The 49,099-nt window shown below is 64.4% G+C and carries 42 protein-coding genes and 1 pseudogene; 21 read left to right on the top strand and 22 right to left on the bottom strand.

Annotation, left to right across the window (positions count from 1 at the left end; translation table 11 throughout):
* Positions 1-143 precede the first annotated feature (143 nt).
* From G9C89_RS22785 to G9C89_RS22795, 3 genes are all read right to left on the bottom strand, one after another.
* Positions 144-650 carry a DUF1993 domain-containing protein gene (locus tag G9C89_RS22785; protein ID WP_172152578.1) on the bottom strand — a complete coding sequence of 169 codons (507 nt, stop codon included), beginning with the start codon at positions 648-650 and terminating at the stop codon, positions 144-146.
* Between the two features lie 168 nt (positions 651-818).
* Positions 819-1,289, bottom strand: a complete 471-nt coding sequence (locus G9C89_RS22790; RefSeq protein WP_172152580.1) for a MaoC family dehydratase — start codon at positions 1,287-1,289, stop codon at positions 819-821.
* On the bottom strand, positions 1,286-2,248 hold the full coding sequence (locus G9C89_RS22795; protein ID WP_172152582.1) for an alpha/beta hydrolase: 963 nt from the start codon (positions 2,246-2,248) through the stop codon (positions 1,286-1,288). Before G9C89_RS22795 ends, G9C89_RS22790 begins: the two co-directional genes overlap by 4 nt.
* A 226-nt stretch (positions 2,249-2,474) precedes the next feature.
* Here G9C89_RS22795 and fadD2 point away from each other — a divergent pair, with 226 nt between their 5' ends.
* From fadD2 to hrpA, 3 genes are all read left to right on the top strand, one after another.
* Positions 2,475-4,163, top strand: coding sequence for a long-chain-fatty-acid--CoA ligase FadD2 (fadD2, locus tag G9C89_RS22800; RefSeq protein WP_172152584.1), 1,689 nt, complete (start codon positions 2,475-2,477; stop codon positions 4,161-4,163).
* A gap of 366 nt (positions 4,164-4,529) precedes the next feature.
* Positions 4,530-6,218 (top strand): long-chain-fatty-acid--CoA ligase FadD1, encoded by a 1,689-nt coding sequence (gene fadD1, locus G9C89_RS22805; RefSeq protein WP_172152586.1) that lies wholly within the window; start codon positions 4,530-4,532, stop codon positions 6,216-6,218.
* A 192-nt stretch (positions 6,219-6,410) separates the two neighbouring features.
* The gene (gene hrpA / locus G9C89_RS22810; RefSeq protein WP_172152588.1) at positions 6,411-10,466 is read left to right on the top strand and encodes an ATP-dependent RNA helicase HrpA; all 4,056 of its coding nucleotides are present in this window, start codon (positions 6,411-6,413) and stop codon (positions 10,464-10,466) included.
* A 105-nt stretch (positions 10,467-10,571) separates the two neighbouring features.
* Here the strand turns inward: hrpA and G9C89_RS22815 are convergent, their stop codons facing one another.
* Complete coding sequence (locus tag G9C89_RS22815) at positions 10,572-11,039, bottom strand: Lrp/AsnC family transcriptional regulator (RefSeq protein WP_172152590.1); 468 nt, start codon at positions 11,037-11,039, stop codon at positions 10,572-10,574.
* Between the two features lie 132 nt (positions 11,040-11,171).
* On the opposite strand from G9C89_RS22815, the gene G9C89_RS22820 reads away from it, so the two are divergent.
* Entirely contained in the window at positions 11,172-12,080 is a 909-nt protein-coding gene (locus G9C89_RS22820; protein WP_172152592.1) for a DMT family transporter, read from the top strand.
* A gap of 80 nt (positions 12,081-12,160) precedes the next feature.
* On the opposite strand, the gene G9C89_RS22825 is transcribed toward G9C89_RS22820, so the two are convergent.
* Both G9C89_RS22825 and G9C89_RS22830 read right to left on the bottom strand, forming a co-directional pair.
* Positions 12,161-12,472: a hypothetical protein gene (locus tag G9C89_RS22825; RefSeq protein ID WP_172152594.1), complete on the bottom strand. Its 312-nt coding sequence runs from the start codon at positions 12,470-12,472 to the stop codon at positions 12,161-12,163.
* A gap of 315 nt (positions 12,473-12,787) precedes the next feature.
* A complete protein-coding gene (locus G9C89_RS22830) occupies positions 12,788-13,492 on the bottom strand; it encodes a glutathione S-transferase N-terminal domain-containing protein (protein WP_172152596.1) in 705 nt (234 codons plus the stop codon).
* Between the two features lie 312 nt (positions 13,493-13,804).
* Between G9C89_RS22830 and G9C89_RS22835 the strand changes: the two genes are divergently transcribed.
* Positions 13,805-14,242 (top strand): HIT family protein, encoded by a 438-nt coding sequence (locus G9C89_RS22835; RefSeq protein ID WP_172152598.1) that lies wholly within the window; start codon positions 13,805-13,807, stop codon positions 14,240-14,242.
* A gap of 170 nt (positions 14,243-14,412) precedes the next feature.
* Here the strand turns inward: G9C89_RS22835 and G9C89_RS22840 are convergent, their stop codons facing one another.
* Both G9C89_RS22840 and G9C89_RS22845 read right to left on the bottom strand, forming a co-directional pair.
* The gene (locus G9C89_RS22840; RefSeq protein ID WP_172152600.1) at positions 14,413-16,725 is read right to left on the bottom strand and encodes an ATP-dependent DNA helicase; all 2,313 of its coding nucleotides are present in this window, start codon (positions 16,723-16,725) and stop codon (positions 14,413-14,415) included.
* Positions 16,722-18,383, bottom strand: a complete 1,662-nt coding sequence (locus G9C89_RS22845; RefSeq protein ID WP_256674369.1) for a VRR-NUC domain-containing protein — start codon at positions 18,381-18,383, stop codon at positions 16,722-16,724. Before G9C89_RS22845 ends, G9C89_RS22840 begins: the two co-directional genes overlap by 4 nt.
* A 259-nt stretch (positions 18,384-18,642) precedes the next feature.
* Between G9C89_RS22845 and G9C89_RS22850 the strand changes: the two genes are divergently transcribed.
* The 3 genes and pseudogenes from G9C89_RS22850 to G9C89_RS22860 all read left to right on the top strand — a co-directional run bounded on the left by G9C89_RS22850 (position 18,643) and on the right by G9C89_RS22860 (position 22,071).
* The gene (locus G9C89_RS22850; RefSeq protein ID WP_172152602.1) at positions 18,643-19,068 is read left to right on the top strand and encodes a 3-isopropylmalate dehydratase; all 426 of its coding nucleotides are present in this window, start codon (positions 18,643-18,645) and stop codon (positions 19,066-19,068) included.
* 662 nt (positions 19,069-19,730) lie between these two features.
* A pseudogene (locus tag G9C89_RS22855) lies at positions 19,731-20,585 on the top strand (universal stress protein); the annotation flags it as partial.
* Between the two features lie 532 nt (positions 20,586-21,117).
* A complete protein-coding gene (locus G9C89_RS22860) occupies positions 21,118-22,071 on the top strand; it encodes a DUF808 domain-containing protein (RefSeq protein ID WP_315852843.1) in 954 nt (317 codons plus the stop codon).
* Between the two features lie 23 nt (positions 22,072-22,094).
* Here G9C89_RS22860 and G9C89_RS22865 read toward each other — a convergent pair whose 3' ends face one another.
* Complete coding sequence (locus G9C89_RS22865) at positions 22,095-22,937, bottom strand: enoyl-CoA hydratase/isomerase family protein (protein ID WP_172152606.1); 843 nt, start codon at positions 22,935-22,937, stop codon at positions 22,095-22,097.
* Positions 22,938-23,162: 225 nt separating this feature from the next.
* On the opposite strand from G9C89_RS22865, the gene G9C89_RS22870 reads away from it, so the two are divergent.
* Positions 23,163-24,134 (top strand): YeeE/YedE thiosulfate transporter family protein, encoded by a 972-nt coding sequence (locus G9C89_RS22870; RefSeq protein WP_172152608.1) that lies wholly within the window; start codon positions 23,163-23,165, stop codon positions 24,132-24,134.
* Between the two features lie 261 nt (positions 24,135-24,395).
* Here G9C89_RS22870 and G9C89_RS22875 read toward each other — a convergent pair whose 3' ends face one another.
* Positions 24,396-25,382, bottom strand: a complete 987-nt coding sequence (locus G9C89_RS22875) for a zinc-dependent alcohol dehydrogenase family protein (protein ID WP_390623860.1) — start codon at positions 25,380-25,382, stop codon at positions 24,396-24,398.
* Positions 25,383-25,571: 189 nt separating this feature from the next.
* On the opposite strand from G9C89_RS22875, the gene G9C89_RS22880 reads away from it, so the two are divergent.
* Positions 25,572-26,474 (top strand): LysR family transcriptional regulator, encoded by a 903-nt coding sequence (locus tag G9C89_RS22880; RefSeq protein ID WP_172152612.1) that lies wholly within the window; start codon positions 25,572-25,574, stop codon positions 26,472-26,474.
* Between the two features lie 15 nt (positions 26,475-26,489).
* Here G9C89_RS22880 and G9C89_RS22885 read toward each other — a convergent pair whose 3' ends face one another.
* The 4 genes from G9C89_RS22885 to G9C89_RS22900 form a co-directional block, all read right to left on the bottom strand.
* Entirely contained in the window at positions 26,490-26,876 is a 387-nt protein-coding gene (locus G9C89_RS22885; protein WP_172152614.1) for a VOC family protein, read from the bottom strand.
* Between the two features lie 72 nt (positions 26,877-26,948).
* Entirely contained in the window at positions 26,949-27,362 is a 414-nt protein-coding gene (locus tag G9C89_RS22890) for a nuclear transport factor 2 family protein (RefSeq protein ID WP_172152616.1), read from the bottom strand.
* Positions 27,363-27,399: 37 nt separating this feature from the next.
* Positions 27,400-28,062: a class I SAM-dependent methyltransferase gene (locus G9C89_RS22895; RefSeq protein WP_172152618.1), complete on the bottom strand. Its 663-nt coding sequence runs from the start codon at positions 28,060-28,062 to the stop codon at positions 27,400-27,402.
* Positions 28,063-28,237: 175 nt separating this feature from the next.
* Positions 28,238-29,698 carry an efflux transporter outer membrane subunit gene (locus G9C89_RS22900; RefSeq protein ID WP_172152620.1) on the bottom strand — a complete coding sequence of 487 codons (1,461 nt, stop codon included), beginning with the start codon at positions 29,696-29,698 and terminating at the stop codon, positions 28,238-28,240.
* 103 nt (positions 29,699-29,801) lie between these two features.
* Here G9C89_RS22900 and G9C89_RS22905 point away from each other — a divergent pair, with 103 nt between their 5' ends.
* The gene (locus tag G9C89_RS22905; protein WP_172152622.1) at positions 29,802-30,419 is read left to right on the top strand and encodes a TetR/AcrR family transcriptional regulator; all 618 of its coding nucleotides are present in this window, start codon (positions 29,802-29,804) and stop codon (positions 30,417-30,419) included.
* Positions 30,420-30,815: 396 nt separating this feature from the next.
* On the opposite strand, the gene G9C89_RS22910 is transcribed toward G9C89_RS22905, so the two are convergent.
* On the bottom strand, positions 30,816-31,352 hold the full coding sequence (locus tag G9C89_RS22910; RefSeq protein WP_172152624.1) for a hypothetical protein: 537 nt from the start codon (positions 31,350-31,352) through the stop codon (positions 30,816-30,818).
* 98 nt (positions 31,353-31,450) lie between these two features.
* Between G9C89_RS22910 and G9C89_RS22915 the strand changes: the two genes are divergently transcribed.
* The 6 genes from G9C89_RS22915 (at position 31,451) to G9C89_RS22940 (ending at position 39,241) form a co-directional block, all read left to right on the top strand.
* The gene (locus G9C89_RS22915; RefSeq protein WP_172152626.1) at positions 31,451-32,068 is read left to right on the top strand and encodes a TetR/AcrR family transcriptional regulator; all 618 of its coding nucleotides are present in this window, start codon (positions 31,451-31,453) and stop codon (positions 32,066-32,068) included.
* Between the two features lie 82 nt (positions 32,069-32,150).
* Complete coding sequence (locus tag G9C89_RS22920; RefSeq protein ID WP_172152628.1) at positions 32,151-33,266, top strand: efflux RND transporter periplasmic adaptor subunit; 1,116 nt, start codon at positions 32,151-32,153, stop codon at positions 33,264-33,266.
* Complete coding sequence (locus G9C89_RS22925) at positions 33,263-36,370, top strand: efflux RND transporter permease subunit (protein ID WP_172152630.1); 3,108 nt, start codon at positions 33,263-33,265, stop codon at positions 36,368-36,370. Before G9C89_RS22920 ends, G9C89_RS22925 begins: the two co-directional genes overlap by 4 nt.
* A gap of 62 nt (positions 36,371-36,432) precedes the next feature.
* Complete coding sequence (locus G9C89_RS22930) at positions 36,433-37,239, top strand: oxidoreductase (protein ID WP_172152632.1); 807 nt, start codon at positions 36,433-36,435, stop codon at positions 37,237-37,239.
* 47 nt (positions 37,240-37,286) lie between these two features.
* The gene (gene fabF, locus G9C89_RS22935) at positions 37,287-38,582 is read left to right on the top strand and encodes a beta-ketoacyl-ACP synthase II (protein WP_172152634.1); all 1,296 of its coding nucleotides are present in this window, start codon (positions 37,287-37,289) and stop codon (positions 38,580-38,582) included.
* The gene (locus G9C89_RS22940; RefSeq protein ID WP_172152636.1) at positions 38,579-39,241 is read left to right on the top strand and encodes a TetR/AcrR family transcriptional regulator; all 663 of its coding nucleotides are present in this window, start codon (positions 38,579-38,581) and stop codon (positions 39,239-39,241) included. The genes fabF and G9C89_RS22940 overlap by 4 nt, the downstream gene beginning before the upstream one ends.
* 206 nt (positions 39,242-39,447) lie before the next feature.
* Here G9C89_RS22940 and G9C89_RS22945 read toward each other — a convergent pair whose 3' ends face one another.
* Positions 39,448-39,792: a DUF3703 domain-containing protein gene (locus G9C89_RS22945; RefSeq protein WP_172152638.1), complete on the bottom strand. Its 345-nt coding sequence runs from the start codon at positions 39,790-39,792 to the stop codon at positions 39,448-39,450.
* Positions 39,793-40,005: 213 nt separating this feature from the next.
* On the opposite strand from G9C89_RS22945, the gene G9C89_RS25425 reads away from it, so the two are divergent.
* Positions 40,006-40,791, top strand: coding sequence for a helix-turn-helix transcriptional regulator (locus G9C89_RS25425; protein WP_172152640.1), 786 nt, complete (start codon positions 40,006-40,008; stop codon positions 40,789-40,791).
* A gap of 22 nt (positions 40,792-40,813) precedes the next feature.
* Here G9C89_RS25425 and G9C89_RS22955 read toward each other — a convergent pair whose 3' ends face one another.
* The 3 genes from G9C89_RS22955 to G9C89_RS22965 form a co-directional block, all read right to left on the bottom strand.
* Entirely contained in the window at positions 40,814-44,014 is a 3,201-nt protein-coding gene (locus G9C89_RS22955) for an EAL domain-containing protein (protein ID WP_172152642.1), read from the bottom strand.
* Positions 44,015-44,067: 53 nt separating this feature from the next.
* A complete protein-coding gene (locus G9C89_RS22960) occupies positions 44,068-44,262 on the bottom strand; it encodes a hypothetical protein (RefSeq protein ID WP_172152644.1) in 195 nt (64 codons plus the stop codon).
* Between the two features lie 217 nt (positions 44,263-44,479).
* Positions 44,480-44,857: a Rho termination factor N-terminal domain-containing protein gene (locus G9C89_RS22965; protein ID WP_172152646.1), complete on the bottom strand. Its 378-nt coding sequence runs from the start codon at positions 44,855-44,857 to the stop codon at positions 44,480-44,482.
* A 333-nt stretch (positions 44,858-45,190) separates the two neighbouring features.
* Between G9C89_RS22965 and G9C89_RS22970 the strand changes: the two genes are divergently transcribed.
* Positions 45,191-45,700, top strand: a complete 510-nt coding sequence (locus tag G9C89_RS22970) for an MgtC/SapB family protein (RefSeq protein ID WP_172152648.1) — start codon at positions 45,191-45,193, stop codon at positions 45,698-45,700.
* 261 nt (positions 45,701-45,961) lie between these two features.
* Here G9C89_RS22970 and G9C89_RS22975 read toward each other — a convergent pair whose 3' ends face one another.
* Positions 45,962-46,717, bottom strand: a complete 756-nt coding sequence (locus tag G9C89_RS22975; RefSeq protein WP_172152650.1) for an ArsR/SmtB family transcription factor — start codon at positions 46,715-46,717, stop codon at positions 45,962-45,964.
* 76 nt (positions 46,718-46,793) lie between these two features.
* On the opposite strand from G9C89_RS22975, the gene G9C89_RS22980 reads away from it, so the two are divergent.
* Both G9C89_RS22980 and G9C89_RS22985 read left to right on the top strand, forming a co-directional pair.
* Positions 46,794-47,141 carry an NIPSNAP family protein gene (locus tag G9C89_RS22980; protein ID WP_172152652.1) on the top strand — a complete coding sequence of 116 codons (348 nt, stop codon included), beginning with the start codon at positions 46,794-46,796 and terminating at the stop codon, positions 47,139-47,141.
* Positions 47,138-47,485 carry an antibiotic biosynthesis monooxygenase family protein gene (locus G9C89_RS22985; RefSeq protein ID WP_172152654.1) on the top strand — a complete coding sequence of 116 codons (348 nt, stop codon included), beginning with the start codon at positions 47,138-47,140 and terminating at the stop codon, positions 47,483-47,485. The genes G9C89_RS22980 and G9C89_RS22985 overlap by 4 nt, the downstream gene beginning before the upstream one ends.
* Before the next feature lie 209 nt (positions 47,486-47,694).
* Here the strand turns inward: G9C89_RS22985 and G9C89_RS22990 are convergent, their stop codons facing one another.
* On the bottom strand, positions 47,695-48,033 hold the full coding sequence (locus G9C89_RS22990; RefSeq protein WP_172152656.1) for a nuclear transport factor 2 family protein: 339 nt from the start codon (positions 48,031-48,033) through the stop codon (positions 47,695-47,697).
* Positions 48,034-48,524: 491 nt separating this feature from the next.
* Positions 48,525-48,965, bottom strand: coding sequence for a hypothetical protein (locus G9C89_RS22995; RefSeq protein ID WP_172152658.1), 441 nt, complete (start codon positions 48,963-48,965; stop codon positions 48,525-48,527).
* Positions 48,966-49,099: the final 134 nt, after the last annotated feature.

Consider the following 49,099-nt stretch of genomic DNA (forward strand, 5'->3'; position numbering starts at 1 on the left):
GACAGGCTGGGATTAGTACGTCTCTCATAACCTCAATCTCTCGAACCGCCCGGTGCGGACCCGCATGCCGGGTGGTGTGGCAGGGGAGCGGCCTATGAAGGCCGCCTCCTATGCCGATGCGCGCGAATAAGCGCCGCCGGTGCTCAGCGGGTGCCGAGGAAGTCGCGCTTGCCGATGGCCACACCGTTATGGCGCAGGATGGCGTAGGCGGTGGTGACGTGGAAATAGAAGTTCGGCAGCACGTGATCGAGCAGGAAGGCCTGGCCCTGGAAGTGGGTGTCCTTGCCGCGGCGCGAGAGGGTCACGGTGCGCTCTTCGCTGCCGTCGAGCTGCGCGGCGCCGATGCCTTGCAGGAAGGCCTGGACCTGGGCGATGCGCGCCTGCAGTTCGGCGAAGCTGGTTTCGTCATCGGCGTAGCTGGGGGCATCGATACCGGCCAGTAGCGCGGTGCCGGCCGAGGCGCCGTCGCAGGCGATCTGTACCTGACGGCTCAGCGGGAACATATCCGGCGCCAGGCGGGCATTGAGCAATACGCTGGGGTCGATCTTGCGGGTCTCGGCGTCGATGGCGGCAAGGCCGAGGATGGTCGAGAGGTTGCCGAGTTGGCGGATAAACACCGGCACGGATGCCTGGTACATGGACAGGGACATGGAGTTCTCCAGTGAAGCAGTGGGGGCGGCCCGAAACGGGGCTGTGCTTGCCGGCGGTCAGGGCCGGATGGGCTGTTGGGTGGGGTGGGCCGGGCGGCGATCCGCTGCAGCCCACCCCATCATGGTGCCTGGCATCTGCGGAGACGGATATCGCCTCCGGGCAAGATCTCAACCGATGGTAATTGGCGGCAGTTCGGTCAGTTCCACGGTCTGTTGTTTGCGCGGAGCGAGGATTTCCGCCTCACCGTCGACCACCAGCTCGTCGTTCTGGTTGAACACCCGGGTGGCGACGCGCACGCGGAACTTAGGCAGCTTCTCGAGGATTTCCAGGCGTACGGTGAGGGTGTCGCCGAGCTTTACCGGCGCGGTGAAGCGCATTTGCTGGCCCAGGTAGATGGTGCCGGGGCCGGGCAGTTCGCAGGCCACTGCCGCGCTGATCAGGGCGCCGCTGAACATGCCGTGGGCGATGCGCTGCTTGAACATGGTGGTGGCGGCGTACTCGGCATCCAGGTGCACCGGGTTGCGGTCGCCGGAGACTGCGGCGAACAGCTGGATGTCGCGCTCTTCGACGGTCTTGCTGTAGCTGGCGGTCTGGCCTACTTCGAGAGCGTCGTAAGGCGTGTTGCTGCTTTGACTCATGGGTGTTTCTCCTGGGGCTGTGGGTGAAACTGGCGGGGATGGCTCAGGGCCTGTTCCAGCCAGTCGATCAAGTCGGTGGTGACGTCGTCGCGGTTACTCTCGTTAAGCAGCTCGTGGCGAGCATCCAGATATATCTTCAACTGCACCTGGGTGTGGCCGGCCGCGCGCAGGGCATTGGCCAGGTCGGCCAGGCGCTTGCCGTCGCTGACCGGGTCGCAGGCACCGCCGATCACCAGCAATGGCAGGTTGCAGTCGATCTGCGCCAGGTTGCGCGGCGGGGTGATCTGCAGCAGGCCGCCGAGCAGGTCGAGCCATAGCTGGTTGCTGCAGCGGAAACCGCAGAGCGGGTCGTTGATGTAGGCATCCACCTCGACAGGGTCGCGGCTCAGCCAGTCGAAGCGGGTGCGGTTGGGCTTGAAGGCTTTGTTGAACGAGCCGAAGGAAATCAACTCGATCAGGGCACTTTGCCCGGTCGGCCCCTGGCGCCAGCGCTCGAACCGGGCAATCAGCCTGGCCATGCGGTACAGCGCCAGGGGCTGGTAGTTGGAACCGGACAGAATCGCCCCCTGCAGGCTGCAGCTGTGCTGCATCAGGTAGGCCTGGCCGATGTAGCTGCCCATGCTGTGGCCCAGCAGGAAGATCGGCGCCTGCGGGTGCTGTTGGCGAATATGGTGGTTGAGGCAGGCCAGATCGCCCACCACCAGGTTCCAGCCGTTGGCGTCGGCGTAGTGGCCGAGGCGGCCGTGCTCGGCCGTCCTGCCGTGGCCGCGCTGGTCGTGGGCATAGAGTTCGAAGCCCGCAGCGACCAGGGCGGCGCCCAGGCGCGCATAGCGTCCACTGTGTTCGGCCATGCCATGGGCCACCATCACCACCGCTTTCGGCGGCTGTTCGGCGAACCAGCGGTTCACATAGAGCGGTGCGGCATCGCTGCTATTGAGCCAGAAAGCATTGTGCTGCATGGCGAATCCTTCGGCCTGCGAGAGTGCGGCATTGTAGAGCTTGCACGCCGGCTTTTCCCAGCCGAATGGCGTGATAGAAGATTCACGCTGTCAATGACGCCCCGCAAGTATTTGCGCTACGGGCCGGAGCTGCTAACGTCCGCTCACCCCCTGCCGGCCACCGTGGCGCCTTATGCCATGGTGAGTTCCGCGGGGCAGACACTTCCAGGGCAAGAGGATAAAAATAATGCAGCCTGATTTCTGGAGCGACAAACGCCCGGCCGGCGTACCCAATGACATCGACCTGGGTGCCTACAAGTCGGTGATCGAGGTGTTCGAGCGCTCGTGCAAGAAATTCGCCGACCGCCCGGCTTTCAGCAATATGGGCGTGACCCTGACCTACGCCGAGCTGGATCGCCTGTCCGGCGCCTTCGCCAGTTACCTGCAAAAGCATACCGACCTCAAGCCCGGCGAGCGCATCGCCGTGCAGATGCCCAACGTCCTGCAATACCCGATCGCCGTGTTCGGCGCCATGCGCGCCGGGCTGATCGTGGTCAACACCAATCCGCTGTACACCGCCCGCGAGATGCGCCACCAGTTCAAGGACGCCGGCGTGCGCGCCCTGGTCTACCTGAACATGTTCGGCAAGCTGGTGCAGGACGTGGTGGCGGATACCGAGATCGACTACCTGATCGAAGCCAGGCTGGGCGACCTGCAGCCGAGCCTCAAGGGCTGGCTGGTCAATACCCTGGCGAAGAAGGTCAAGAAGGTGGTGCCGGACTACCACCTGCCCCAGGCGGTGCCGTTCAAGGCGGTGCTCAAACAGGGTCACGGCCATGGGGTCAAGCCGGTCAAGGTCGGCCACGACGATATCGCCGTGCTGCAGTACACCGGCGGCACCACGGGCGTGGCCAAGGGCGCCATGCTGACCCACGGCAACCTGGTGGCCAATATGCTGCAGGTCGATGCCTGCCTGTCGCAGCATGGCAGCGACGGCGCCCCGCTGATGAAGCAGGGCCAGGAAATCATGATCGCGCCGCTGCCGCTGTACCATATCTATGCCTTTACCGCGAACTGCATGTGCATGATGGTCAACGGCAATCACAACGTGCTGATCACCAATCCGCGCGACGTCGCCGGCTTCATCAAGGAGCTGGGCAAGTGGCAGTTCTCCGCGCTGCTGGGCCTCAACACCCTGTTCGTCGCCCTGATGGACCATCCCGAGTTCAACAACCTCGACTTCTCCAAGCTCAAGGTCACCAACTCCGGCGGCACCGCCCTGGTCAAGGCCACTGCCGAACGCTGGCAGGCCATCACCGGCTGCTCCGTGGTCGAGGGCTATGGCCTGACCGAAACGGCGCCGGTCGCCAGCACCAACCCTTATGGTGAAAAATCCCGCCTGGGTACGGTCGGCATTCCGGTGCCGGGTACGGCGTTCAAGGTCATCGACGACGACGGCAACGAGCAACCTCTGGGCGAGCGCGGCGAGCTGTGCATCAAGGGGCCGCAGGTAATGAAGGGTTACTGGCAGCGCGAAGAGGCTACCAGCGAGGTGCTGGACGCCGAGGGCTGGTTCAAGACCGGCGATATCGCGGTGATCGACCCGGACGGTTTCGTGCGCATCGTCGACCGCAAGAAGGACATGATCATCGTCTCCGGCTTCAACGTGTACCCCAACGAGATCGAGGACGTGGTCATGGCCCACCCGCAAGTCGCCAGCTGTGCGGCGATCGGCGTGCCCGACGAGAAATCCGGCGAGGCGGTCAAGCTGTTCGTCGTCGCCCGTACTGGTGGCCTCAGTGCCGAGGAACTCAAGGCCTACTGCCGGGAAAATTTCACAGGCTACAAGGTGCCCAAGCACATCGTCTTCCGCGACTCCCTGCCGATGACCCCGGTGGGCAAGATCCTCCGTCGCGAGTTGCGTGATATCGCCTAGGTCGGGGCGGCGCCGAGTAGGCTCGGCGCCGTAGTCCGGATGCAATCCGGGGCCGATCTCCGGTTACTTCGCCGAATCCCGGATTTGATCCGGCTGCGTTCTCGTCCAGGTTGCGGCCCAGGTGCTGCAAACCTTGTCCTACAAGCGCTGCGAGTGCTTGAGTGGCGTGTTCGAAAAATGACCAAAATATAATTGTTAGTCTCTTTCGATACTGGCTAGGCAGTGTTTGGTGCTAGGCGCTCCCAGGCAAAGCTGCTACTCTCGGCCCGCTTTTTGGCCGTCTGCCAGGCCGAAAAGACAACAAACACACAATAAACAACCGCCTCCGCGCGGTGAAGATCAGCTGTTGCTTAGGAGTGGGCTTCCATGAACGAAAACTTTTGGAAGGACAAGTATCCCGTTGGGATTGCTGCCGAAATCGATCCCGACCAGTACCCGAATATCCAGGCGGTACTGAAACAGTCCTGCCAGCGTTTCGCCGACAAGCCGGCCTTCAGCAACCTCGGCAAGACCATCACCTACGGCGAGCTGTATGAGTTGTCCGGTGCCTTCGCCGCCTACCTGCAACAGCACACCGACCTGCAGCCCGGTGACCGCATCGCCGTACAGTTGCCCAACGTCCTGCAATACCCGGTTGTCGTATTTGGCGCCATCCGCGCCGGTCTGATCGTGGTCAACACCAACCCGCTGTACACCGCGCGGGAAATGGAACATCAGTTCAACGATTCCGGCGCCAAGGCCCTGGTCAGCCTGGCCAACATGGCCCATCTGGTCGAGCAAGTGCTGCCCAAGACCGGGATCAAGACGGTCATCATCACTGAAGTCGGCGACATGCTGCCGCCGCTCAAGCGCCTGCTGGTCAACAGCGTGATCAAGTACGTGAAGAAGATGGTGCCGGCCTACAACCTGCCGCACGCGCTCAAGTTCACCGAAGCCCTGAGCAAAGGCCGCGGCAAAGCGGTCAGGGAAGCCAATCCGGCCAGCGGCGAGATCGCCGTGCTGCAGTATACCGGCGGCACCACCGGGGTGGCCAAGGGCGCGATGCTGACCCACCGCAACCTGATCGCCAACATGCTGCAGTCCCGCGCCATGATGGCGTCGAACATGAATGAAGGCAGCGAAATCCTGATCGCGCCGCTGCCGCTCTACCACATCTACGCCTTCACCTTCCATTGCATGGCCATGATGCTGATCGGCAACCACAACGTGCTGATCACCAACCCGCGCGACCTGCCGGGCATGGTCAAGGACCTGGCTCGTTACAAGTTCAGCGGTTTCGTCGGCCTCAACACGCTGTTCGTTGCCCTGTGCAACAACGAGGACTTCCAGAAACTCGACTTCTCGGCTCTGAAAATTACCCTTTCCGGCGGCATGGCCCTGCAATTGGCCACCGCCGAGCGCTGGACCCAGGTGACCGGCAGCCCGATTTGCGAAGGTTTCGGCATGACCGAAACCAGCCCGGTGGCCTCGGTCAACCCGATCCAGAACATCCAGTTGGGCACCATCGGCATCCCGGTGCCCTCGACTCGGTGCAAGGTCATCGACGACGAGGGCAACGAGTTGCCGCTCGGCGCCATCGGCGAGTTGTGCGTCAAGGGCCCGCAGGTGATGAAGGGCTACTGGCAGCGCCAGGACGCCACCGACGAAATCCTCGACGCCGATGGCTGGTTGAAGACCGGCGACATCGCGGTGATCCAGGAAGATGGCTACATGCGCATCGTCGACCGCAAGAAGGACATGATTCTGGTGTCCGGCTTCAACGTCTACCCCAACGAGCTGGAAGACGTGCTGGCAACCCTGCCGGGCGTGCTGCAGTGCGCGGCCATCGGCATCCCGGACGAGAAATCCGGTGAAGCGATCAAGCTGTTCGTGGTCGCCAAGCCGGGCGTGAACCTGACCAAGGAACAGGTCATGCAGCACATGCGCGCCAACGTCACCGGCTACAAGGTGCCGAAGGCCGTGGAGTTCCGCGATGCGCTGCCGACCACCAACGTCGGCAAGATCCTGCGCCGCGAACTGCGCGACGAAGAGCTGAAGAAACAGGCCAAGAAGTAAGCGCCCGCTGCCCAGTCCAAGCCCCGCCCCGTGCGGGGCTTGCTCGTTTCTGGGCTAGGCCTGTGGCAGGGGTTTTAGCCGCGAGACAGATGAATTCGCGGCTAAAGCCCCTCCCCCAGTCGTGTGCGGTCGTTTTCCGTCCTGCAAATCTGCGACAATCGCGCCCTTTGCCGCCAACGCCCAAGCTGCCTGATGACCGATCCGATTACCGCCACCGACCACCTGCTGAAAAACCTCGACCAGGCCCTGCTGGCCGATCGTCATCGCCTGCGCCGCCAGTTGCTTGAGCTGCTCAAGCAGAGTCCGGTGGACCAGGCCAGGCTGGCGCAGTGGCTGGAGCGCTTCCAGGCCTCCGTGGCCAAGGTCGAGGTGCGCCGTCTCAGCGTGCCGGTCATGCGCTACGACGATGCCCTGCCGATCGCCGCCAAGCGCGACGAGATCAAGGCCGCCATCGCCAAACACCAGGTGGTGGTGATTGCCGGCGAGACCGGTTCGGGCAAGACCACCCAGTTGCCGAAGATCTGCCTGGAGCTGGGCCGCGGCGTGCATGGTCTGATCGGCCACACCCAGCCGCGGCGTCTGGCCGCGCGCAGCGTGGCCACCCGGGTGGCGGAGGAGATCGGCACAAAGCTGGGTGAACTGGTCGGCTATCAGGTGCGCTTCGAGGATCAGAGCAGCGAGCGCAGCCTGATCAAGCTGATGACCGACGGCATCCTGCTGGCCGAGACCCAGCACGACCGCTACCTGGAAAAGTACGACACCCTGATCGTCGACGAAGCCCACGAACGCAGCCTGAACATCGACTTCCTCCTCGGTTACCTGAAAACCCTGCTGGTGCGCCGCCCCGACCTCAAGCTGATCATCACCTCGGCGACCATCGACCTGCAGCGCTTCTCCGAGCACTTCGGCGGCGCGCCCATCGTCGAGGTGTCCGGGCGCACCTACCCGGTTGACACCTGGTACCGGCCGCTGACGGCCGAGCAGGACGAGGACGGCAACCGGGTCGAGGATGACCTGTCGGTCGATCAGGCGATTCTCGCCAGCCTCGACGAGATCGCCGCCTTCGAGAAAGCCGACGGCAAGCGCCCCGGCGATGTGCTGGTGTTCCTCCCCGGCGAGCGCGAGATCCGCGACTGCGCCGAGGTGCTGCGCAAGGCCAACCTGAGGTTCACCGAAGTGCTGCCGCTGTATGCGCGCCTGAGCCCGGCCGAGCAGCAGAAGATCTTCGCGCCCATGGGCGCGCGCAAGATCGTCCTGGCCACCAACGTCGCCGAGACCTCGCTGACCGTGCCGGGCATCCGCTATGTGATCGACAGCGGCACCGCGCGGATCAGCCGCTACAGCTACCGCGCCAAGGTCCAGCGCCTGCCCATCGAAGCCGTGTCCCAGGCCAGCGCCAACCAGCGCAAGGGCCGCTGCGGGCGGGTCGAGGCGGGCATCTGCGTGCGCCTGTACAGCGAGGACGACTTCAACGGTCGGCCGGCCTTCACCGATCCGGAGATCCTGCGTACCAACCTGGCGGCGGTGATCCTGCAGATGCTCCACCTGCGCCTGGGCGAGATCGAGGACTTCCCCTTTATCGAGCCGCCGGACGGCAAGGCCATCAGCGACGGCTTCAACCTGTTGCAGGAGCTCTCGGCGGTCAGCCGCGAAGGTCAGCTCACGCCGTTGGGCCGCCAGCTGGCGCGCCTGCCGGTCGACCCGCGACTGGGCCGCATGGTCCTGGAAGGCGCCAGCCAAGGCAGCCTCGAGGAAGTGCTGATCATCGCCAGCAGCCTGTCGGTGCAGGACCCGCGCGAGCGACCCTCGGACCGCCAGCAGGCCGCGGATCAGGCCCACGCGCAGTGGAAGGACGTCGATTCCGACTTCGCCGCGCTGATCAACCTGTGGCGCGGCTTCGAGGAACAGCGCCAGGCCCTGGGTTCCGGCGCGTTGCGCAGCTGGTGCCGGAAGAACTTCCTCAATTACCTGCGCCTGCGCGAATGGCGCGATGCGCACCGCCAGCTGGTGCTGATCGCCCGTGAGCTGAGACTTGCCGAAGGTAACAGCGGACAGGGTAGGAGCGAGCTTGCTCGCGATCAGCGATCTGCAGGTCAAACCGCGATATCCAAGGATCGCCAGCAAGCTGGCTCCTACGAAAAGCAGGCTAGTGGCAAATCTGCAGAAACAGACGAAGCCGCGCAGCGTGCCAAGGGCTACGCCGCGGTGCACAAGGCGATCCTCTCCGGGCTGCTCAGCCAGATCGGCCAGAAGACCGAAGACGGCGACTACCTCGGCGCGCGCCAGCGGCGCTTCTGGGTGCATCCCTCGAGCGTGATCGGGCGCAAGAAGCCCACCTGGATCATGGCTTCCGAACTGGTCGAGACCACCAAACTGTTCGCGCGCATGGTGGCGAAGATCGAGCCGGACTGGATCGAGCCGCTGGCGCCGCACCTGATCAAGAAGAACCACCTCGAGCCGCACTGGGAGAAGAAGCGCGGTCAGGTGGTGGCCTACGAGCAGATCAGCCTCTACGGCCTGATCGTGGTTGGTCGCCGGCCGGTGCATTACGGCCCCATCGACCCAGTGGTATCGCGCGAGCTGTTTATCCGCGAGGGCCTGGTCGGCGGCGAAATCCTCTCGCGGGCCAAATGCCTGAGCGCCAACCGCAAGCTGCTGGAACAGCTCGACGAGCTGGAAGCCAAGGCGCGCCGGCGCGACATCCTCGCCGACGAGGAAACCCTGTTCGCCTACTACGAGGCGCGCCTGCCGGCCGAGATCCACCAGGCCGCGACCTTCGACAGCTGGTACAAGCTCGAGAGCCAGAAAGACCCGCAGCTGCTGATCATGCGCGAGGAAGACGTGCTGGCCCGCGACGCCAAGGAAATCACCGCCGCGCAGTACCCGGACAGCCTGCGCCTGGGCGAACTGAGCCTGCCGCTGAGCTACCACTTCGAACCCAACCACCCGCGCGACGGCGTCACCCTGCGCGTGCCGGCGCCGCTGCTGCCGCAACTGCCGGCCGAGCGCCTGCAATGGCTGGTGCCCGGCCTGCTGGAAGCCAAATGCATCGCCCTGGTGCGCAACCTGCCCAAGGCCCTGCGCAAGAACTTCGTACCGGTGCCGGATTTCGTCGGCGCCGCGCTGAGCAAGCTGAGTGTCGGCGAGGGCAGCCTGCCCGCCGCCCTGGGCCGCGAACTGCAGCGCATGACCGGGGTACGGGTGAGCGACGAGGCCTGGGCCGAGGCCGAAGCGCAGCTCGACAGCCACCTGAAGATGAATCTGGAAGTGGTCGACACGCACGGCAAGCTGCTCGGCGAAGGCCGCGATCTGGCCGAACTGTGCGCGCGTTTCAGTGAGGCCAGCCAGGCCGCGCTGGCCTTGCCGCAGACCGAGAAGAGCCAGCGGTCGGTCGAGGCCAAGGCCTTCGTCGCCGTGGCCGAGAAAACCCAGCAGCAGATCGCCGGCCTGTCGCTGACGGTCTATCCGGCGCTGGTGGAGGAGGCCGGAGTGGTCAAGGAAGGTCGCTTCCCGACCCAGGCCGAAGCCGAATTCCAGCACCGCCGCGCCCTGCAGCGTCTATTGCTGCAGCAGTTGGCCGAACAAGCCAAATTCCTCCGTGGCAAGTTGCCGGGGCTGACCGAACTGAGCCTGCTGCATCGCGAGCTGGGTCGGGTCGAGGCGCTGGTCGAGGACATCCTGCTGGCCAGCCTGGACAGCTGCATCCTCGACGGCGAAGCCACGCTGCCCCGCGACGGCGCCGCCCTGGCGGCCCTGGCCGAGCGCAAACGCGGCGACTGGAGCAGTCACGCCGAGCGCCTGGCCAAGCTGTGCCTGGAAATCCTCAAGCTCTGGCACGGCCTGCAGAAGCGCTTCAAGGGCAAGATCGACCTGGCCCAGGCCATCGCCCTGAACGACATCAAGCTGCAGCTGAGCAACCTGGTCTACCCTGGCTTCGTCCGCGAAACCCCGGGCGAATGGCTGAAGGAACTGCCCAGGTACCTGAAAGCCATCGAACAGCGCCTGGACAAGATCGGCGCCCAGCTGCAGCGCGACCGGGTCTGGAGCGGCGAGCTGGCCGGCTACTGGGAGCAGTACCAGGCGCGCCTGGGCAAGCACCGCCAGGAAGGCAAGCGCGATCCGCAGCTCAGCCTGTATCGCTGGATGCTCGAGGAGTACCGGGTGTCGCTGTTCGCCCAGCAGTTGGGGACGAAGCTGGCGGTGTCGGACAAGCGCCTGAGCAAGCAGTGGAGCCAGGTCGAGGGCTGATCGATCGAAATCGTAGGGTGCGCGGGGCCGCCTAGGTCGTGCGCACCGAGGCGTTCACCGCGATCGGAAGCTGGTGCGCACGGCGCACCCTACGGCTCGTGCCATTCACGACACTCGCCCGGGCGTCTCTTTGCGCTGGCCGATACCCGGCGGGCGGCGCTTGATCGGTTGCGACTTGACGATCGCCGTGCTGGTCTGCGCCTTGTCGGCGATGCGGTCGAGGATATGGTCGAGCTGGTCGATCGAGCGCACGTGCAGGCGCACCACGAAGCAGTCGTCGCCGGTGACCTTGTCGCACTCGCAGAATTCGGCGGTGTCCTCGATCAGCTTCTGCACCACATGCAGCATGCCCGGCAGCGGCTTGACCCGGACGATGGCCTGCAACTGGTAGCCGAGCGCCTTGGGGTCGATCTCGATGGTGAAGCCGCGAATCACCCCGCGCTCTTCGAGGCGGCGCACTCGCTCCGCAACGCTGGGCGCTGAAAGGCCGACCCGGCGGGCCAGTTCCTTGAGGGAAACCCGTGAGTCCTGCAACAGCGCTTCGAGGATGTTCTGGTCGATCTCGTCGATCATTTTTCGTTTCTCATGAAATCCGCCGGCATGACTTAGATAATAAGGTTTATCTAGCTATATGCCTTTTTCAAGCTATGTAAATAGGCGCCGCCACATAATATTTTAGCCTCTGACCACTGGCGGAGGGGCACCATGAACAACAGGACACGCGGCACGCTCGAGATGAGCGCGGCAATGATGATTTCCGGAACCATCGGCGGCTTCGTCGTGCTCTCCGGCCAACCGGTGCTGGACGTGGTGTTCTGGCGCTGCGTGATCGGCGCGCCGGTGCTCCTGGTCGTATGTGCCGCACTGGGCAAGCTGCGCGGCACCCTCACACCGCGCCTGCTGGTATTCGCCGCGCTGGGCGGGGTGGCCATCGTGCTCAACTGGCTGCTGCTGTTCGCCGCCTATTCGCGCGCCTCGATCGCCATCGCCACGGCGGTCTACAACACCCAGCCGTTCATTCTGGTGGGGCTCGGTGCGCTGTTCTTCGCCGAGCGCCTGACCCTGACCAAGCTCATGTGGCTCGGCCTGGCCTTCATCGGCATGCTGCTGATCGTCCAGGCCAAGCCCAGTGCGGGTTACGTCGGCAGCGACCACCTGGGCGGCGTCCTCCTAGCCCTGGGCGCGGCCTTCTTCTATGCGCTGGCGGCGATCATCGCCAAGAAGCTCGACGGCACGCCGCCGCACCTGATCGCCCTGATCCAGGTCTGCGTCGGCAGCCTGATGCTGGCGCCCTTCGCCAACCTGGCGCAGCTGCCCAGCGATAGCGGTACCTGGGCCACGCTGCTGACTCTCGGCGTGGTGCACACCGGGCTGGTGTACATCCTGTTGTACGGCGCGATCCAGAAACTGCCGACCCACCTGACCGGGGCGCTGTCCTTCATCTACCCGATCGTCGCGATCCTGGTCGACTACCTGGCCTTCGACCATCGCCTGCAGCCGATCCAGCTGGTCGGTATCGCCGCCATCCTGCTCGCTGCCGCGGGCATGACGCTCGGTTGGACGCTGGGGAAGAAGAGCGAGGCGCCGGCGCGGGCCGAAGAGCTGAGCGAATAAGGCACCGCCCAGACGTAGGAGCGGCGGGGACGCCCAGTCCCATGGCCGCGAAGCGATAGTGGCCGCGCTGCCGATAGCGATCAATCATCGTCATCGCACTTGACCTCCTTCTTGTACTCGTCGTGCTTGGCCTCGATCTTGACCTTGCAGCCGCCGTCCCAGAACTCGTCCTGCCACTCGCCACCACGCCAGCTGGCGCCATAGCCGTGCGGGCATTTGACCTCTTCCTTGTACTCGCCGTCGTCGGACTCGATCTTGACCCGGCACGGCCCATCCCAGTACTCCTCCTCCCATTCGTCATCCTCGTAGCGATGGTCGGCCGCCGCCGGGCTCAGCCAGGCGGGGGCCATTGCGCACAGCAGCCACAGGCCCAGCATGGGCTTCACACTCATCTCACCACCTCCGCACTAGAAGACACCGGCTGGGCGTTGCGCTTGATCGCCATTCGATCGAAGCCGCCAGCCTATCTGGCCATACGACAACGCGTGAGGACCGCTTTATCCGCGCCGCGAGCCGAAATCGGCGGAGGCCAAAGGGGAGGGGCTGCCGATCGCCCAGGCAACGCGGTCCCCGATCCCGTCAGGAGGCCGAGTGGAGGTGCGCAGTGGGGCGTTTGGCATGGATGCCAACTGGCTTGTGGCGGGTTGCACCCGCCCTACCTGTGGCAAGGCGGAGCTTGATGTTTTGCGTGATGGGTAACGCGGCGTTCAGTCGCGCTGAGGAATGGCCAGCCCGCGGATTACCGCCGGGCGCGAGAGGAAGGCGTCCAGCACGCGGGTGACCTGGGGGAAACGCTCGATTTGCACCAACTCGCTGGCGTCGTAGAAACCGATCAGGTTGCGTACCCAGGGCCAGATGGCGATGTCGGCGATGCTGTAGCTGTCGCCCATGATCCACTGGCGGCCGCTCAGGCGCTGCTCGAGCACGCCGAGCAGGCGCCTGGACTCCTCGACGTAGCGGTCGCGCGGGCGCTTGTCCTCGTAGTCCTTGCCGGCGAATTTGTGGAAGAAGCCGAGCTGGCCGAACATCGGGCCGATGCCGCCCATCTGGAACATCAGCCACTGGATGGTTTCGTAGCGACCGGCGGCGTCTTCGGGGATCAGCTGGCCGGTCTTCTCTGCCAGATACAGCAGGATCGCGCCGGACTCGAACAGCGCCAGCGGATGGCCGTCCGGGCCGTTGGGGTCGAGGATGGCGGGGATCTTGTTGTTCGGGTTGAGCGAGAGGAACTCCGGCGACAGTTGCTCGTTGCGCTCGAAGCTGACCAGGTGCGGCTCGTAGGCCAGGCCGGTTTCTTCCAGCATGATCGACACCTTGACCCCATTGGGCGTGGGCAGCGAATAGAGCTGCAGACGCTCGGGGTGCTGGGCGGGCCATTTGCGGGTGATGGGGTAGGCGGAGAGGTCGGTCATAGTGCTTCCAATCATCAGATGGTGGGAAAAGCCCGGGCCAGGCGCACTAGCTGGCGCCGGTCGGGCGTTATGGCGGCGGCCCGCGGGCGCCGGCAGCCAGTGTGCCGCTCGGGGTGCGGAGGGCGGGTCGCTGCATCGGACGCTGAAGCTGGGCCTTGCCGGAGGGATAAGACCACTATCGGCCCCTGCGTGAAAATCGATAGTCGCACTAGTGGGCATCAACTCGGTTGATGGACGGCTTGCCATGGTTCCCTGCGTCAGCGCGAGCCGGTATGGTTCAGCCCCATCGACCACCGTAAACGGAGAACCCCGATGAGCCTGCATGGCGATTACGACCCGCAGAACATCTTTGCCCAGATCATTCGTGGCGAGGCCCCCTGCTACAAGCTGTACGAAGACGACGACGTGCTCGCCTTCCTCGACCTGTTTCCGCAGTCCTACGGCCATACCCTGGTGATCCCCAAGCGCGCGGCGGCGCGCAATATCCTCGACATCGATGCGGACGAGCTATGCAAGCTGATGCGGGTGACCCAGCACCTGACCCGGGTACTGGTGGACGAACTGCAGCCGGAGGGCGTGCAGGTGGCGCAATTCAACGGTGCTCCGGCCGGGCAGACGGTATTCCACATCCATATGCACATAGTCCCGCGCTTCGCCGGGCAGGGCCTGGGCGTCCACGCCAGCAGCAAGGCCGACCCGGGCGAGCTGCAACAGCTGCAGGCGCGGCTGGTGCAGCGTCTTCGCGGCTGAGGCTGCACGGCGACCTGCTGCAACTGGCAATCCGTAGGGTCACTCGCCGCAGGCAGGCAGTGCACCATGGTTTCTCGGCACGGCACAAAAGCTGGCGGGCTGTCGCTTCGCTACGAGCGGCCGGCGTCCCGGGCCGCCCTACGCTCCGAACGGGCCGTCCTACAAGCCTGCTAGAGGCTAGGCTCGCTCAGCAGCGGCAGACGGCAGCGTTCGACTGTCCACCAGGTCGGCAGCAGGCGGCGGATGGCGGGTTGGTTGAAGCGGTCGTCGATCAGGTAGACCACGCCCTGGTCGTCCTGGGTGCGGATCACCCGGCCGGCGGCCTGCACGACTTTCTGCAGGCCGGGGTAGAGGTAGGTGTAGTCGTAGCCCAGGTGATTGCCGAACATGCCCTGCATGCGCTGCTTGATTTCCTCGTTGACCGGGTTGATCTGCGGCAGGCCGAGGGTGGCGATGAAGGCGCCGATCAGGCGCTCGCCGGGCAGGTCGATGCCTTCGCCGAACGCGCCGCCGAGCACGGCGAAGCCGATGCCCTGGCTGGTGCTGCTGAAACGGTCGAGAAAGGCCTGGCGCTGGCCTTCGTCCATCTGCCTGGATTGCTCCCAGATCGGGATCTGCGGGTGGGCAGCGCGGAATTCATCCAGCACCAGGCGCAGGTAGGCGTAGCTGCTGAAGAAGGCCAGGTAGTTGCCCGGCCGCTCGGCGAACTGGCGCGCCATCAGCGCGGCGATCGGCGCCAGCGAGTAGTCGCGGTGGGCGAAGCGGGTGGACAGGTTGCTGACCGCCTGCACCTGCAACTGCTCGGCGCTGAACGGCGACTCGACATCGATCCACGGCGTCTGCTGCGGCAGGCCGAGCAGGTCGGCGTAGTAGTGCGCGGGGCTCAGGGTCGCGGAGAACAGGGTGCAGCTGTGGGCAGCGGCGAAGCGCGGGGCGAGGAAGGGCGCCGGCACTATATTGCGGATGCACAGGGTCGAGGTCGCTGGCCCGCCGGGGCTGTCGGCGCGGCTGATGTCGAACAGCGAATGGCTGCCGAAGGCCTCGGCGAGGCGGCAGAACAGCATGGCGTCCAGGTAGAAGTGCAGCAGCTCGGCGGCATTGCCCGCCGGCTGGTCGGTGAGGTGGTCGGTGAGGGTACTGACGGCCTTGTGCAGGGCCATGATGAACAGGTCCGGGGCGGCGGGGTAGACCTGATAGGCCGCTTCCTGGTCGCGCTGCAGTTGCTGCCAGTGGCGGTTGACCCGCTCCAGCGGGCCCTTCATCACCGGCGGGGCGATGCGTCTCAGGGCCTCGAAGCGGGTCTGCTCGAGTTCGGCGGTGTACATGCCGCGGCCGCGCTCGATCAGGTTGTGCGCCTCGTCCACCAGCAGGGTCACGCGCCACTCGTTGAGCAGGGTCAGGCCGTGCAGCAGGCCGCCCATGTCGAAGTAGTAGTTGTAGTCGCAGACCACCACGTCGGCCCAGCGGCACAGTTCCTGGCTCAGGTAGTAGGGGCAGATTTGATGCGCCAGCGCGGTTTCGCGCACGCTGTCCTGGTTCAGCCACTGGCGCTCCAGCGCGGCCTGGCGCGCGGCCGGCAGGCGGTCGTAGAAGCCCTTGGCCAGCGGGCAGGAGTCGCCGTGGCAGGCTTTGTCCGGGTGTTCGCAGGCCTTGTCGCGGGCGACGTGTTCGAGCACCCGTAGCGGCATCGCGACTTCCTGGCTGCGCAGGGTCGCCAGGGCGTCCAGCGCCAGGCGCCGGCCGGGGGTCTTGGCGGTGAGGAAGAACAGGCGGTCCAGCGCCTGCTCGGGAAAGGCCTTGAGCTGCGGAAACAGGGTGCCGAGGGTCTTGCCGATGCCGGTGGTGGCCTGGGCCATCAGGCTGTGGCCGTCGCGGGCGGCGCGGTACACCGACTCGGCCAGCTGGCGCTGGCCGCTGCGAAACTGCGGGTGGGGAAAGCGCAGGCGCTCCAGCGCCTGGTTGCGCAGCTGGCGATGCGCGCGCTCGCGTTCGGCCCAGGCGATGAACCGGCTGCACTGCAGCTCGAAGAACGCGCGCAGTTCATCGGCACCGCAGCGCTGATGAAAGGCGGTTTCGTGCTGGCTGAGGACGTTGAAATAGACCACCGCCAGGTCGATCTCGGCCAGCCCGCGCTGCTGGCACAGCAACCAGCCGTAGACCTTGGCCTGGGCCCAATGCAGCAGCCGGTGGTTCTCCGGGATACGGGCGATGTCGCCGCGATGGGTCTTGATCTCTTCCAGGCGGTTGTCGTCCGGGTCGTAGCCGTCGGTCCGGCCGCGCACCTGCAGGCCCTGGTAGTCGCCGGCGAGCGGCAGCTCCGCCTGGTAACCCGGGCCGCGCCGGGCGACCACGATGGCGTGGCCGGTCATGCCTTCCTGGGCGGTCGGCGAGGGGGTGAAGCGCAGATCCAGGTCGCCGACCTTGGCGGTGAATTCGCACAGCGCGCGCACCGCGACCTGGTAGTTGACGAGCTGCTGGCTCATGCGTCGGCCCACTGCACGTAGCAGACGTCCACCGGCATGCCGTGCTCGGCGCAGAACGCCAGCCAGCGCCGCTGGTTGTCCTGCAGGCGGTCACCGGGGCCCTTGACCTCGATCATCCGGTAGCGCCGCTGCGCCGGCCAGAACTGGATCAGGTCGGGCATGCCGGCGCGGTTGGTCCGGATATCGCCCAGCAGGCGCCGGAACCAGGCCCGCAGGTGCGCCGCCGGCAGGCAGTCGAGGGCCTGTTCCAGCAGCTCTTGGTCGAGCGCGTTCCAGAACACGAAGGGCGACTGGATGCCGTACTTGTCGGCATAGGTCTGGCGGATAGTGCTCTTGTAAGCGTCCGAATCCAGCTGCGCCAGGCAGGCGCCGAACAGGTCGGCGCGGCGCGCCTGGAAGTCGGGGCTGAGCAGATCCAGCGGGCCGCTCTGGAACGGGTGGAAGAAGGCGCCCGGCAGCGGGGCGAAGATCGCCGGCCAGCAGAGCAGGCCGAACAGGCTGCAGATCAGGCTGTTCTCGACATAGTGCACCGGCGCGTCGGGCTCGCTCAGATGCAGCTTGACCCCGTATTCGACGCTGTGCGCGGCGGGTCGCGGCAGGCGCAGGTCGAGGCGGGCCGGCGCGGGCGTTTTCGGTTTGGGCGCTTGTGCCAGACCGAGCTGGCGGCCGAGGCGCGGCAGCATGCGCTCCAGCCCCTGCGCCTCGGCCTCGTTTTCCGGCGCCGCAGCCGCCTGGCTGGCCAGGGCATGGGCTTCGGCGGCGCGGCCCAGGCGTTCCAGCACGCGGATGCGGCGCAGGCGGGCGCCGGCACCCGGGCAATCGGCATAGCAGGCCAGGGCGCTTTCCAGCTCGCCGGCGCGCTCCAGCTGCTGGCCCAGGCGAAACAGCAGCTTGGCCCGGCGCATGGCGAGAAAGGGCGTGGCGCAGTCCAGCGTGGCGATCTGTTGCAGCACCGCGGCGATCGGCTCGCCGGCCTCGCCACGCTCGCGGCAGCGTTGCAGCGCCAGGTAGCAGTCCACCTCCGCGCGCCGGCGGAATACCCGGGAGTCGGCACTCAAGGCGACCGGCTCGTAGCGGAAGATGCCGAGATCGGCGAGGACGAACTCCGACCAGTCCTGCTGCAGGTTGCCGAAAAACATCAGGCGCAGGCGTTCGCAGAGCGGATCGATGGCCAGGCTGTACACCTGCTCGTCCAGCCCTGGGCACCAGGCGGCGAAGGGGCGCGGCTGGCTGTGCTCGGTGGCCAGTTGCGCGAGCAGTTCGGGTTTCTTCAAGGCCTTGTGCGCGCGCGCGGCGAAGGCCTCGAGCAGTTCCTCCTTGCGCAGCAGGTCGAACAGCTCCGCCAGCGAAAGCTCGGCGTCATGCCGGATCCAGCCGGCGTCGAGCAACGCCTGGGCGGCCTGCCGCGGGCAACCGATCTCCGCGTAGGCCAGCTTGCTGGCGCGAAAATGCGCGCCCTTGCGCATGATCATGCGCACCAGGAGGGCCTGGCTGGGCAGCGCCAGTTCGCCGAAACGGCGCAGGAACGCCTGCTCCTCGGCCAGCAGCAGGTCGTGGTGACGCTCCCGCAACCAGGCCAGGGCTTTATGGAAGTTGCACAGGTAATACAGGCTGGGGTCGAGCTGAGGCTGCATGGGGAAACCGGATACTGTTTGCATATACAGATATCAGCGCGGCGCGCGCTTTGCAACGAGCAGGGGATGGGAGGCCGAGTCCGGCCAGCGGCCACGCGGCAAATCTGGGCGCACAGCCTGTACCGTAGGATGGCGCGGGCCGCGTAGGTTTGAGCGCAGCGATACCCATCACCACGAATACCAACCCACTCCCGGCGCCGACTGCTTTACTTGAGCGCGGCCGCCGCACCGTCAATACTGAGCCGGTGTCAGTACTTCGATAATCCACCCGTGAAGGATTCCCATGCGATTGATTTGTGCAGTACTGCCCTTGCTGGCGTTGGTCGGTTGTTCATCCTTTCAGGCCGCCCCGGAAAAAGTCACCGCGGTGCCTGCCGAGCGTTTGCTGGCCTACCAGCAGCCGGTGGCGGGCAGCGGACTGATCGTGGTCAACCGCGACCTTGGCATGCTCGGCGGCGGCTGCTATGTGGCGCTGCTGGTCGACCGTCAGGTGGCGGCGCGCATCGGTATCGGCGAAGAGGCGCGCTTGCATGTGCCGCCAGGTAAGCGGGTGGTCGGCATCGGCATCGACCAGGCCGACGACACCCTCTGCGGCAAAGGCCGACTGCGCCGCGAGCTGGCGGTACCCGTGGTGGCAGGCGAAAGCCAGCACCTGCGTATCGTCAGCGAGGCCAAGAGCGGCTTCGATATCCGGCTGGCCACGCCCTGATGGCTGGCGCGGCGGGTGACTCGTCTAATTGCGGGGCTCACATGACTGTCGGTTGGGGGGATCGTTCCTGAGCTCAACCCTGCTCGTTCCTGCGGCCGCTGATGGTCTCCGGCATTGGATATACCGAGTTGGTACTGAGATAAGCGCGAATTGGCTTAATCCAGACGACTAGCGGCCTTGGCAGGCGTTGATGCAGCGCTCACAATTTGTTTTGAGTTGAACGAACTGAAGTCTGGCCTGTATTACTGGGGAATAGTTCAGAAACGTCGAAACAAAAGGATGAATATCCAGCATCACTCGAAGGCAGTTCGCCAGCTGCTTGGTGTGTTCCTATGAGTGGTGATGGTATGTCGTCGATGAATCCCTTTTCGTATGGCGTTTTCTCCACTGCGCGCGTTCTTTCGTCGCGACGCTGGCCAGGTCGATGAACCAGGGTTTGCTCATCTCATTGCTCATGACCAACTTCTCTGTACCGCTTAGGTGAAGAGGCCGTTTTAATAATTGCAGCAGCGATCAGCAGCAGTAGCTCGATTGTCTGGGCCAACTCGAAGTAATCGTCAATTTGTAGCGATCTGAGTCAGCAGAGTCCGATTTCAGCTGTCGCTTGCCTGTGTTCAAAGACGCAGCCGCTTCCTATCGTACCCACGCATAGGACGCTAGTTATGCAAACCATTCGCAACACGCTAGTGGTGATGGATGCACAGCAGCCTGACTCTCTACTGCTTGATAGAGCCACGCTGATCGCCAGTGCTACCTCATCGCACTTGCACTTGCTGGCATGTAACAAGAAAAACCACTCATCATCGGATCTGCAGGCAACCGAGGATTCCCTGCGCCAGAAAGGTTTCAGCGTCAGCTCACAGCAGGCCTGGAAGGACAGCCTGCACAAGACCATCATCGCCGTGCAACAGGAGCAGGAATGCGGCCTGGTGATCAAGCAACATTTGCCCGATAACCCCTTGCTCAAGACTTTTCTCCCTTCCGAAGACTGGAAGCTGTTGCGTTTCTGTCCCTGCCCGGTGTTGATCGTCAAAAGTACCGAGTCCTGGCAGGGCGGTGTGATTCTCGCGGCCATCGACGCTGGTAATAGCGATGTCAATCACCGGGTTCTGCATGCCGGTATTGTCGGACATGGCTACGACATTGCCCAGATGATTGGCGGCACCCTGCACATCATGTCCGCTCACCCCTGTGCCGAACTGTTATCTGCCGATCCCGTCTACCACCTCAGGGAGAGCATCCACGCGATGTACCTGGAGCACTGCAGGGCGCTGCAAGCCGAATACTAGGTCGGCGACGAACGCCTGCATATCGAAGAAGGTCCGGCCGAAGAGCTGATACCGTCTATCGCCGAGCGGCTGCGGGTGACACTTACCGTGATTGGCAGCGTCGCCCGCAGTGGCCTGTCTGGAGCCTTGCTCGGTAACACGGCGGAAAACATTCTCGACAGCCTGAACTCTGACGTGCTGGTGCTCAAACCCGACGACATCATCAGCCACCTCGAGGAACTGGCGTCGCCACCGCACAATCAGGTCCTGGATGGCGCCATCCACTCCTGGCCTTATAGCCATACCGCGCATCTGGAGGTTCCGACGACTCAGGCCGTCAGTTACATCAAGGAGGCGTCCAGTCGGCAAGCGGATGCCCCGGCAATCAGTCTGGATCAGGAGCAGAGACTCAGCCGCCAGGTGCGGTAGGCATGCCTGGCGACATGGCGGGCGACGGTGAGGGTCGGTCATACGCCCGTTGCGGTGTTGCGCTGCTTGAAAAGTTGGGTCATTTAGCTCACTGAACGCCCCCATTTTTCACGCAGCGCGCCGTGCCGCGAACGCCTGGAGGCGGCCTCGCGACGGCGTTCGATACGTTCACAGCAAGCCCTTGCCGAACTGTCGACGCATGGTGCTTGCCGCCACCGTCCAGCCATGATCGACCGGTTTTGCCTATCGGCCATTCCCCGCCAGCCTGCAGAGCTGATTTACTATGCCTGCCCGTAACTGGGCGCTGACAGCGAGCGCGCCCTCCAGAATCTGCTTGTCGAGGAAAACACCCGTGGCCGGAACCAGCCTGTTAGCCCTGCTTGACGATATCGCCAGCATGCTCGACGACGTGGCGCTGATGACCAAGGTCGCGGCGAAGAAGACCGCCGGCGTGCTCGGCGACGACCTGGCCCTCAACGCCCAGCAGGTCGCGGGGGTCAAGGCCGAGCGCGAACTGCCGGTGGTCTGGGCGGTGGCCAAGGGCTCGTTGCTGAACAAGCTGATCCTGGTGCCGGCAGCGCTGGTCGTCAGCCTGCTGGCGCCCTGGGCGGTCACGCCGCTGCTGATGCTCGGTGGCGCTTTTCTCTGTTACGAAGGCTTCGAGAAACTGGCGCACAAGCTGCTGCACAGCCAGGACGAGGAGCAGCAACATAAGGCCGAGCTGACGGCCGCGCTGGTCAACCCGGCGGTCGACCTGGTCGCCTTCGAGCGCGACAAGATCAAGGGCGCGGTGCGCACCGACTTCATTCTCTCGGCGGAAATCATCGTCATCAGCCTCGGCACCGTGACCGGCCAGGCGCTGGGCACCCAGCTCGCCGTGCTCGCCGGCATCGCCCTGCTGATGACCGTCGGCGTCTACGGGCTGGTGGCTGGCATCGTCAAGCTCGACGACGGCGGCCTGTACCTCTCCCAGCGCACCGGCAGCGGCCTGGGCGGGCGCCTGCAGCGCGGCCTCGGTGCCGGCATCCTCAGCGCCGCGCCCTATCTGATGAAGAGCCTGTCGGTGATCGGCACCGTGGCCATGTTCATGGTCGGCGGCGGCATCCTCAGCCACGGCATCCCGGCCGCTCACAGGCTGATCGAAGGCTTCGCCCACGGCCTGCAAGCCGTGCCCGCGCTCGGCGCGGCGCTGGCGGCGATTACCCCGACCCTGCTGGACATGCTGCTGGGCGTGCTGGCCGGCGCGTTGGTGCTGGTCGGCGTCACGGCGCTGGGGCGCCTGTACCGGGTGTTCAAGCCGGCCTAGGCGACCAGGGACCGGCTGACGGGCTAATCGACCCGCTCAAGCATCTGCGGGTAACGCGCCAGCAGCGTGCCGAGGTCGCGCTCCATGGCGCCATCGGTCTGGCCGCCATTGGCCATCAGCCATTGCACGCGGTCGAGGGTGTCGGGCGCCGCCATGTCGGCGGCGAAACGCTGCGATTCCTCCACCAGCGCCGCGCCATCGGCGGCGCTGATGCTGTCCACTAGGGCCTTGATGTGGGCGATACCGGCGGCCGGGAAACTGGCGATGCGCCGCGCCTGCGCCGAGATAAAGCCCTCCAGCTCGGCATCTGGCACGGCGCGGTTGATCCAGCTGTAGCGCTCGGCGGTGTCGGCATCGAAGTCGGCGCCGCCCAGGCACACTTCCAGCGCGCGGCCGCGGCCGAGCAGTTGTGCCAGGCGCACCGTGCCGCCGGCACCCGGCAATAGGCCGACCGCGACTTCCGGCTGGCCCAGCACACCCCGCTCACGGGAAGCGAAGCGCATATCCAGCGCCAGCAGGAACTCGCTGCCGGCCCCGCGGGCGCGACCGCGCAACTCGCCGATGGTCACCTGCGGCAGGCGGCTGTAGCGGCCGAACAAGGCGCTGAGCAAACTGGCCTGGCCTTCCGGCAATGCCGGCGCGGGCTGGCCGAGCTGACTGCCGAGGTCGTAATGGGCCAGGAAGAACTCCGGGTTGGCGCTGCGGAAGATCACCACGCGGGTCTGCGCATCGCTTTCCAGGGCCTTGGCCAGGTTGAGCAGATCGATGACCACCTCGCGGTCGACCAGGTTGATTGGCGGGTGGTCGAAGGTGATGCTGGCCACGCCGTCGTGGTCATGCCGGGTCAGGGTGCGGTAGGCGCTCATGGATTTTTCTCCTCGTTGGATAAGCCGGAGCGTGCGGCGGGGCGGGGGCGGGTCTCAAGCACTATCAGCCTGGGTGATGGCGAGGCTTCGCCGTCCTGAAGATCGACGCTGTAATACCGCGATCGGTTGGCGATCCAATAGGCTGAAGCCTGGTCGGCGGATGATCCCGGTCCGCCGGCAACCTGGCCGAGGCGCGGCTGCCAATACCGGAAGGGAGTGCAAAGCATGAGTGGCGTGGCCTGTGTGGCATTGGCGCTATTGATGGGGTATGCCATCCAGCGCGGCGGCACCTGCACGGTGGCGGCCCTGGAGGAAGTGGTGCAGCAGCGCCGCTGGACGCGGCTGCGGGCGTTGCTGGAGGCCTCGTTGTGGGTGCTCGGCGGGTTCGTCCTGCTGCGAGCGCTGGGTCGCCTGCCGCAATTGCCGATGGGTTATCCGTTGCACTGGCACGCCGCAGTCGGCGGGGCCTTGCTCGGGCTGGGCGCCTTGATCAACGGCGGCTGCGCCTTCGCCGTGGTGGCACGGATCGGTTCCGGGCAGTGGGCCTGGCTGGCCACGCCGCCGGGCTTCCTGCTGGGCTACGCGCTGCTGGAGCGCTGGGCCGGCGTCGCGGCGGCCATGCCGCAGGCGCTGCCGGTGTGGTTGCAGGCGATTCCCATGGGCTGGGGGCTGCTGGTCGTCGCGGCGCTGCTGACGCGCCTGGCCTGGCTGGTGTGGCGCGCTGCCGGGCACTGGCGCCTGGGTCGACGCGTCTGGTCGCCGCACCAGGCCACCCTGGTCATCGGCCTGGTGTTCCTGCTGCTGTTCGTCAATGTCGGCGCCTGGGCCTATACCGATGTGCTGGCGGAACTGGCGAGCGGCCGCTTCATGCAACTGGGCCTGCGTGGCTGGCTGCTGCCGGCGATGTTCGCCGGTGCGCTGTACGGCGGCTGGGCGGCCGGGCTCTGGCAACAGCGCTGGCCCAGCCTGGTCACGATGGTGCGCTGCTTCTGCGGCGGCCTGCTGATGGGCGCGGGCGCGGTCCTGGTGCCCGGCGGCAACGACAGCCTGATCCTGTTCGGCATGCCGCTGCTGTGGCCCAACGCCTGGCTGGCCTTCGCCAGCATGTGCGCGGTGGTGCTGCTGGCCTTGTGGTGGCGCGAGCTTTGGCAGCGAGCGCGCGGCCGAAGCCACGCGCGGCTGCCTGCGGGCAGGTAGGGCGCGGCGTGCGCATTGCTGGCTGAGGCGCTTGGTGTGTCTACCCGAGCCCTGGCGAAATTGTCCGGGTAGCGCTCTTGAAGGAGGGGCCGCCACGTTTTCGTCGCCGCGCTGTCGCGCAGCAAACTGTGTAGGAGCTAGCTTGCTAGCGATGCTTTTGATCGGCAAATATCGCCGGGGGGCCGGATCGCCAGCAAGCTGGCTCCTACAAGGCCGCTGGCGCTCCATGGACAGAGGCTCGAGCTTATTCTGAGACGCCCCTTAGCCGGCGATCTCGATCACCACTTTGCCCTGCGCGCTGCCGTCTGCCACCAGTCGGTGGGCCTCGTCCACCGTGTCCAGGGTGAAGCGGCGCGGGTCCAGCAGCACGCGTAGCTGGCCGGCCTCGACCAGGGCGCCGGCCTCGGCGAGGATCTGCCCATGGTGCTGACGGCCCTTGCCGGTCAGCAGCGGCAACAGGGTGAACACCCCGGAGTAGGTGGCCGCGCGGAACGACAGCGGCGCCAGCTGGTGCTCGCCCCGGCCCATGCAGCTCACCACATGGCCGCTGTAGAGGCGTGCGGCGGCGAAGGAGGCGTCGAGGGTGGCGCCGCCCACGGTGTCGTAGATCAGGTCGAAGCCCTCGCCATCGGTGTACTGCGCCACATAGTCCGCGACGCTGCTGCTGCGGTAGTCGATCGCGGTGGCGCCCAGGCTCTCGATGGTCTGCCGCCGCTGCGCCGAGCCGGTGGCGAACACCTCGGCGCCGAAGGCGCGGGCGATCTGGATGGCGACATGCCCGACACCGCCGGCGCCGCCCTGCACCAGGACCTTCTGCCCGGGGCCGACCCGGCCGCGGTCGACCAGGCCCTCCCAGGCGGTGATGACGATCAGGGGCAGGGCCGCGGCCTCGCGCATGCTCAGGTTGCCCGGCTTCTTCGCCAGCAGGTCGGCGTCCACCGCGGCGAACTCGGCCAGCGAACCCTGCTGGCCGCCGATGCCGGTGGCCATGCCGTAGACCTCGTCGCCGACCGCGAAGGCGTGGACGCCGGCGCCGACCGCCTCGACCACGCCGGCCAGGTCCAGGCCCAGCACGGCCGGCAGGGGCTGTTTGGCGTGGGCGCCCTGGCCGGCGCGGATCTTGGTGTCCAACGGGTTCACCCCGCTGGCCAGGATGCGCACCAGCACCTGGCCGGCGGCGGGTTGCGGGCGTGGCACCTGGGCCAGGCGGAAGGGGGCGTTGGTGTGGTCGACGAACAGGGCGCGCATGGTCATGATCGGGTGCCTCTCGGTGGCTGATGAGTGGGGCGACGAGCCGGCTTGCGCCGCTGTCGCGCTGGCCGCGGCGCGCTGTCGGCGCTGCCTGGCGATGGCGGGATTGTTGGTCAGCCAACTCATTCCGATAAGAAGCCGAATAGGTATAGTGTCAATTCCTGATTGGCATGAATCGAGGCGCCGATGGACAAGCTCAATGCCATGGCGGTGTTCGTTCGGGTGGTGGAGCGCGGCAGCTTTTCCGCCGTGGCGCGCGAGCTGAACAGCAGCCAGCCGAACATCAGCAAGCAGATCCGTGCGCTGGAGACGGCCCTGGGCGGCAAGCTGATCGCCCGCACCACGCGGCGGCTGTCGTTGACCGACGAGGGGCGGCGCTACTACGACGAGTGCCGGCAGATCCTCGCCGCGGTGGATGCCGCGGAACACAGTTTCCAGAGTGGGCGCGAGCTGGTGGCCGGGCCGCTGCGGGTCGCCTCGTCGGTGAGTTTCGGGCGCACCCAGATCGCCCCGCGGCTCGCGGGCTTTCTCGCCCGCTACCCGGCCGTGAGCATCGACCTGCAGCTCAGCGACCGCAACGAAGACCTGGTCAGCGAAGGCGTGGACGTCGCCCTGCGCATCGGCGAGCTGCGCGACAGTGGCCTGCTCGGCCGTGCGCTCGGCAGCGCCCGGCGGGTCACCCTGGCGGCCCCGGACTACCTGGCCCGGCATGGCGAACCTCGCGAGCCGGCCGAGCTGAGCCGGCACAACTGCCTGGTCTTCACCCAGCTGGCCAGCGCCAACGCCTGGACCTACAGTCGCGGCGAGCAGCGCCAGACCCTGCTGGTCAACGGCAATGCGCGCAGCAACAGTTCGGAGGCCATCCGCGAAATGGTCCTGGCGGGGCTGGGCATCTCGCTGTCACCGCTGTGGCTGTTCGGCGCAGACCTCGCGGCCGGGCGCGTCGTGGCCATCCTCGGCGACTACAGCCCTGAGCCGCTGCCCATTCATGCGTTGTCGCCGGCCAATCGCCGGCAGTCGGCGCGGGTGCGCGCCTTCGTCGACTACCTGGCAGAGGAGTTCGCCCGCGACCCGGCCATCGCCCCCTGAGGCGAAGTGCGCCGGTCAGATGCCGTCGATCTGGTAAGGCCGGGTGATGACCTCGAGCAGGTGGCCGTCGGGATCCTCGAAATACACCCCGCGGCCACCGAAGTGCTGGTTGATTTCGCCGGCGCTTTGTTTGCCGGGATCGGCCCAGTATTCGAGCCCGCGTGCGCGGATGCGGGCGAAGATCTGCTCGAACTCCGCCTCGCTGGTCAGGAAGGCATAGTGCTGGGAGGAAATCTTGCCGTCCTGCTGGTAGAAGTCGACTGAGACGCCGTTGCTCAGCGGCACCACCAGCATCGCCCCGAACGGGACGGCGGCGGGCAGGCCGAGGATCTCGGTGAGGAAGGCTGCCGACTTCTGCTTATCGCGGCACCAGACGATGGTGTGGTTCAGTTGCACGTTCATGCCAGGACCCTCCTTGCCAATCGAGCCAGACCCACCGAGGCGTCCCCGCAGGCTGTCTCCTTGCCCAGCCTGTTAGGCGCCTCGAGGCGGCGGTTGCAACACCGCGTCGATCAGCGCGGTGTCGGCGTATTCGGTCAGTTCGACCACCTGGCCGTCGACCAGGCGGAAGATCCAACAATAGCTATTTTGGTACGGATCACCGGCCTTGGTGAGGTTGTGCCCGCGCGCCTCGACCACCACGCAGTCGTCTTCGGCGATCAAGCGATGCGCCGTGATCCGGTTGCCGTCGGCCAGTTGTGCGTTCAACGGGCCGAGCAGTTCGTCGAGCACCGTCTGCTTGCCCCGGTAAGTCTTTGACCAGGCGGTGGAGCCGATGATCGTCCAGCTCACCTCGTCGGCCAATGCCTGGACAAAGGGGCGGCCATTGCCCTTGGCGGTCTCGGCGAAGACGTTCTGCAGGAGTTGCTTGTTCTGTGCTGCTGTCATGGCTGGTCACCGCTGGTAGGAGCGTCTATGCGCGTTTTCAGTCGGGTTTGCGGGCGCTGTAGAGCGCCAGGGTGCCGAACAGGGTGCTGAAGCTTTGCCGTTGCGAAACCTCGACGAAGCCGGCATTTTCAAACAGCTCGATCAACCGGCCCGCGACGTTGTCTTGGGTGTTGCCGAATCCATCCAGGAGCTGGATCGCCAAGAATAGGCCACGCATCGCCCCATTGCCGGCCTTGCCCCAGTCGGCCACATGCAACTGCCCGCCAGGCCGGAGCACCCGGAAAGCCTCTTGCGCCGTGCGCTGCTTGTCTGCCCAGCACAGGTGGTGGAAGAACAGGCTCGAGAGGACCCGGTCGAAGCAGACCGGCGGATAGGGCAGCGCATAGGACAGCGCCTCGTCGAACTGCAGCGCAACCGCGGCTCGCTGCGCCTTGCGCCCGGCCCGCAACAGGACCGCCGAATCGCCATCGACCCCGACCACCTGCGCGCCCGGGCAAGCCTGCTTGAGCCAGATGGCCAGGGTGCCGGTGCCACAGGCGAGATCCAGCACCCGCTGGCCCGCCTCGACGTTGGCCTGGCGGATAAGCGCGTGCTTGAACCGGCGCTCCCGCGTGGTGGCGCCGACCACCGCGTCGTAGCAGGGAGTGAGCCAGTGGAAACCCAGCGCCGGGACGTACTTTGAGTCATGGGAGTGACGCATTGGTTGTCCTCGCGCACTGATCGAAGGTGGTTTTTTAGGCCATGTCCCAGTTACCTGTTGCATGCGGCAATTCCTACAGATGGCGCGGTTTGCTCCTCTCCCTCCTAAGGGCAAGAGGGGCGAGAGGGTAATCTGAGCAGCTGAGCAGGCGCGCAACACATAACTGGGACACGATCTATCTCGTTGCTACCGCATCGGATTCGCGGGGTTGCCAACCGCCACCGAGCGCCTTGAAGGCGGCGACTGCTGCGCGTGCAGATTCCGTCTGCGCCTGTGCTCGCGTATCGGCAGCATGCAGCAAGTCTTCGTCGGCTTTCAGGACTTCAATCAGGCTGACGACCCCTTGCTGATAGGCCGCAAACGAAGCGCCTCGCGCGTGCCCGAGCGAGTCTACCCCCCTGGCAAGCAGAGTCGCCTGTTCCTCGCGTTTGACCAAGGCTGAGAAGGCGTTTTCCACATCCTCGGTAGCACGCAGCACGGCCAGTCGATAGGCCGCCAGCATCTCGGCCTCCTGGCCCTTGGCCAGGTCGATCTGCGCGTCGATGCGAGCGAAATCGAACAGACGCCAGCGCAGGCCCAGCACGCCGGCGGCCTGACCGGCACCGTTACCGAACAGGTTGCCGCTGGACACCGATGTCGCGCTGCCGATCAGTCCACTCAAGGAGAGCTTGGGGTAATACTCGGCGATGGCGACGCCGATTCGTGCGTTGGATGCGGCCAGTTGGCGCTCGGCCGCAATCAAATCGGGCCGGCGTCTGAGCAAGTCGCCCGGCGATCCCGTGGCCGCGATCTGCGGCGCAGCCGGTATGGCGACGACCTCGGCAAGTTCCATCCGATGTGTGCCGGGCGACGAGCCTAGTATCACATCCAGCGCGTTCATGGCCGAAGACAGGGCCGTATCGAGGACGGAGACGGATGCCTGAACCTGGGCGAGTGCCCCTTCAGCCTGATGTAACTGGAGTTCGGCAGCCAACCCCTTGCCATAAAGAAGATTGACCCTCGCCAGTAACTCCTGCTGGGTCTGTACCTGCTTGTGTGCAATATCGAGACGGGCTTGCAGCCCTCGGATGCGGATGTAAATGTCTGCGGTCTGCGCCGCCACAGCCAATCGTGTTGCGCTCGCACCTGCGTCCGTAGCCTGGTACTCGGCCAACGCCGCTTCGCGTCCACGGCGCAGGCCACCGAACAGGTCCAGTTCCCAGCTCGCGCCAAGATTGGCTTCATAGGCGTTACCGTAACGGTCGAAATCGGGCGTCGAGTTCAGCACTTGTCCCAGCGGCGTTTCAACCGACTGGTAGGCCCTGGCTGCTTGACCGCTGATGTTGCCCGCGGGCAACAAGGCGGCATGTGCCGCCCCGAGTCCCGCACGCGCCTGAGCGACACGGGCAGCCGCCTGTGACAGGTCGAGGTTCTGCTCCAGCGCAAGGGTTACGAAGCGAGTCAGTTGCGGGTCGCCGAAACCTGTCCACCAGGCGATGAGATCGGCATTGGCAGTGGCATGCCGTTGATCGACTGCCGCTCGACCCAGGTATCGCTCCGGCAGGGGCGTGTCGGGTCGAGCGTAGTTGGGACCGACGGCGCAGCCTGCCGAAAGGCTGGCGCTGATGAGCACGGCAAGGATGCGCTTGGTTGGCATGGGCTTCTTCCGGAACGGGGTATGATAAACAGACTGTTTGTGACCATAATGCGTATTGGTCACTTGTTGTCCACTTTAAATATTGGCAGTAGGCATGTAAATCATGAGCAAAACAGACGCTAATTCAGGTTCGGCCCGCGGCCCGGCCGATCACGATGTGCGCGATCAGATCGTTGCCGCCGCTACCGAGCACTTCAGCCGGTATGGCTACGAGAAGACGACTGTCTCCGATCTCGCCAAAGCCATCGGCTTTTCCAAGGCCTACATCTACAAGTTCTTCGAGTCCAAGCAGGCCATTGGCGAGTTGATATGCGCGAACTGTCTGAGCCAGATCGAGGCTGATGTCAGGGCGGCCGTCGATGAAGCCGACCACCCGCCAGAGAAGCTGCGGCGGATGTTCAAGTCGGTCGTAGAGGCCAGCCTTCGTCTGTTTTCCCAGGATCGCAAGCTCTACGAAATTGCTACCTCGGCGGCTACCGAGCGCTGGCAGGCGACGCTTGCTTATGAAGGGCGCATCCGCGAATTGCTGCAGGACATTCTGCAGGCAGGTCGGCAAAGCGGGGACTTCGAGCGCAAGACGCCTCTCGATGAAACCGTGATGGCGATCTATCTGGTCATTCGGCCCTATATCAACCCGCTGCTCTTGCAGCATGGCTTCGACTACATCGACGAGGCCCCTGCGCAACTGTCCAGTCTGGTGCTGCGCAGCCTGTCGCCGTAACACTATTGTTATTGTGACTATTTTATGTATTGGTCACTAAAGTCAAAGTGAGAGCCCCGATCATTTCGTCTATGGGGCTCTCATGCTCCGGCGTCGTTTCGTTTTACCTACCCTCATCTGCGTAGTGCCATTTGCGTTGGTCGCTTGCGGCGAAGAACACAAACCGATTCGCGCACCGACGCGCCGCTGGTGCGTGTCGCCATCGCTCGGACGGCAATCCCTATCGGCAATGGCCGCATCCACAAGTGACGGCCGGCAGGGACTTGAGTGGGCCTCGAAGACTCTGGCCGGCCGGGTGGACACGGGACGCACGAAGGCGGTACCTCCTTGTGCTCGGGGGGGATACCTGGGACGTTGGCATCTCCCCCGATACTTCAGCGCGCAACGCGTACGCCCTCAAAGGGGGCGGTAGAGCACCCTCTGCCTCAGAATGTCGGGTTCCGACCTTTCGGCTCGTTGTGCGGGGCCGGCAGCAGGTTGCTCCTCGAGCATCCGTGCAAGGCGCTGACTGGAGCCCAGGTTGCTGGAGCTACCGTAGAGCACCCTCTGCCTCAGAATGCCGGGCTCCGACCTTTCGGCCCATTGCGCAGGGCCGGCAGCTGCAGGCTGCTCCTCGGGCGTCCGCACAACGCGCTGACTGGAGCCCTGGTTGCGGGAGCTACCGTAGAGTGCCCTGTCCCTCAGAATCTCGGGCTCCGACTTTTCGAGCCGCCGCTCCTGTTGCACGATCGCATTGCCCGCGGCGCTGGGCCGCTTCTCGATCAGCTGCGCAAAGCGCTCAGCGGAGTCCTGGCTGGCGCGATCACTCACCAGTGCCTCTGGCTGCAGGCGGTAGTCCAGCTGCCGTCCACTGCTACCTTCGGCTTGTACCGTAGTCACAGCAGCGCCCATCATCAGCGCAGCCAGTGCCGTCATGCCCAGTATCGATTTCATGGCGTCATCCTCCAAAGATGCGTTATTCATCATTTGTGACCATAATACATATTGGTCACTTGCTGTCCACCTTTAAGATTGCCAGTAGGCTGTAAACCATGAGCACAAAAGTCACCAAGTCGGTTCCAGTTCGCGGCCCGGCCGACCACGAGGTGCGCGATCAGATCGTTGCCGCCGCTACCGAGCACTTCAGCCGGTATGGCTACGAGAAGACGGCCGTCTCCGATCTCGCCAAAGCCATCGGCTTTTCCAAGGCCTACATCTACAAGTTCTTCGAGTCCAAGCAGGCCATTGGCGAGATGATCTGCGCGAACTGCCTGAGCCAGATCGAGGCCGAGATCAGAGCGGCCGTCGATGAGGCCGATCGCCCGCCGGAGCAGCTGCGGCGGATGTTCAGGGCTGTCGTGATGGCCAGCCTTCGTCTGTTTTCCCAGGATCGCAAGCTCTACGAGATTGCCGCTTCGGCGGCGACCGAGCGCTGGCAGGCGACGCTTGCTTATGAGGGGCGCATCCGCGAGTTGCTGCTGGACATCCTGCAGGCAGGTCGGCAACGCGGGGACTTCGAACGCAAGACGCCCCTCGATGAAACCGTGATGGCGATCTATCTGGTCATGCGCCCTTACCTCAACCCGCTGCTGTTGCAGCATGGCTTCGACTACATCGACGAGGCCCCTGCGCAACTGTCCAGCCTGGTACTGCGCAGCCTGTCGCCGTAACACTATTGCTATTGTGACTATTGACTAAATTAGTCACTAGAGTCAAAGTGAGATCCCCGATCATTTCGTATATGGGACTCTCATGCTCCGGCGTCGCTTCGTTTTACCTACCCTCATCTGCGTATTGCCGTTTGCGTTGGTCGCTTGCGGCGAGAAAGCGCAAACCGATCCACGCACTGAAGCGCCGCTGGTGCGTGCCGCTATCGTGCAAGAGGCAATCCCGGCGTCACGTTCCTTCACCGGGACCGTAGCGGCGCGAGTCCAGAGTGACCTGGGCTTTCGCGTCGCCGGCAAGGTGCTGGAGCGGCTTGTGGATACGGGGCAGACCGTCAAGCGCGGTCAGGCACTCATGCGTATCGATCCCGTCGATCTGAAGCTTGCCGCGCATGCGCAGCGCGAAGCGGTCGCCGCTGCGCGAGCGCGGGCGCAGCAAACGGGCGATGATGAAGCCCGCTATCGCGAGCTGCGCGGAACCGGCGCGATATCGGCGTCGGCCTACGATCAGTTCAAGGCCGCGGCGGATGCTGCCAGGTCCCAGCTCCGTGCGGCCCAGGCCCAGGCGGAAGTTGCCCTTAATGCGACCCGCTATGCCGAGTTGCTGGCGGATGCCGATGGCATTGTCATGGATACGCTGGTCGAGCCCGGCCAAGTCGTCAATGCCGGCCAAGTCGTGGTGCGCTTGGCGCATGCCGGCCCCCGTGAAGCGCTTATCCAGTTGCCGGAAACCCTGCGCCCGGCGATCGGCTCCGCCGCGCAGGCCATGCTCTTCGGTAATGGAGCCGTTACCGTCCCGGCCAAGCTGCGGCAGCTCTCGGATGCCGCAGATCGACTGACCCGCACCTTTGAGGCGCGCTATGTGCTGGAAGGGGAGTTGGCCAACGCGCCCTTGGGTACCACGGTCACCCTGCAGATCCCGAACGGGCACTCCTCCGCGCAAGACGGCTTGCAGGTGCCGATCGGCGCGCTGTACGACGCGGGCAAGGGCCCCGGCGTATGGGTTATCCAGGGCGAGCCGGCGCAGGTTCATTGGCAGCCGGTGGTGGTCCAGAACCTCGATGATGAACACGCGCACATCAGCGCTCAGCTCAAGCAAGGCGAGCGGATAGTTGCGCTCGGCGTGCACTTGCTACGCGAAGGCCTGCAGGTGCGGGTGGCCGGCGAAGTCGCCGTAGCGGCGGTCGAGGGAGTCCGCCCATGAGCGAAGGTCGTTTCAACCTGTCAGCGCTCGCCGTACGCGAGCGCTCCATCACGCTGTTCCTGGTCTGTTTGATCTCGCTTGCCGGGCTTATCGCGTTCTTCCAGTTGGGGAGGGCGGAGGACCCCGCGTTCACAGTCAAGGTGATGACCATCGTCACCGCCTGGCCTGGTGCCACCGCCCAGGAAATGCAGGATCAGGTCGCCGAGAAGATCGAGAAGCGTCTGCAGGAGCTGCGCTGGTACGACCGCTCCGAGACCTACACCAGACCTGGGCTGGCCTTCACGACGTTGAGCCTGCTCGACACCACGCCGCCTGCGCAGGTGCCGGAGCAGTTCTATCAGGCGCGCAAGAAGGTCAGCGACGAGGCGAAGGAGCTGCCGGCTGGCGTGATCGGGCCGATGGTCAACGACGAATACTCGGATGTCACCTTTGCCCTGTTCGCGCTCAAGGCCAAGGGCGAACCGCAGCGCTTGCTGGTACGCGACGCGGAGAGGCTGCGCCAGCGGCTGTTGCATGTGCCGGGCGTGAAGAAGGTCAATATTGTTGGCGAGCAGCCCGAGCGCATCTTTGTCGAGCTTTCCCATGAACGTCTGGCGACGCTGGGGATCGGCCCGCAGGAGGTGTTTGCCGCGCTCAATGGCCAGAATGTCCTGACCCCGGCGGGCTCCGTAGAAACCAAGGGGCCGCAGGTGTTTATTCGCCTGGACGGCGCGTTCGACGAATTGCAGAAAATCCGCGACACCCCGGTGGTGGCGCAGGGGCGCACGCTGAAGCTGTCGGACATCGCCACCGTCAAGCGCGGCTATGAAGACCCAGCGACGTTTCTGATCCGCAATGGCGGCGAACCTGCCCTGCTGCTGGGCATCATCATGCGCGATGGCTGGAACGGCCTCGACCTGGGCCAGGCGCTGGACAGCGAGGTGAGTGCGATCAACGCCGAGCTGCCGCTGGGCATGAGCCTGAGCAAGGTCACCGATCAGGCCGTCAACATCAGCGCGGCGGTCGATGAATTTATGGTCAAGTTCTTCGTCGCGCTGCTGGTGGTCATGTTGGTGAGCTTTCTCAGCATGGGCTGGCGCGTGGGCGTCGTGGTCGCCGCGGCCGTGCCGCTGACCCTGGCGATGGTGTTCGTGGTGATGGCCGCGACCGGCAAGAACTTCGACCGCATCACCCTGGGTTCCCTGATCCTGGCGCTGGGCCTGCTGGTGGACGACGCCATCATCGCCATCGAAATGATGGTGGTGAAGATGGAGGAGGGTTACAGCCGCGTCAAAGCTTCCGCGTATGCCTGGAGCCACACCGCCGCGCCAATGCTGTCGGGCACCCTGGTCACGGCAGTCGGCTTTATGCCCAATGGCTTCGCCCGCTCCACTGCGGGTGAATACACCAGCAACATGTTCTGGATCGTCGGCGTTGCCTTGATCGCCTCGTGGCTGGTCGCCGTGCTGTTTACGCCCTACTTCGGCGTCAAGCTGCTGCCTGCCGTCAAAAAAGTCGAAGGGGGCAAGAAGGTCGAAGGCGGCCACGACGCCCTCTACGATACGCCACGCTACAACCGCTTGCGTCGGCTGCTGGCGCGGGTCATCGCCCGCAAGTGGCTGGTCGCCGGCTCGGTGGTTGGCCTGTTCGTGGTGGCCATACTCGGCATGGGCTTGGTCAAGAAGCAGTTCTTTCCGATCTCCGACCGCCCCGAAGTGCTGGTCGAGGTGCAGATGCCCTACGGCACCTCGATCGCCCAGACCAGCGCCGCCACGGAGAAGGTCGAGGCCTGGCTGGCCGAGCAGGAAGAGGCCAGGATCGTCACGGCTTACGTCGGCCAGGGCGCGCCACGCTTCTACATGGCAATGGGGCCGGAACTGCCTGATCCGTCATTCGCCAAGATCGTGGTGCGTACGGACAACCAGGAAGAGCGCGAGGCGTTGAAACATCGGCTGCGCCAGGCAATTGCCGAGGGCCTCGCTGCCGAGGCGCGCGTGCGTGTCACCCAACTGGTGTTCGGTCCGTATTCGCCGTTCCCGGTCGCCTACCGGGTCACCGGCCCGGCCCCGGATAAATTGCGTGAAATTGCCGCCGACGTGCAGCAGGTCATGGATGCCAGCCCGATGATGCGCACGGTCAACACCGACTGGGGCACGCGCGTACCCACGCTGCACTTCAGCCTGCAACAGGATCGCCTGCAGGCCGTGGGGCTGTCCTCCAGCGCCGTGGCGCAGCAACTGCAGTTCCTGCTCAGCGGCGTACCCGTCACCGCCGTACGTGAGGACATCCGCACGGTGCAGGTGATGGCCCGTTCGGCCGGGGACACGCGCTTCGATCCGGCCAGGGTCATGGACTTCACCCTGGCGGGCAGCAACGGGCAGCGCATCCCGCTGTCGCAGGTCGGCGAGATCGATGTGCGCATGGAGGAACCGATCATGCGTCGGCGCGACCGCGTGCCGACCATCACCGTGCGCGGCGACATCGCCGAGGGCCTGCAGCCGCCGGATGTATCGACGGCCATCACCCGGCAGCTTCAGCCCATCATGGCGAAACTGCCGAGCGGCTATCGCATCGAGCAGGCGGGCTCCATCGAGGAGTCAGGCAAGGCGATGGTGGCGATGTTGCCGCTGTTCCCGATCATGCTGGCAATCACCCTGATCATCCTTATTTTGCAGGTGCGCTCGATCTCGGCGATGGTCATGGTCTTTCTCACCAGCCCGCTGGGGCTGATCGGTGTAGTGCCGACGCTGATCCTGTTTCAGCAGCCATTCGGCATCAATGCGCTGGTCGGTCTGATTGCGCTATCCGGCATCCTGATGCGCAACACGCTGATCCTGATCGGGCAGATCCGCCATAACGAGCAGGCGGGATTGGACCCGTTCCGTGCGGTGGTCGAGGCCACCGTACAGCGCGCCCGGCCGGTGATCCTCACCGCGCTGGCAGCGATCCTGGCCTTTATCCCGCTGACCCATTCGGTGTTCTGGGGAACGCTCGCCTACACCCTGATCGGCGGCACCCTGGCGGGAACCGTGCTGACCCTGGTGTTCCTGCCGGCCATGTACGCCATCTGGTTCGGGATCAGGCCCGTCAACCATAGCCGGATTATGGAGGCGCAGCCCGCATAAACAGGCACCTGCGGCGGGCAGACCCTGCCGCCTTCAATTCATCCAAGTCGAGAGAAACTGCTATGACGAATTCAACAGTTGTCCTGGTTACCGGCGTGTCATCGGGCATCGGTCGTGCCGCCGCGGAGCAATTTGCCAAACGCGGTTGCCGAGTATTCGGCAGCGTACGCAGCATTGCCCAAGCCAGCCCACTAGCCGGTGTCGAGTTGGTCGAGATGGATGTTCGCGAGGAGGCCTCCGTTCGCCTTGGCATCCAATCCATTATCGACCGGGCCAAGCGTATCGACGTACTCGTCAATAACGCGGGCACGACCCTGATCGGCGCGGTGGAGGAAACAACATCTGCCGAGGCTGTAGCGCTGTTCGATACCAATGTCTTCAGTATTCTGCGCACGGTTCAGGCGGTACTCCCGCACATGCGAGCACAGCGTAGCGGAAGGATCGTCAACGTCAGTTCGGTGCTCGGCTTTCTTCCGGCACCCTATATGGGGCTCTATTCGGCTTCCAAGCATGCCGTGGAGGGGCTGTCTGAAACCCTGGATCACGAGGTGCGCCAGTTCGGCATCCGCGTAACGCTGGTCGAGCCGTCCTTCACCAGGACCAACCTGGACATCAATGCGCCTCAAGCAGGTGCAACCATCGCCGCCTATGACCGCGAGCGCGGTCTTTCATCACGCGCCGTGGTCGATAGCGTCAAAAGTGCCCCTGACCCTGCGAGCGTGGCCACCACCATTGTCGACGCGGCGCTGGGTAAATGGTCTATGCGGCGCACACCTGCTGGCCAGGCGTCATTGTTGAGTAAATTGCGCCGCTTTATGCCGGCAGGCCCCGTCGATGCGAATTTGCGCAAAACTTTCGGGCTGGGCTGAAAACCCTTTTGGATTCCAACCCATAAGCATTTTTTGAGGAATGAGATATGGCGACGAATAGAGAAAACACTGTTCGGATCGTAGTGACGGGGACCGGTGTTGTTGGGCCATTGGGCTGCGGCACCGAAACGGTCTGGTCCCGCCTGTTGGCGGGACAGTCCGGCATCCGTGCGCTGCCTGCCGATCTGGCCGACGGCACCGGCTGCGCCGTAGGCGGGCGGGTGCCCAGCTTGGAGGAAGATCCGCAAGCGGGCTACGACCCGGAGCGAATCGTCACCGCCAAGGAGCGCAAGAAGATGGATCGCTTCATCGAGTTTGCCCTCGCTGCCGCTCAGGAAGCCCTGGCGCAGGCGGCCTGGCAGCCGGCAGACGAGCAGCAGCGGCAGCGCACCGCGACCATCATTGCCTCCGGTGTCGGTGGGTTCGGCGCCATCGCCGAGGCCGTGCGCACCACGGACGAACGCGGGCCGCGCCGGCTCTCGCCATTCACCGCGCCTTCGTTTCTCGCCAATATGGCGGCCGGGCACGTCTCTATCCGGCACGGCTTCAAGGGGCCGCTCGGGGCACCGGTGACCGCCTGCGCGGCCGGGGCGCAAGCCATCGGTGATGCGGCCCGACTGATCCGTAGCGGCGAGGCGGATATTGCCGTGTGCGGCGGGACCGAGGCGGCGATCCATCGCGTCACGCTCGGCAGCTTTGCAGCGGCGCGAGCGTTGTCCACTGGATTCAACGACCACCCCCAGCAAGCGTCGCGCCCGTTCGACCGCGAGCGGGATGGTTTCGTCATGGCCGAGGGCGCCGGCCTGTTGGTGATCGAGTCGCTGGAGCATGCGCTGGCCCGCGGCGCACGGCCACTGGCGGAGCTGGTCGGTTACGGCACCAGCGCCGATGCCTATCACCTGACCGCCGGCCCGGAGGATGGCAGCGGCGCTCGACGCGCAATGGAGCAGGCGTTGCGCCAGGCCGGTGTTGCTTCGGGCGATGTGCAGCACATCAATGCCCATGCGACCTCCACGCAAGTTGGCGACCGCGGCGAGCTGGCCGCCATTCGAGCCGTTTTCGGGGCCGGGTCGGGCGTTGCTATCACATCGACCAAATCCAGTACCGGCCATCTACTGGGCGCCGCAGGCGGGATCGAGGCCATCTTCACCATTCTGGCGCTACGCGATCAGGTCGTTCCGCCCACGCTGAACCTCATCAATCCCGACGAGGCGGCCGATGGCCTCGATCTGGTTGGCCTGAGCGCGCGGCCAATGCCGATCCAGTACGCTCTGTCGAACGGGTTCGGCTTTGGCGGCGTCAATGCCAGCCTGCTGTTTCGCCGTTGGGAGTCTTTGCCATGAGTCTGCTGCCACGGGAAGACTCCCGTCGTGGCAAACGCCAGAGGGAAATGTTGTGGGCAGCGAGCGATGTATTCGCGGCGCTCGGCCACGACCTTGCCAACATGCAGTTGATCGCAGATGCCGCGGGCGTGACCAAGGCGACCCTCTATGCGCATTTCGGAAACAAGGCCGAGCTATTTCGGGCCGTTGTCGAGTATTGGATGGAGGAGCTGCCAGAGCCGGCGCTGGCGGACGCCGTGGAAGGAGATTTGCGCGCGCATTTGGAAGAAGTTGCACGGGAACTGCTTCTGCAAGCCACCCATCCGGCTTCCCATGCACTCACACGCATATTCATGCGATCTAACTGGGTGCCGCAGAAACGCTGGCGTCAACGCCATCACCCGTACCGTGCGCATCTGCAAAAGGCATTGTCCCAATGCCCCCGCTGCAACGACCCCACGCAAGCCTCCGCCCAGTTCCTGTTGCTGGCGGTTGGTAGTCTCGATTCCAGTATCGTCACGCCTGCGGATGAATGCCGGATCTCCGCAGCGGTGGATCTTTTCGTTCAAGCCTATGCGGAGCTTGAGTCGGCGCGTAAGCGCATAGCCCCTGGAGAAAAAACCGGCTCGCCGTTCAATCTCAGCGTTCTCAGCGTTGAGTGCATGTCACCATCGGAATAACCGAGCCAGGTGCGTTGTGAGTGGCGATTGGTCTTTAGGCAAACCAACGAGCGTCACAGGAAGCGCATTTGTTCAACCTATTGCCGACCGCTGCTACCCATTCGCGCTATCTCCACGTACTCGGACACGATCTGCCCAGCGCGCCTTGACCACGTCATAGAGAGTCCGGGCCCGGCACCCTGCTCTATGAACCAAGCGGCTGATGTCTATTGCCGCTCGAGCTGCGCCTGCAAGTCGGCGGGAATCGGCATCCGCTTGAACATGCTCACATTGGCCCCGCCGCTGTTGCCGACCGGCACCCGGCCCAGGGCCGAGCCGAGCATGCCCAGCGGAATGCGCGCCAGCTGGCCGAGTATTTCCCGGTAGTCGCGGCGTCTATAGCCGATCAGCAGGAACAGCAGGTGGCTATGGGTATGCGGCCACACGTAACTCTGGCCGATGATGTGCGCCCGTTCCACATGCCGGTAAGCGCTGGCATAGTCCTGCTTCGCCAGTGCGCCGCGCGCGCCCCGTACTTCGTTATCGAATGCCTGTCTATTGAAGTGCTTCATGGTCGATGCTCGTATGTTGTTAATTCGTTTCCGCGGCGAATGCAGCCCGCCGGGCTGCCAGGTTTGTGCAGGGCAGAGGCATCGCCCCGAGGTCGGGCCTCTCAGGCCTGCGAACTTGAGTCGGCCTGCAAACCGTACTGGCCACCAGCATGTCCGGTTCGCCGGGCACCGGCTTGTAAAAAGCTGCTGAGGTTCAGCAGGCAGGGAGGGAATGTGACAAGCAATAGCCCATCGAGGCTGTACGTGGGCGCGCGGCAGGCGCTGTTCGTCGGCGCGACCACAGCCAGCCGGCACAGGCATCACGCCGTGCAGATCAGCGTGGCCCTGGCCCAGCCCTTTCGCATGCGCCTGGAGCAGGGCGCCTGGCAGGAGTACCGGGGCGTCATCATTCGCCCCGATGCCGAGCACGAGTTCGACAGTGGCGGGGTAGCCGTCGCCAACCTGTTCCTGGATGTGGAAAGCGCCGATTACCGGGTCATTCTGCAAGCGCAGTCGGCGGGCGGCATCGAAGTCGGGCGCAGCGTGGCCGTGCCGCAGGAATTGCTCCAGGCGTTGCGCCTGTTTCACGCCGGGAAAAGTGCCATGGCGACCGCCCCCGAGCTGTGCACCCGGATAGTCGAGGCGTTTCTGGGCAGAACCCTGGCCCGCCGGGAGATCGACCCGCGCGTGGCCAGGGTTCTCGAGCTGATCGGCAAGGAGCCTGCGCAGAAGATCCGGGTGGAGCGCCTGGCCAATGCCGTTGCCCTGTCGCCGAGCCGGTTGGCTCACCTGTTCGCCGAGCAGGTCGGCGTGCCGATTCGGCGATATCGCCTGTGGCGGGCGATCCGCGAGGCGATCAGGCTGTGCCTGGGCGGGGCCTCCCTGACCGAAGCGGCGCATGCCACCGGCTTCAGCGATTCCGCGCATTTCTCCAACAGCTTCCGCGACCTGTTCGGCATGACGCCGTCGCTGCTCCTGTCGCAGCAGGCCGCGGTGGAGATCCTGCTCGGCGAGGCCTGAAGGGCGGGGCTCGCGGCCCTGCTTACCAGCGCCGCCTGCTGGCGATCAGCTGCTCGGCGGCGCTGGCCGCCAACGGCTGGGCGAAGTAATAGCCTTGGCCATATTCGACGCCCAGCGCCTGCAACTGGGCCCGTTGCTCCTGGTTCTCGATGCCTTCGGCGATCAGGTCCATGCCCAGGCTGTGGCCGAGGGTGACGATGGTCTGGATGATGTCCGCTTCCTTGCGATCCACGTCCATGCGCCGCACGAAGGAGGCGTCGATCTTCAGGGTGTTGACCGGGAAGCGATGCAGATAGGACAGCGATGAATAGCCGGTGCCGAAATCGTCCATCAGCAACTTGACGCCCAGGCCGCGCAACTGCTCCAGCACCGTCGCCGCCGCCTCGGCGTGCGCCATGATCAACGTCTCGGTGACCTCCAGCTTGAGGCTGCGGCTGTCCAGGCCGGATTCCTGCAGGGCCGCCTCGATCTGCGCCGTCAGGTCGGGCTGGATGAACTGGCGCCCGGCCAGGTTCACGCTCACCTGCAGCGGCGGATGCTCCGGGTAACTCAGCTGCCAGGCGCGCATCTGCCGGCACGCCTCGATCAGCACATTGCGGCCGATATGCACGATCAGGCCGGTTTCCTCGGTCAGCGGGATGAACTCGCCGGGCGGAACCAGGCTGCCGTCCGGTCGGCGCATGCGCACCAGCGCCTCGAAACCGCTCAGGGTGCCGCTGCGCAGCTCGACGATGGGCTGGTAGAACACCAGGAACTCCTGGCCCGTGAGCACCGCCTGGCGCAGCTCGGTTTCCATGTCGAGCAGGGCGACCACCCGCTCGCGCAGGTCCGCGGCAAACAGCTCGCTGTACCCCCCGCCTTTCTCCAGTGCCCGATGGTTGGCCGTTTCGGCATCGCGCAGCACGTCGTTCGGGTCGACATAGGCCGCCCTGGCGACGGCGATCACCCCGATGCTGGCGGTGCTGAATACCTCGCGCCCCTCGACGTTGAAGCCAGGCGCCAGGGCAACATGCAACTGATCGGCGAAGCGCGTCGCCTCGCTCGCGTCCTGCACCTCGTCGAGCAGGATGGCGAAATCCTGGCCGCTCAGGTGGGCGAGGGTGGTGCCCGGGCCCAGACCGGCGCCGAGGCGTTGCGCGACGGCGATCAACAGCTCGTCGCCCGCGGTGCTGCCGAGGCTGTCGGTGATGACCTTGAAGCGGTCCAGGCTGAGGTACAGCAGGGCGAAGCCGTGAGCGGGCTCCAGCTTGCTGCGGTCCAGCGCATCGCCCAGGCGGCTGAGCAGCAGCGCCCGGTTCGGCAAACCGGTCAGGCTGTCGCGCAACAGTTGCGTCTCGACCACCGAGGCGAGCATGACCCGCGCCGATGCCGCGCCTATCACCCCGGCCAACTGTTCCTCGACGTAGCGCGCCAGCTGGGCGTCGATCTCGCGCGGCCAGTCCAGTTCATGGTTCCTTCGGGCATAGGCGGTCAAGGCTTCCCTGGCCTTGTCGGCGCCGAGAAAGCGCGCCAGCAGCGCGTGCAGATCCGCCAGCGAGCCGCTGACCCGCCACGCGCGCTCCGCGCCGCGGTCGTGCTTGAACACGTCGACGAACAGGGTGGCCTGGGTTCGCTCGAGCTCGTTCTGATCGCTGAGTACCGATACGGCCAGGTAGGCGCCGATGTTGGCGAACATGCTCCACAGCATCGCATGGGTGATCTCGTCCAGGTCGCCCAGGCCGAACAGGCTCTGCGGGCGCAGCAACTCGATGCCGAATGGCCCCTGCTCGAGCAGCTCCATCGGCAGCCAGCCGGAGCGGGCGAAGGCGGGCAGCACCAGGGTGTAGGCCCACACCAGGAAACCGCCGCCGAGCCCGGCCAGGGCCCCGGCCCGGGTACCGCCTTTCCAGTAGATGCCGCCGAGCAGCGCCGGGGCGAACTGGGCCACCGCGGCAAACGAAATCAGGCCGATGGACACCAGCGCATAGGCTTCCCCCGCCAGCCGGTAATAGGCATAGCCGAGCAGCAGTTCGAGCACGATGGTGCCGCGACGGATGGCCAGCAGCAGGCCGGACAGGTCCTCGCGCTCGGCCAGGCGCAAGACCTTGATGCGCAGCAGGATGGGCATCACCAGGTCATTGCAGGCCATGATCGACAAGGCGATCGTCTCGACGATCACCATCCCGGTGGCGGCGGAGAAACCGCCGAGGAACACCAGCAGGGCCAGCGCCTGCTGCTGCTCGGACAGCGGCAGGATCAGCACGAAGGTGTCCGGATCGGCCGCGCCGGCGAAGTGCAGCTGGCCGCCGAAGGCGATCGGCAGGACGAAGATATTGAACAGCAACAGGTACAGCGGAAACAGCCAGATCGCCTTGTTCAGGTGCGCCTCGTCGACGTTCTCGACCACCGCCACCTGGAACTGGCGGGGCAGGAACATGATCGCCAGCATCGACAGGAACGCCAGCGAGAACAGCGAGGCCCAGCTGTGGTAGACGTCGGTCGAGCCGCCGCCGATGGTGAACACCGCGGCGATTTCCGGCGCCTGCGCCGCCTGGGCGAACAGATCGGCGAAGCCGTCGTACAGGCCATAGGTGACGAAGACGCCGACGGCCAGGAAGGCCAGCAGCTTGACCAGCGACTCGAAGGCGATCGCCGCCACCATGCCCTCATGGCGTTCCGCGGCGTCCAGATGGCGGGTGCCGAACACGATGGTGAAGGCCGCCAGGATCAAGGCCACGTAGAACCCAGTGTCGTCGAGGATCGAACTCGCCGCCGGCTGCGCCGTCGACAGGATCGCCGGATAGCCGCGCAGCACGTCGAAGCTGGTGGAAATCGCCTTCAGTTGCAGCGAGATGTAAGGCGTCACCCCGACCAGCGCGATCACCGTCACCAGCCCGGCCAGCGCCGCGCTCTTGCCATAGCGCGAGGAGATGAAGTCGGCCAGCGAGGTGAGGCGATTGTCCTTGGCGATACGGATGATCTTGCGCAACACGATCCACCACAGCGCCGCCATCACCGTCGGCCCGAGGTAGATCGGCAGGAAACCGATGCCGCTGCTGGCGGCGCGGCCGACGCTGCCGTAGAAGGTCCAGGCGGTGGCATAGACCGCCAGTGACAGCGAATAGACATAGGGGTTGGCGATCAGGCTGCGCCCGGCGGCCGCCGCCCGGTCGCCGTGATAGGCGATGGCGAACAGCAGGCCAAGATAGGCGCAGGCCGTGACGGCGATAACCCAGGCAGGCAATACTCGGCCCTCCGCTTCGACTGGACGCAAAACAGGGCGACAGCGCACGGCCGCTATTTCTTCTCGATCACCAGGGCCAGCAGGGCAATCAACAGCAACCAGGCGGCAAACACGTAGGCATACAGGATCGGTACGCCCAACACCCAGTCGGGCCGGTTGAACAGCGCCAGCAACGGGTAGTTGAACAGCGCCGCGCCCAGGATGAACAGGGCCGTCAGGCGCTGAGCCTTGATATTGGGTCTGTGCATGGCCCCTCCGCAGGCCGGCCAGCCTTGCCGGGTTACTGCCGCCTTCTCGACGCGCGATGCAGACCGCGCTGTCCGCGCAATAACGGGTAGACAGTCACTTTAAGTTATAGCTCCCCGCGGGCTGGCGAGCGCGCACTGGTGCGCCCGCGAAGACTGATCGGGGTCAGGTGGATGCCGCCATGCCGGTCAGGTTCCGGTCTGGATCGGACATCGGCTCTCAGGAAGGTTTACGTAGCGCTTCGATGAGCTCTTGTTTGCGCATGGTCGAGCGGCCGGCAATATTCCGTTTGCGCGCCAAGTCCATGAGCTCCTGCTTGGTCATCGACTCCAGTTTCGAGCCCGGCCGTGGTATCCCTCGGCGCGTCGCCAGCGCTCGCCGAGCGGACGATTCGCGTGCAGCTTGCTTGGCCGCCGTCGGGGTCTGTTGCCCTGACCCTCCGGCGCGTTCGCCGCCGCCGGATTGCTTGTTTACCGTAGCCCAGGCGCGGGCCTCGGCTTCCTGCTCGGAAACCCCTTGGGCCTCGTAGCTCTGCGCGATGTGCTCGGCCTTGCGCTTCTGCTTGTCGGTGTATTTGTCTTTGCTTCCTCGTGGCATGGGGCGTACCTCCATCAATGCCGCCGGAATCCGGAAAAACTGGCGGCCATATACCGACTGGAGTGCTCCGCGACTGGATGGTTCAGGCGTCCGGATGAATGGAAAATACGCTGGAGCCTGTGCACGAAAAACGAACTTATCCGTTTACGGCCCGCTCACAATTAAGAACAAAGCGCTTATCTCGATCAGCGCAAGTACGCCGATGCAGCAGCAAAACCAGGGCGCCATAGCCGGTGGACGAAGCCGGCTGACAGGTGATTTCGGCCCGAGGCAAACAGCCCCGGGCAGGATCGAGCGCCCATTCAATGTGTGTGATGTCAGGAGCCTTCGCCCATGGAATTGATCGAGCGAGTCATCGCGACGCTGTCAGCGGAGTTTTCCGACTTCAGCCAGCTTGAAGCAATCACCCGCACCAGCATGCGCCTGGTACTGGCGGTTGTACTCGGCGGGCTATTGGGGTTCGAACGCGAGGTAGCAGGCAAGGCCGCGGGTGTCCGCACGCACATGCTGGTCACCATGGGTACGGCGCTGTTCGTCATGGCCATCGAGCAAGACGGCGCCAGCGACGCGGCTGTCAGCCGGGTGATTCAGGGCATTGCCGCCGGTATTGGCTTCATCTGCGCCGGCACCATTCTCAAGGGCCGTGACATTGCCGGCGTCCAGGGCCTGACCACTGCTGGCGGTCTTTGGCTGGCGACCGCGATCGGCGTCACGGTCGGCCTCGGTCGTGGGGGCACGGCGATAGTGGCCACCGTGTTGGCACTCCTGATTCTGCATGTGCTGCCCCTGCTGCTGGACCGCCAGAATGCCCAACCGCCCGGAAGCGATGAGGGGCCGCGCTGATGCGTGGAGGATGGCGAAACGCTCCAGCGAGAGTGCGATATCGGCCTTCAAACGGTCCATTACGGGGGCGCAATGGCTGTTGTAGCGCGCCCCAGGCTCACCTGACCGATAGCCTCATCACCGCCAGTACCAACCCGGCAGCAAGAAAGGATCAGCACGCGGCATCCCTTCCCCTTAAAGCACAAGTTTTGATGCCAAAAAGGGCTGTCTAAGCGATTATTTGGCCATTAACTTGCGATGTTTTTCTTCCGACTCAAGCGGTTACGTGGGTCCGATCCTGCGGCCGTTCCCAGTGTCGGTTGCGGCGCTTTGTTGGGAGGGCTCGGATGGAGTACTCCGCGAGCTGAGCGTGGCCAGCAGCGACGCCTCACCCCGGTCGCTGAATACGATGGCGCGGGAATCCCTTGCCCGTTTCGCCCAGCCGAGTTCCTGAATTCGTGCCAGGAGCGCAGCCCCAAGCGCACCTGCCAGGTGATGCCTGCGCTCGCTCCAATCGAGACATGCCCTGCAAAACGACCGCCTTGAACAAGTAACCGCGTCCGTATCGATGCCCAAACGGCGAAACCATAGCCGCCCATGTTCAGTGAGCCATGGTCCTTCCTGGCGAGTTTCGAACACGCCCTGTCGCAGCATCTCCTCGTACGCCAGCACACCCAACTCGCCGGCAAGGTGGTCGTAACAGATGCGCGCCTTGCGCAGGGCAGGGTCGCGCGGGCCGGTCCGCGGGCGCACACCTTCGCTTCGGCCAGCCATGCCCATCAGCGACTCGAGGACGTGCGCGACATCCTGCCCGGCAAGCCGGAAGTAGCGGTGACGGCCTTGTTGGTCGACCTTGAGCAGCCCTGCTTCCAGCAGCTTGCCGAGGTGAAAACTGATGGTCTGCTTGGTGACACCGGCCATGTCCGCCAGTTCGGTAGCGGTCAGCGCGCCACCCGACATCAGGGCGGAGAGAACCTCCGCCCGAGCGTTATCGCCGATAAGCGCCGCGACGCGCACGATGTTAGGACCTTCACTCATGGTTCGATCCTAGTCGAACCACCCGTGGTCGGCAAAGCGCTAACGTGCCCACTACCCGTTCAAAGGAGATATGCACATGGGCATCACCTGCGTTATCCGATACGAGATCGATCCCTTCCAGCGCGATGCATTCAATGAGTACGCCGAAAACTGGGGTCGCATCATCCCGAGGTGCGGCGGTCACCTGTTGGGCTATTTCCTGCCCCACGAGGGAACGAACAATGTCGCCTGGGGGTTAATCGCGTTCGACAGTTTGGCTGCCTACGAGGCGTACCGTGCCCGCTTGAAGTCCGACAAGGACGGGCGCCAGAACTTCACCATGGCCCAAGAGCGCCGGTTCATCCTCAAAGAGGAACGAAGCTTCGTGGAGGTGGTGGAGGGCACGCTCGGCGTGGCTCCTTTGCCCGAGGGAGGCCTGACATGATCGCAGTCATTTTCGAGGTACTGCCGCATGCAGAGCGCAGACAGGACTACCTCGACGCCGCAAGCGCGCTGCGCCCGCACCTGGAGGAGATCGACGGCTTCCTGTCGATAGAACGCTTCGAAAGCCTCACCAATCCAGGAAAAATTCTTTCGCTCTCGTTCTGGCGGGATGAAGAAACCGTGAGGCAATGGCGGAACTTCGAACCTCACCGGTCCACCCAGAAGGCCGGTCGAGAGGTTATCTTTGCCGACTACCGGCTCCGCGTCGCCACGGTCATCCGGGACTACGGCCTGGACGACCGCAACGAGGCGCCCGAGGATTCGCGTCTAGTGCACTCATCGTAGCCGGAATGGGGTGCCGCCCAACGTCAAAGCTCAGGGGCGCGCCGTTTACGGCGCGTCCCGTGGCGCGCTGGGTTGTGCGAACGCGGAAGTAAAAGAGGGGCGGAGTGATGTATTTTTATTATGGCGTCCCCTTAATGCTGGGGTTTTTGCGAGCGCCGCGAGTAAAAAGTCAAACTGCTTTGGTTTGTTAAGCGACTACTGCCCATTGATTAGTCTTCTCGGCCAACATAGGCTCTTATTGATGAAATAAGCCCTTTCTCATTAAAGGTCAGTACATCAACGACATAGAGAGTTTCTTTTTGATCAACAATTATTTTTAGCTCTCCTGCAACAGAATTGTTGCTGGTCAAGCAGCTTAAAACCTCAATTTCAATTGTGCCTGCGTTTTTAAAATTATTCTTCGTTTCAGCGACAGCATTGGCTTTGCCGTTGACGGATATTTTCCAATCTCTCAGCAATATCTCATCAGCAAACATTGCTGATATAGACTCTAAGTCTTTCTCGGAATATTTATTTAGATATTGTTTGAATTTCTCAGTATTGGTCATTGTACTTTCCCTGTGATGTCGCATAACGTTTGGTTAAGAGGCCGGCTTTAACCGGTCCCAGCGAACGAAGTGAGCGATTTGTTATGCACTGTATAGCTGATGCCCTTTGGTTTTGACCAGACTTGCAACTGGAGGCCGCTCTTCTGCATGCCATTCCGGCAGTGAACCTGAGAGAACTACAGGGCTTACTACGCCGCCTAGCTCTACAAAGCGCTTGGCAACTTCAAAACGTCTAGATTGAAGTCGTTCTAGGTAAGGGTGAAGGATCTGATGCTCAGAGTTGAGATGAGCGCGCATTTCATATGCCAATAACCCTCTCAGCATGGCGTTCAATTTATTTTTTCCTAGAGACGCAAGGTCACCTACCAATAAGCGCTCAGGTGTCTGAGTGATTGTTGCCTCTTGCACTTTCACCTCTGGGCATAACGTTTGGTTAAGGAGCGGGCTTTAGCCCGTCTCAGTGAGCGAAGCGAGAGTCCATATACGCATTGTTAGGTGCGCTCATGCGTTGCGAATGACCGTAATACGGTGAGCGGAATTGCAAACATGAGAGCAAATCCTGTATTTAGAACCGCGTTTTGCCAAAAGCCAGAAAGCAATGAATATGCGGTGTCTGGGATGAACCAAGCGATAAGCGAGACAACGAACATGCGCCATGCGTCTTTGGAACCTCTACGAACTGGGCCAAGCGCGAGAAACATAAGTGCGACTCCCCAGCCGAACATGACAGAGCCCAACACTGCATGGACAAGGCTGATATAAGCCATAGCCTCAGGGCCAAATGTATTTAGATGTGCGGTAGATGCATAAACCAGCAGGCTGAAACTTTGCAGCGTGAAGCTTGGCATGATGACAAGAATTAGCCCGAACAGCATAAGGCCCGCCGTGGCTGCAACGAGTAAGCGCCACCAAAAAATCTGACTACTGTTCAAAGGATTCTCCAAGTACCTAATCGGGATAGGGAGACGCCTCACGGCGCCTCTCCTCCCACACCACCGTGCATACGGGTCACGTACACGGCGGTTCGATGAATATATTCCTACCGCACCACAATGGCCGGCAGCCC

Origin of the sequence: Pseudomonas tumuqii (genome assembly GCF_013184545.1) — a bacterium.
GTDB lineage: Bacteria > Pseudomonadota > Gammaproteobacteria > Pseudomonadales > Pseudomonadaceae > Aquipseudomonas > Aquipseudomonas tumuqii.

Excerpts from the sequence above, each read along its gene's own strand:
- G9C89_RS22785 (WP_172152578.1), bottom strand. The coding sequence starts at position 650 with ATGTCCCTGTCCATGTACCAGGCATCCGTGCCGGTGTTTATCCGCCAA.
- G9C89_RS22790 (WP_172152580.1), bottom strand. The coding sequence starts at position 1,289 with ATGAGTCAAAGCAGCAACACGCCTTACGACGCTCTCGAAGTAGGCCAG.
- G9C89_RS22795 (WP_172152582.1), bottom strand. The coding sequence starts at position 2,248 with ATGCAGCACAATGCTTTCTGGCTCAATAGCAGCGATGCCGCACCGCTC.
- fadD2 (WP_172152584.1), top strand. The coding sequence starts at position 2,475 with ATGCAGCCTGATTTCTGGAGCGACAAACGCCCGGCCGGCGTACCCAAT.
- fadD1 (WP_172152586.1), top strand. The coding sequence starts at position 4,530 with ATGAACGAAAACTTTTGGAAGGACAAGTATCCCGTTGGGATTGCTGCC.
- hrpA (WP_172152588.1), top strand. The coding sequence starts at position 6,411 with ATGACCGATCCGATTACCGCCACCGACCACCTGCTGAAAAACCTCGAC.
- G9C89_RS22815 (WP_172152590.1), bottom strand. The coding sequence starts at position 11,039 with ATGATCGACGAGATCGACCAGAACATCCTCGAAGCGCTGTTGCAGGAC.
- G9C89_RS22820 (WP_172152592.1), top strand. The coding sequence starts at position 11,172 with ATGAACAACAGGACACGCGGCACGCTCGAGATGAGCGCGGCAATGATG.
- G9C89_RS22825 (WP_172152594.1), bottom strand. The coding sequence starts at position 12,472 with ATGAGTGTGAAGCCCATGCTGGGCCTGTGGCTGCTGTGCGCAATGGCC.
- G9C89_RS22830 (WP_172152596.1), bottom strand. The coding sequence starts at position 13,492 with ATGACCGACCTCTCCGCCTACCCCATCACCCGCAAATGGCCCGCCCAG.
- G9C89_RS22835 (WP_172152598.1), top strand. The coding sequence starts at position 13,805 with ATGAGCCTGCATGGCGATTACGACCCGCAGAACATCTTTGCCCAGATC.
- G9C89_RS22840 (WP_172152600.1), bottom strand. The coding sequence starts at position 16,725 with ATGAGCCAGCAGCTCGTCAACTACCAGGTCGCGGTGCGCGCGCTGTGC.
- G9C89_RS22845 (WP_256674369.1), bottom strand. The coding sequence starts at position 18,383 with ATGCAAACAGTATCCGGTTTCCCCATGCAGCCTCAGCTCGACCCCAGC.
- G9C89_RS22850 (WP_172152602.1), top strand. The coding sequence starts at position 18,643 with ATGCGATTGATTTGTGCAGTACTGCCCTTGCTGGCGTTGGTCGGTTGT.
- G9C89_RS22865 (WP_172152606.1), bottom strand. The coding sequence starts at position 22,937 with ATGAGCGCCTACCGCACCCTGACCCGGCATGACCACGACGGCGTGGCC.
- G9C89_RS22870 (WP_172152608.1), top strand. The coding sequence starts at position 23,163 with ATGAGTGGCGTGGCCTGTGTGGCATTGGCGCTATTGATGGGGTATGCC.
- G9C89_RS22875 (WP_390623860.1), bottom strand. The coding sequence starts at position 25,382 with ATGCGCGCCCTGTTCGTCGACCACACCAACGCCCCCTTCCGCCTGGCC.
- G9C89_RS22880 (WP_172152612.1), top strand. The coding sequence starts at position 25,572 with ATGGACAAGCTCAATGCCATGGCGGTGTTCGTTCGGGTGGTGGAGCGC.
- G9C89_RS22885 (WP_172152614.1), bottom strand. The coding sequence starts at position 26,876 with ATGAACGTGCAACTGAACCACACCATCGTCTGGTGCCGCGATAAGCAG.
- G9C89_RS22890 (WP_172152616.1), bottom strand. The coding sequence starts at position 27,362 with ATGACAGCAGCACAGAACAAGCAACTCCTGCAGAACGTCTTCGCCGAG.
- G9C89_RS22895 (WP_172152618.1), bottom strand. The coding sequence starts at position 28,062 with ATGCGTCACTCCCATGACTCAAAGTACGTCCCGGCGCTGGGTTTCCAC.
- G9C89_RS22900 (WP_172152620.1), bottom strand. The coding sequence starts at position 29,698 with ATGCCAACCAAGCGCATCCTTGCCGTGCTCATCAGCGCCAGCCTTTCG.
- G9C89_RS22905 (WP_172152622.1), top strand. The coding sequence starts at position 29,802 with ATGAGCAAAACAGACGCTAATTCAGGTTCGGCCCGCGGCCCGGCCGAT.
- G9C89_RS22910 (WP_172152624.1), bottom strand. The coding sequence starts at position 31,352 with ATGAAATCGATACTGGGCATGACGGCACTGGCTGCGCTGATGATGGGC.
- G9C89_RS22915 (WP_172152626.1), top strand. The coding sequence starts at position 31,451 with ATGAGCACAAAAGTCACCAAGTCGGTTCCAGTTCGCGGCCCGGCCGAC.
- G9C89_RS22920 (WP_172152628.1), top strand. The coding sequence starts at position 32,151 with ATGCTCCGGCGTCGCTTCGTTTTACCTACCCTCATCTGCGTATTGCCG.
- G9C89_RS22925 (WP_172152630.1), top strand. The coding sequence starts at position 33,263 with ATGAGCGAAGGTCGTTTCAACCTGTCAGCGCTCGCCGTACGCGAGCGC.
- G9C89_RS22930 (WP_172152632.1), top strand. The coding sequence starts at position 36,433 with ATGACGAATTCAACAGTTGTCCTGGTTACCGGCGTGTCATCGGGCATC.
- fabF (WP_172152634.1), top strand. The coding sequence starts at position 37,287 with ATGGCGACGAATAGAGAAAACACTGTTCGGATCGTAGTGACGGGGACC.
- G9C89_RS22940 (WP_172152636.1), top strand. The coding sequence starts at position 38,579 with ATGAGTCTGCTGCCACGGGAAGACTCCCGTCGTGGCAAACGCCAGAGG.
- G9C89_RS22945 (WP_172152638.1), bottom strand. The coding sequence starts at position 39,792 with ATGAAGCACTTCAATAGACAGGCATTCGATAACGAAGTACGGGGCGCG.
- G9C89_RS22960 (WP_172152644.1), bottom strand. The coding sequence starts at position 44,262 with ATGCACAGACCCAATATCAAGGCTCAGCGCCTGACGGCCCTGTTCATC.
- G9C89_RS22965 (WP_172152646.1), bottom strand. The coding sequence starts at position 44,857 with ATGCCACGAGGAAGCAAAGACAAATACACCGACAAGCAGAAGCGCAAG.
- G9C89_RS22970 (WP_172152648.1), top strand. The coding sequence starts at position 45,191 with ATGGAATTGATCGAGCGAGTCATCGCGACGCTGTCAGCGGAGTTTTCC.
- G9C89_RS22975 (WP_172152650.1), bottom strand. The coding sequence starts at position 46,717 with ATGAGTGAAGGTCCTAACATCGTGCGCGTCGCGGCGCTTATCGGCGAT.
- G9C89_RS22980 (WP_172152652.1), top strand. The coding sequence starts at position 46,794 with ATGGGCATCACCTGCGTTATCCGATACGAGATCGATCCCTTCCAGCGC.
- G9C89_RS22985 (WP_172152654.1), top strand. The coding sequence starts at position 47,138 with ATGATCGCAGTCATTTTCGAGGTACTGCCGCATGCAGAGCGCAGACAG.
- G9C89_RS22990 (WP_172152656.1), bottom strand. The coding sequence starts at position 48,033 with ATGACCAATACTGAGAAATTCAAACAATATCTAAATAAATATTCCGAG.